General features: G+C 66.3%; 36 protein-coding genes, 8 tRNA genes and 1 pseudogene. 33 read left to right on the top strand and 12 right to left on the bottom strand.

Annotation, left to right across the window (positions count from 1 at the left end):
• The 9 genes from tilS to cyoD form a co-directional block, all read left to right on the top strand.
• The coding region (tilS, locus tag G3N98_RS19725; RefSeq protein WP_206148962.1) for a tRNA lysidine(34) synthetase TilS at window positions 1–263 on the top strand (263 nt) is incomplete at its 5' end.
• A gap of 343 nt (window positions 264–606) precedes the next feature.
• Window positions 607–1,860 (top strand): aspartate kinase, encoded by a 1,254-nt coding sequence (locus tag G3N98_RS19720; RefSeq protein WP_039364692.1) that lies wholly within the window; start codon window positions 607–609, stop codon window positions 1,858–1,860.
• A 110-nt stretch (window positions 1,861–1,970) separates the two neighbouring features.
• Window positions 1,971–2,064 (top strand) — tRNA-Ser (locus G3N98_RS19715).
• 164 nt (window positions 2,065–2,228) lie between these two features.
• Entirely contained in the window at window positions 2,229–3,617 is a 1,389-nt protein-coding gene (locus G3N98_RS19710) for a hypothetical protein (protein WP_206148961.1), read from the top strand.
• Between the two features lie 457 nt (window positions 3,618–4,074).
• A complete protein-coding gene (locus G3N98_RS19705) occupies window positions 4,075–5,604 on the top strand; it encodes an NADH-quinone oxidoreductase subunit M (RefSeq protein WP_206148960.1) in 1,530 nt (509 codons plus the stop codon).
• A 276-nt stretch (window positions 5,605–5,880) separates the two neighbouring features.
• Window positions 5,881–6,768, top strand: a complete 888-nt coding sequence (gene cyoA, locus G3N98_RS19700; protein WP_206148959.1) for a ubiquinol oxidase subunit II — start codon at window positions 5,881–5,883, stop codon at window positions 6,766–6,768.
• 3 nt (window positions 6,769–6,771) lie between these two features.
• Window positions 6,772–8,778, top strand: coding sequence for a cytochrome o ubiquinol oxidase subunit I (gene cyoB, locus G3N98_RS19695; RefSeq protein WP_069248320.1), 2,007 nt, complete (start codon window positions 6,772–6,774; stop codon window positions 8,776–8,778).
• Window positions 8,778–9,386 carry a cytochrome o ubiquinol oxidase subunit III gene (gene cyoC / locus G3N98_RS19690; protein ID WP_089425723.1) on the top strand — a complete coding sequence of 203 codons (609 nt, stop codon included), beginning with the start codon at window positions 8,778–8,780 and terminating at the stop codon, window positions 9,384–9,386. Before cyoB ends, cyoC begins: the two co-directional genes overlap by 1 nt.
• A complete protein-coding gene (gene cyoD / locus G3N98_RS19685) occupies window positions 9,387–9,719 on the top strand; it encodes a cytochrome o ubiquinol oxidase subunit IV (RefSeq protein WP_009692722.1) in 333 nt (110 codons plus the stop codon).
• A gap of 107 nt (window positions 9,720–9,826) precedes the next feature.
• Here the strand turns inward: cyoD and G3N98_RS19680 are convergent, their stop codons facing one another.
• Window positions 9,827–10,126: a DUF4148 domain-containing protein gene (locus G3N98_RS19680; protein ID WP_206148958.1), complete on the bottom strand. Its 300-nt coding sequence runs from the start codon at window positions 10,124–10,126 to the stop codon at window positions 9,827–9,829.
• Between the two features lie 216 nt (window positions 10,127–10,342).
• On the opposite strand from G3N98_RS19680, the gene G3N98_RS19675 reads away from it, so the two are divergent.
• Genes G3N98_RS19675 through G3N98_RS19665 form a run of 3 tightly spaced genes read left to right on the top strand, consistent with a single transcriptional unit; the run spans window position 10,343 to window position 13,104 of the window.
• The gene (locus tag G3N98_RS19675) at window positions 10,343–11,017 is read left to right on the top strand and encodes a response regulator transcription factor (RefSeq protein WP_069248317.1); all 675 of its coding nucleotides are present in this window, start codon (window positions 10,343–10,345) and stop codon (window positions 11,015–11,017) included.
• Between the two features lie 11 nt (window positions 11,018–11,028).
• Complete coding sequence (locus tag G3N98_RS19670; RefSeq protein ID WP_206148957.1) at window positions 11,029–12,420, top strand: HAMP domain-containing sensor histidine kinase; 1,392 nt, start codon at window positions 11,029–11,031, stop codon at window positions 12,418–12,420.
• A gap of 18 nt (window positions 12,421–12,438) precedes the next feature.
• Window positions 12,439–13,104 carry a response regulator transcription factor gene (locus G3N98_RS19665; RefSeq protein WP_206148956.1) on the top strand — a complete coding sequence of 222 codons (666 nt, stop codon included), beginning with the start codon at window positions 12,439–12,441 and terminating at the stop codon, window positions 13,102–13,104.
• A gap of 73 nt (window positions 13,105–13,177) precedes the next feature.
• On the opposite strand, the gene G3N98_RS19660 is transcribed toward G3N98_RS19665, so the two are convergent.
• The 4 genes from G3N98_RS19660 to G3N98_RS19645 form a co-directional block, all read right to left on the bottom strand.
• Entirely contained in the window at window positions 13,178–13,435 is a 258-nt protein-coding gene (locus G3N98_RS19660; protein ID WP_089425721.1) for a DUF4148 domain-containing protein, read from the bottom strand.
• Window positions 13,436–13,545: 110 nt separating this feature from the next.
• Window positions 13,546–14,961: an efflux transporter outer membrane subunit gene (locus G3N98_RS19655; protein WP_206148955.1), complete on the bottom strand. Its 1,416-nt coding sequence runs from the start codon at window positions 14,959–14,961 to the stop codon at window positions 13,546–13,548.
• Window positions 14,954–16,129, bottom strand: coding sequence for an efflux RND transporter periplasmic adaptor subunit (locus G3N98_RS19650; RefSeq protein ID WP_206148954.1), 1,176 nt, complete (start codon window positions 16,127–16,129; stop codon window positions 14,954–14,956). The genes G3N98_RS19655 and G3N98_RS19650 overlap by 8 nt, the downstream gene beginning before the upstream one ends.
• The gene (locus G3N98_RS19645; RefSeq protein ID WP_206148953.1) at window positions 16,119–19,337 is read right to left on the bottom strand and encodes an efflux RND transporter permease subunit; all 3,219 of its coding nucleotides are present in this window, start codon (window positions 19,335–19,337) and stop codon (window positions 16,119–16,121) included. Before G3N98_RS19645 ends, G3N98_RS19650 begins: the two co-directional genes overlap by 11 nt.
• A gap of 299 nt (window positions 19,338–19,636) precedes the next feature.
• On the opposite strand from G3N98_RS19645, the gene G3N98_RS19640 reads away from it, so the two are divergent.
• The 6 genes from G3N98_RS19640 to G3N98_RS19615 all read left to right on the top strand — a co-directional run bounded on the left by G3N98_RS19640 (window position 19,637) and on the right by G3N98_RS19615 (window position 26,677).
• The gene (locus G3N98_RS19640; protein ID WP_089440468.1) at window positions 19,637–20,002 is read left to right on the top strand and encodes a hypothetical protein; all 366 of its coding nucleotides are present in this window, start codon (window positions 19,637–19,639) and stop codon (window positions 20,000–20,002) included.
• A gap of 139 nt (window positions 20,003–20,141) precedes the next feature.
• Window positions 20,142–22,013, top strand: coding sequence for an extracellular solute-binding protein (locus tag G3N98_RS19635; RefSeq protein WP_206148952.1), 1,872 nt, complete (start codon window positions 20,142–20,144; stop codon window positions 22,011–22,013).
• A gap of 52 nt (window positions 22,014–22,065) precedes the next feature.
• The gene (locus tag G3N98_RS19630; protein ID WP_089440466.1) at window positions 22,066–23,109 is read left to right on the top strand and encodes an ABC transporter permease subunit; all 1,044 of its coding nucleotides are present in this window, start codon (window positions 22,066–22,068) and stop codon (window positions 23,107–23,109) included.
• A gap of 48 nt (window positions 23,110–23,157) precedes the next feature.
• Window positions 23,158–24,255 (top strand): ABC transporter permease, encoded by a 1,098-nt coding sequence (locus G3N98_RS19625; protein ID WP_089495126.1) that lies wholly within the window; start codon window positions 23,158–23,160, stop codon window positions 24,253–24,255.
• Window positions 24,252–25,874: a dipeptide ABC transporter ATP-binding protein gene (locus G3N98_RS19620; RefSeq protein WP_089495125.1), complete on the top strand. Its 1,623-nt coding sequence runs from the start codon at window positions 24,252–24,254 to the stop codon at window positions 25,872–25,874. Before G3N98_RS19625 ends, G3N98_RS19620 begins: the two co-directional genes overlap by 4 nt.
• A gap of 128 nt (window positions 25,875–26,002) precedes the next feature.
• The gene (locus tag G3N98_RS19615; protein ID WP_069248306.1) at window positions 26,003–26,677 is read left to right on the top strand and encodes a C40 family peptidase; all 675 of its coding nucleotides are present in this window, start codon (window positions 26,003–26,005) and stop codon (window positions 26,675–26,677) included.
• Window positions 26,678–26,824: 147 nt separating this feature from the next.
• Here the strand turns inward: G3N98_RS19615 and G3N98_RS19610 are convergent, their stop codons facing one another.
• Window positions 26,825–27,739 carry a patatin-like phospholipase family protein gene (locus G3N98_RS19610; protein WP_089425949.1) on the bottom strand — a complete coding sequence of 305 codons (915 nt, stop codon included), beginning with the start codon at window positions 27,737–27,739 and terminating at the stop codon, window positions 26,825–26,827.
• 279 nt (window positions 27,740–28,018) lie between these two features.
• Here G3N98_RS19610 and gltX point away from each other — a divergent pair, with 279 nt between their 5' ends.
• The 9 genes from gltX to G3N98_RS19565 all read left to right on the top strand — a co-directional run bounded on the left by gltX (window position 28,019) and on the right by G3N98_RS19565 (window position 31,408).
• Complete coding sequence (gene gltX / locus G3N98_RS19605; protein ID WP_089456440.1) at window positions 28,019–29,428, top strand: glutamate--tRNA ligase; 1,410 nt, start codon at window positions 28,019–28,021, stop codon at window positions 29,426–29,428.
• A gap of 128 nt (window positions 29,429–29,556) precedes the next feature.
• Window positions 29,557–29,632 (top strand) — tRNA-Ala (locus tag G3N98_RS19600).
• 138 nt (window positions 29,633–29,770) lie between these two features.
• Window positions 29,771–29,846, top strand: a tRNA-Glu gene (locus tag G3N98_RS19595).
• 79 nt (window positions 29,847–29,925) lie between these two features.
• A tRNA-Asp gene (locus G3N98_RS19590) sits at window positions 29,926–30,002 on the top strand.
• A gap of 63 nt (window positions 30,003–30,065) precedes the next feature.
• Window positions 30,066–30,141 (top strand) — tRNA-Glu (locus tag G3N98_RS19585).
• A 78-nt stretch (window positions 30,142–30,219) separates the two neighbouring features.
• Window positions 30,220–30,296 (top strand) — tRNA-Asp (locus G3N98_RS19580).
• A 66-nt stretch (window positions 30,297–30,362) separates the two neighbouring features.
• Window positions 30,363–30,438, top strand: a tRNA-Glu gene (locus G3N98_RS19575).
• Between the two features lie 73 nt (window positions 30,439–30,511).
• Window positions 30,512–30,588 (top strand) — tRNA-Asp (locus G3N98_RS19570).
• 355 nt (window positions 30,589–30,943) lie between these two features.
• Window positions 30,944–31,408, top strand: a complete 465-nt coding sequence (locus tag G3N98_RS19565) for a GNAT family N-acetyltransferase (RefSeq protein ID WP_027787064.1) — start codon at window positions 30,944–30,946, stop codon at window positions 31,406–31,408.
• Window positions 31,409–31,434: 26 nt separating this feature from the next.
• Here G3N98_RS19565 and G3N98_RS19560 read toward each other — a convergent pair whose 3' ends face one another.
• On the bottom strand, window positions 31,435–32,310 hold the full coding sequence (locus G3N98_RS19560) for a helix-turn-helix transcriptional regulator (protein WP_089425948.1): 876 nt from the start codon (window positions 32,308–32,310) through the stop codon (window positions 31,435–31,437).
• Window positions 32,311–32,568: 258 nt separating this feature from the next.
• On the opposite strand from G3N98_RS19560, the gene G3N98_RS19555 reads away from it, so the two are divergent.
• Complete coding sequence (locus G3N98_RS19555; protein ID WP_206148951.1) at window positions 32,569–32,982, top strand: gamma-glutamylcyclotransferase family protein; 414 nt, start codon at window positions 32,569–32,571, stop codon at window positions 32,980–32,982.
• A gap of 134 nt (window positions 32,983–33,116) precedes the next feature.
• Here G3N98_RS19555 and aceB read toward each other — a convergent pair whose 3' ends face one another.
• Together aceB and G3N98_RS19545 are read right to left on the bottom strand one after the other, a co-directional pair.
• Entirely contained in the window at window positions 33,117–34,709 is a 1,593-nt protein-coding gene (aceB, locus tag G3N98_RS19550) for a malate synthase A (protein ID WP_089440461.1), read from the bottom strand.
• 67 nt (window positions 34,710–34,776) lie between these two features.
• Window positions 34,777–35,538, bottom strand: coding sequence for a haloacid dehalogenase type II (locus G3N98_RS19545; RefSeq protein WP_089473119.1), 762 nt, complete (start codon window positions 35,536–35,538; stop codon window positions 34,777–34,779).
• 154 nt (window positions 35,539–35,692) lie between these two features.
• Here G3N98_RS19545 and G3N98_RS19540 point away from each other — a divergent pair, with 154 nt between their 5' ends.
• Both G3N98_RS19540 and G3N98_RS19535 read left to right on the top strand, forming a co-directional pair.
• Window positions 35,693–36,598: a LysR family transcriptional regulator gene (locus tag G3N98_RS19540; protein ID WP_089473118.1), complete on the top strand. Its 906-nt coding sequence runs from the start codon at window positions 35,693–35,695 to the stop codon at window positions 36,596–36,598.
• 159 nt (window positions 36,599–36,757) lie between these two features.
• Window positions 36,758–37,192: a universal stress protein gene (locus G3N98_RS19535; RefSeq protein ID WP_175237106.1), complete on the top strand. Its 435-nt coding sequence runs from the start codon at window positions 36,758–36,760 to the stop codon at window positions 37,190–37,192.
• A gap of 199 nt (window positions 37,193–37,391) precedes the next feature.
• Here G3N98_RS19535 and aceA read toward each other — a convergent pair whose 3' ends face one another.
• The 3 genes from aceA to G3N98_RS19520 form a co-directional block, all read right to left on the bottom strand.
• Window positions 37,392–38,699 (bottom strand): isocitrate lyase, encoded by a 1,308-nt coding sequence (gene aceA / locus G3N98_RS19530; RefSeq protein ID WP_089473116.1) that lies wholly within the window; start codon window positions 38,697–38,699, stop codon window positions 37,392–37,394.
• A 411-nt stretch (window positions 38,700–39,110) separates the two neighbouring features.
• Window positions 39,111–40,661, bottom strand: coding sequence for a DEAD/DEAH box helicase (locus tag G3N98_RS19525; RefSeq protein ID WP_089473115.1), 1,551 nt, complete (start codon window positions 40,659–40,661; stop codon window positions 39,111–39,113).
• 358 nt (window positions 40,662–41,019) lie between these two features.
• Window positions 41,020–41,289, bottom strand: a complete 270-nt coding sequence (locus G3N98_RS19520) for an acyl-CoA-binding protein (protein WP_011352486.1) — start codon at window positions 41,287–41,289, stop codon at window positions 41,020–41,022.
• Between the two features lie 148 nt (window positions 41,290–41,437).
• Here G3N98_RS19520 and tsaB point away from each other — a divergent pair, with 148 nt between their 5' ends.
• The 3 genes and pseudogenes from tsaB to G3N98_RS19505 all read left to right on the top strand — a co-directional run.
• Window positions 41,438–42,205, top strand: a complete 768-nt coding sequence (gene tsaB, locus G3N98_RS19515) for a tRNA (adenosine(37)-N6)-threonylcarbamoyltransferase complex dimerization subunit type 1 TsaB (RefSeq protein WP_089425706.1) — start codon at window positions 41,438–41,440, stop codon at window positions 42,203–42,205.
• Entirely contained in the window at window positions 42,202–42,702 is a 501-nt protein-coding gene (gene rimI / locus G3N98_RS19510) for a ribosomal protein S18-alanine N-acetyltransferase (protein ID WP_206148950.1), read from the top strand. Before tsaB ends, rimI begins: the two co-directional genes overlap by 4 nt.
• Window positions 42,689–42,885, top strand: a pseudogene (locus G3N98_RS19505) (uracil-DNA glycosylase); the annotation flags it as partial. The gene rimI and the pseudogene G3N98_RS19505, both read left to right, overlap by 14 nt.

The raw sequence follows: 42,885 nt of genomic DNA, 5'->3' as shown, positions 1-42,885 counted from the left end.
CGCGGCTGGCGGCGCGTGCCCGCGCGGGCGGTGAGCGGATGCGCACGTCGCCGGGCGGCCCGGGCCGTACGCTGAAGAACCTGTTCCAGGAGCGCGGCGTGCCCGCCTGGCAGCGCGACGTGCCGCTGCTGTTCGCTGGCGACTTGCTGATCTACGTGCCGCGCCTCGGCGTGAATCGCGATGCCGGCTTGTCCGGCGACGGGGCGCCCGGTGACGGCGCGTGGCGCCGGATCGAGTGGCGCGCCGACTTGCTGATCGCATAGCGGCGGCGGGCCGCCTGGCGGCGCGATGGCACGCGCATTTTCACCATTTGGTAAACAGCGCCGGAACGGCCTCGGACGCCGCGAGCGGCTTGTCAAGCGGGCCTCTATCGGGTACGCTCGGTCGTTTGCTCGGCTCGATTTTTGAGCGATTTGTGCAGGTTTTCCGCGTGACGTACCCGGTTTGCGCGGCCTGATCGGCCTTCCGGGCAAAATCCGTCACGCTTGCGTGTTGCGTCCCAGCCGTCCCCCTCGTCGTCCGTCCACAGCCACAAGCCGCGTGACCGAACGGCTACGCGGCCTGCCCAGCGCGCCCGTGCGGTTTCTCCTCCAGTTCAGAACGACAATGGCACTCATCGTACACAAATACGGCGGCACTTCGATGGGCTCGGTCGAGCGCATCAAGAACGTCGCGAAACGCGTCGCAAAATGGCATCAGGCCGGGCACCAGATGGTGGTCGTGCCTTCGGCGATGTCCGGCGAAACCAACCGTCTGCTCGGTCTTGCGAAAGAGATTTCGAGCCAGCCTAGCCCGCGCGAGCTCGACATGATCGCGTCGACCGGCGAGCAGGTCAGCGTCGGCCTGCTATCGATCGCGCTGCAGGAAATCGGCGTCGAGGCCGTGAGCTACGCCGGCTGGCAAGTGCCGATCAAGACCGACAGCGCGTTCACGAAGGCGCGCATTCACTCGATCGACGACGAACGCGTGAAGGCCGATCTGAATGCCGGCAAGGTCGTGATCATCACGGGCTTCCAGGGCGTCGATCCGGACGGCCACATCACGACGCTGGGCCGTGGCGGCTCGGATACGTCGGCGGTGGCGGTTGCAGCTGCGCTGGGTGCCGAAGAGTGCCTGATTTATACGGACGTCGACGGCGTCTACACGACCGATCCGCGCGTTGTCGAAGAGGCGCGCCGCCTCGATCGCGTGACGTTCGAGGAAATGCTGGAAATGGCCAGCCTCGGCTCGAAGGTCCTGCAGATCCGCTCGGTCGAATTCGCCGGCAAATACCAGGTGAAGACGCGTGTGCTGTCGAGCCTGACCGATCCGCTGATTGCGCTCGACGAAGAAATGCGCTCGGGCACCCTGATTACTTTTGAAGAAGACGAGACCATGGAAAAGGCAGTCATTTCCGGCATCGCGTTCCAGCGCGACGAAGCACGCATTGCTGTGATGGGCGTGCCCGACAAGCCGGGTATCGCGTATCAGATCCTCGGCCCGGTCGCGGATGCGAATGTCGACGTCGACATGATCATCCAGAACCAGAGCGTCCAGGGCAAGACCGACTTCACGTTCACGGTCGGCCGCGGCGACTACCAGAAGGCGATGGACATCCTCACCAACCAGGTGAAGGGCCACGTGAGCGCCGAGCACGTGCAGGGCGACCCGAAGGTGTCGAAGGTGTCGGTCGTCGGCGTCGGCATGCGTTCGCACGTGGGCGTCGCGAGCAAGATGTTCCGCACGCTGTCGGAAGAGGGCATCAACATCCAGATGATCTCGACGTCCGAAATCAAGATTTCGGTGCTGATCGACGAGAAATACATGGAGCTGGCCGTCCGCGCGCTGCACAAGGCATTCGAACTCGACCAGGCATCGTGAATTTTTCGTGATGCATTGAAGAAAATGCATCACGGAAATTGACGCGCGGTTCGAAACCCTATATTATTTCGTTCTCGTCGCACTGCCTCCCTGGTGCGAGCGAAAGTTTGGGAGACGTGGCCGAGAGGTCGAAGGCACTCCCCTGCTAAGGGAGCATCTGGGCCAAAACCTGGATCGAGGGTTCGAATCCCTCCGTCTCCGCCAAAAGCGGTGACAAAGCCCCGCAAGTTCTCGGACTTGCGGGGCTTTTTCTTTTTCGGGCACCGCCGAGCGCCGGGCGCACGATGCGGCCGGTCATGCCATGAGTACTCGACTTGAGCGGTGATAGTGGGTTACATATCGCCTATCGTTTGATGCGACTTGGGGTGATGCGCTTGGCCAGCCCGCATTCTGTTCTGACTATCCTTTCTCATCGGCCTGTCGACGGACTTGTCGACAACCACGCGCGCTATGCGCAGTTGCACGGCTACCGGCATGTGACGGTCGACGGCATGCACGTGTATGGCGAGCGCCAGCCGATCCTGCACAAGTACCACGTGATCGTCGCGCAGCTCGTCGCGATGGAGCCGGACGCGTTGCTGCTCGTGCTCGACCCGTTTTCCGTCGTGTTCGATCCGCACGCGCTGCAGGATGTCGCGCAGGGTTACGATGCAATCGTCACGACGCAGACGCCGAAGTCGGCGCTGCCCGCTGCGAGCGGCATGATCTTCCGCAACGTGCCCGGCGTGCGTGAGCAGTTGCGCAAGCTGGTGGTCGAGCTGGGCAAATGGGCGATGTACCTTCCGGAGCGGCGGCACGCGTGCGAGGCGACTCTGCTGGCAGAGCAATTTGCGCCGCTGCCGTTCGATATGCCGCTCGCGAACGGTCATTTCGCATCGGTCCAGACGATCTGGAGTGACGGGCTCGCGATCGATTCGATCGCAGGCGCCCGGCCGCTCGTGGCGCACCAGGCGCCCGAGTGGCGGCAAGTGGAGGACGTCTGGGCGCCGGCTGCCGACTACGATTTCCGCTATGTGGCGGCGCTCGTCGACGATGCCGAGCGATACCAGCACGGCGATCGCCCGCACGCAATGGACGACTGGCGTGCCGCGCAGCAGAGTGAGCGCGGTGCGGAGCGGCACGTGAATCCGCAGGCCCAGATTGCGTTCGTGAGCCTGCATACGTCGCATATCGCGGGATATGGCGATCTGCACGAGGAGAATTTTGCTCGCTACTGCACGCGGCATGGTTACGCGTATCACACGTATCGCGAACCTCCCGCATTTCTGCCGGACGGCATCGGTGCGAACTGGGCGAAGCTGCATCTGATTCGCGAACATCTGCCGCATCACGCGTTCGTCTTCTGGGTCGACGCGGACATTCTGGCGATCGACCAGAGTCAGGCCATCGACAGTACGATCGACGGCCGCGATTTCGTGATCGGTACCGATCACACGGCATGGGCGATCAATTCGTGCATGATCGGCGTGCGCAACGTGGCGCCGATGCGCGACTTGGTCGAGCGCATCTGTGCCCGTATCGAGAGTTTCGGCGATCGTTCGTCGGTCTATGCGAGCGGCGGCGACCAGCAGGCGATCTATGTGGAGTTGCTGCAGTCCGGCATGATCGACGCGCGCCATATCGTCGATGCGATGACACTCGCGGCGTCGCCGGTCTATGCCACACGCGATAGCCGCTTCGTCCATTTTCCCGCGCAGCACAATCACTATCGCGCGGTGACGATGCGCATCTGGGATCGCCTGAGCCGTCAGCGGTAGGGGCGAGCCGGTCTGCCCGTCGTACGGCCTGCGCAACGCAAGGCCGTTTGTATTGAAAATGAAAGATTGTGTGTAAGGATAAAGGGCCACTCGTTCGCAGCCATGCCAGGCTTCAATTAGCGCCCTCCGACCCTCCGAAATAACAAGCCGACGTCAAAAATGCGGCACTGCGTCGATTTTTACGATCGGCCTCGTCGGGCAATACAAAAAATTACGCATAAAAATCATTGGCATAGGATCGTGCTGAAAAACGACGCTCTGCTGCGCTGCAGAAAATAATCAATCGTCTTATGCTGGTTAACCCGATCGCATTTGAGCGGCGTCAAGTTTTCCGGTGATGCCGCTTTACATTTTGCCAACACTGGCGATTCACGAAATCTACCTGTCGATTTGATTTCGTTCCTTTCGTCTCGCCTGTCCCCGATGCAGTGCGCGACTTCATCAAGGCCTCGTTGACATGCATGATTTTCCCTTCCTGAGCCTGGCCATCTGGGCTCCGATCCTGTTCGGCGCGTGCCTGCTGCGCGCCGGTTCCGACCATCATCCACGCCGTACACGGCTGATCGCGCTCGTCGGCGCGCTGGTGGGGCTTGCGGCGGTCGTGCCGCTGGTTACCGGTTTCGATGCGCATTCGGCCGCGATGCAGTTCGTCGAAAGCCGCAACTGGCTGGCGGCATTCAATTCCGGATGGCGGGTCGGCATCGACGGCGCGTCGCTGTGGCTCGTCGTGCTGACCGCGTTCACGACCCTCGTGGTGGTGGTGGCGTCGTGGGAGTCGGTCACGGTACGCGTCGCGCAATACTACGCGTCGTTCCTGATCCTCTCGGGGCTGATGGTCGGCGTGTTCGTCGCACAGGACGGGCTGCTGTTCTTCATCTTCTTCGAGGCGACGCTGATCCCGCTGTACCTGCTGATCGGCACGTGGGGGCGCGAGCGTCGCGTGTACGCGGCCGTGAAGTTCTTCTTCATCTCGTTCGCCGGCTCGCTGCTGCTGCTGATGGCGATGCTGTACCTGTACGCGCAGTCGCATACGTTCGACATGGCCGTATGGCGCACGCTGCAGCTCGGCTTCGCGCCGCAGTTGCTGGTGTTCCTCGGCTTCTTCGCCGCCTTCGCGGTCAAGGTGCCGATGTGGCCGGTCCACACGTGGCTGAGCGACGTCTACACCGACGGCCCGACCGGCGCCGCGCTGATGCTCGCGATGCTCAAGCTCGGCGGCTACGGGTTCCTGCGCTTCGCGCTGCCGGTCACGCCCGATGCGAGCCACTTCTTCGCGCCGGCCGTGATCGCGCTGTCGCTGTTCGCGATCGTCTACGCGAGCCTGATCGCGCTCGCGCAGACCGATCTCGGCAAGCTGCTCGCGTATTCGACGGTCGCGCACATGGGGATCGTCACGCTCGGGCTGTTCCTGTTCAACCGGATCGGCGTCGAAGGCGCGATCGTCCAGCTCGTGTCGTACGGCTTCGTCGCGGGCGCGATGCTGTTGTGCGTGAACGTGCTCGTCGATCGCACGAAGCAGCGCGAGATTGCCGCTTACGGCGGCGTCGCGGGCGTGATGCCGCGTTTCGCGACCTTCACGGTGCTGTTCGCGATGGCCAACGTCGGCCTGCCGGGCACGTCGGGGTTCGTCGGCGAGTTCATGGTCATCATGGGCGCGATCCGCTTCAACTTCTGGATCGGCGCCATCGCGGCGCTGACGCTGATCCTCAGCGCGTCGTACACGCTGTGGATGCTCAAGCGCGTCGTGTTCGGCAAGGTCGCGAGCCAGCGGATCGCGAAGCTCGCCGACCTGAACCGTCGCGAGATCGTGATGTTCGCGTCGCTCGCACTCGTGGTGCTGGCGGTCGGCATCGATCCGAAGCCGTTCACCGACGCGATCGATCCGACCGTGGGACGGCTGATCGAAGACGCGAGCCATTCGAAGCTGCCGACAGGGGACGGCCCTGCGCAGCCGCAGCCGTCGTACATGGCATCGACGCGCGGCTGATCGCGGCACGTCGCGCGCAGTGGGGCGCACCGCACGGCGGTGCGGTCGTTGCACGCGCATCGATTCCTTCGCGGTCCGGCGCAGGCAGCGCCGGGCCGGCTTCCGGCTGCGTGAAATTGCCCCGCGACAATCTGTCTCACGGCAGATTCTGCAATGATGATTTTCCGCATTAGCTGGTTTTTCATCGCACTCGCGCGACGTATGATTCGGCCACTTTCGTGGATCGAATGCGCATCGGGCATACGCAAACGGATTCAATGACCCTCGGGCTGTGTGATGAAAAGAAAAGCTTCAAAAGGCGGAGTGGCGCTGATGTCGATCGGCGCGGCTTTGAGCCTGTCAGGCTGTAATTTAGATGTACTAAATCCGAAAGGAAGCGTGGGCGCTGCCGAAAAGGCGCTGATCGCGACGTCCACCTGGGCGATGCTGATCGTCGTCGTGCCGGTGATCCTGCTCACGTTGTGGTTCGCGTGGCGTTACCGCGCGTCGAACCGCAACGCCACCTACGCGCCGAACTGGTCGCACTCGACCGCGATCGAGGTCGTGATCTGGACGGTGCCGACCCTGATCATCCTGTTCCTCGGCGTGCTCACGTGGAAGACCACGCACGAGCTCGACCCGTACAAGCCGCTCGAGTCGTCGGTGAAGCCGATCGACGTCGAGGTCGTCGCGCTCGACTGGAAGTGGCTGTTCATCTATCCGGAACTCGGCATCGCATCGGTGAACCAGCTCGCGATTCCGGTCGGCACGCCGGTGAACTTCCGCATCACGTCGGATTCGGTGATGAACTCGTTCTTCATCCCGCAGCTCGGTGGCCAGGTTTACGCGATGGCCGGCATGCAGACGCGCCTGCACCTGATCGCCGACGAGCCCGGCAACTATGCGGGCACGTCCGCCAACTTCAGCGGCCGCGGCTTCTCCGACATGAAGTTTCGCACGCTCGCCGAGCCGCGCGAACAGTTCGATGCATGGGTGCAGAAGGTGAAGGCGTCGCCGGAGCGGCTCGACGCGACCGTGTACGGCACCGTCGCGCAGCCGAGCGAGAAGGCGCCCGTGCGCTACTTCTCGTCGGTCGATCCGCGGCTCTTCCACAACATCATCGCGAAATACAACGATGGCCACGTCCTCGACCTGAAGGACGTCGCCTGCGGCACGAAGGGGTAACGCATGTTCGGCAAACTCACACTCTCGGCGATCCCGTTCGATCAGCCCATCATCATGGGGGCCGGCGCCTTCATGGGGCTGGTCGTGCTGGGCATCCTCGCCGCGCTGACGATCACCGGCCGGTGGAAATGGCTGTGGACGCAATGGCTGACCACGGTCGACCACAAGAAACTCGGCGTGATGTACATCATCGTCGCGCTGATCATGCTGCTGCGCGGCTTCGCGGACGCGATCATGATGCGCATGCAGCTCGCGCTCTCGTACAACGGGCCCGGCTACCTGCCGCCGCACCACTATGACCAGGTCTTCACGGCACACGGCGTGATCATGATCTTCTTCATGGCGATGGTGTTCATGGTCGGCCTGATGAACCTGATCGTGCCGCTGCAGATCGGCGCGCGCGACGTCGCGTTCCCGTTCATCAACTCGCTGTCGTTCTGGATGACGGCCGTCAGCGCGATCCTGATCAACATCTCGCTCGTGATCGGCGAATTCGCCCAGACGGGCTGGCTCGCGTATCCGCCGCTGTCGGAGCTGCAGTTCAGTCCGGGGGTAGGGGTCGACTACTACCTGTGGGCGCTGCAGATCTCGGGCGTCGGCACGCTGCTGACCGGCGTGAACTTCTTCGTGACGATCATCAAGATGCGCGCGCCGGGCATGACGCTGATGAAGATGCCGGTGTTCACGTGGACCGCGCTCTGCACGAACGTGCTGATCATGGCGTCGTTCCCGATCCTGACCGCGACGCTCGCGCTGCTCGGCCTCGACCGTTACCTCGGCATGCACTTCTTCACGAACGAAGCCGGCGGCAACGCGATGCTGTACCTGAACCTGATCTGGGCATGGGGTCACCCCGAGGTGTACATCCTGATCCTGCCGGCGTTCGGCATTTTCTCGGAAGTCATCTCGACGTTCGCGAAGAAGCCGCTGTTCGGCTACAAGACGATGGTGTACGCGACCTGCGCGATCATGGTGCTGTCGTTCCTCGTGTGGCTGCACCACTTCTTCACGATGGGCTCGGGTGCGAACGTGAACGCGTTCTTCGGCATCATGACGATGATCATCGCGATCCCGACCGGCGTGAAGGTGTTCAACTGGCTGTTCACGATGTACCGCGGCCGGATCGAATTCACGACGCCCGTGCTGTGGACGATCGGCTTCATGGTCACGTTCACGCTCGGCGGCATGACCGGCGTGATGATGGCGATTCCCGGCGCGGACTTCGTGCTGCACAACAGCCTGTTCCTGATCGCGCACTTCCACAACGTGATCATCGGCGGCGTGCTGTTCGGCTATCTCGCGGGCTTCAACTACTGGTTCCCGAAGGCGTTCGGCTTCAAGCTGAACGAGAAGCTCGGCAAGGCGGCGTTCTGGTTCTGGCAGATCGGTTTCTACGTGGCGTTCGTGCCGCTCTACGTGCTCGGCTTCATGGGCATGACGCGCCGGATCAACCATTACGACAACCCGGCCTGGCATCCGTGGCTGCTGGTCGCCGCATTTGGCGCCGTGCTGATCGCGATCGGCATTGCATGCCAGCTGCTGCAACTGGTGGTCAGCATCCGCAACCGCAACCTGCCCGAGTACCGCGACACGACGGGCGATCCGTGGGGCGGCCGCACGCTGGAATGGGCGACCTCGTCGCCGCCGGCCGACTACAACTTCGCGGTGATCCCGCACGTGCGCACGCTCGACGCGTATGCGGACATGAAGGCACACGGCGAAGGCCGGCCGAACCCGGCGGCGATTCGCGACATCCACATGCCGTCGAATACCTGCGCGGGCCTCGTGGTCGCGATCTTCAGCCTGGTGCTCGGCTTCGCGCTGGTGTGGCACATCTGGTGGATGGCGATCGGCGGGCTGGTCGGGATCGTCGCGACGCTCGTGATCTACAGCTCGCGTGACAACGACGGCTATTACATCCCCGCGTCGACGGTGCGGAAGATCGAAGACAAGCAGCCGACGAAGCGCGTGGCTGCGCGCGTCGACGACGTGGAACTGGAGGCCAACTGATGTTGCAGAAAACCTTGAGCGCAACCCTGCTCGAGCACGACGACCATCCGCCGTCGCATTCGGTGTTCGGGTTCTGGCTGTACCTGATGACCGACTGCGTGATCTTCGCGGCGCTGTTCGCGACGTTCGCGGTGCTCGGCCAGCAGTATGCGGGCGGCCCGACCGCGAAAGACCTGTTCGACATTCCGGGCGTCGCGGTGGAAACCGCCGCGCTGCTGCTGTCGAGCATCACGTACGGCTTCGCGATGCTCGCCGCGTACAAGCAGCGGCGCGGCGCGCTGCTCGCGTGGCTCGCGGTGACGTTCGTGCTCGGCGCGGCGTTTCTCGTGATGGAACTGCGCGAGTTCTCGCACCTGATCGCGGAGGGCGCAGGCCCGCAGCGCAGCGCGTTCCTGTCGGCGTTCTTCACGCTGGTCGGCACGCACGGGCTGCACGTGACGGCCGGCCTGCTGTGGATGATCGTGCTCGCCGGGCAGATCGTGTTGCGCGGCGGCGACCTGACCGATCGCGACCTGCGACGCCTGACGTGCCTGAGCCTCTTCTGGCACTTCCTCGACATCGTGTGGATCTGCGTGTTTTCCTTTGTCTATCTCGCGAGCGTGATCTAAATGGCCCATTCGCATTCGTCTCAACTCGAAGAAGGGCACGGCAGTGTCGGCGGCTACGTCGCCGGTTTCATCCTGTCGGTGCTGCTCACGGCCGCGTCGTTCGGCCTCGTGATGGGCGGCGTGCTGTCGCCGCACGCGTCGCTGGTCGCGCTGGCCGTACTCGCGTTCGTACAGATCGTCGTGCACCTCGTGTACTTCCTGCACATGAACGGCTCGTCGGGCCAGCGCTGGAACGTGATGGCGTTCAGCTACACGGTGCTGACCGCGGCGATCCTGATCGTCGGCACGCTGTGGGTGATGCACAACGTCAGCATGAACATGATGTCGCGCTGAGCGGCAGCCCAGCGCAGCGGTCGAGATCCATGCGCGTTCATGAACAAAAGGCGGCACGCGAGTGCCGCCTTTTGTTTTTCCCGGCCGTGTTGCGCCGGGCAGCGGAATCAGTGCCGTGCGCCCGCATCCGCCGTCAGCGCGTGCGTGCAGTCGGCGCGGTACTCGGCGGCAAGCCGATCTTTCGCACCATCGAGATCGTCGGGGTAATACGGGCTCGCATGCGCCGGCTCGTAGCCGACCTGTTCGAGTTCGGTCAGCTCGCGCACGAGGTCGGCATGCGTGACGTCGTGGCCGGTGTGGACGAACGGATACGCGTTGCATTCCTGCGGCGTCAGGTGCGGTGCCGCGAGCGCGGCGGTGCTGGCGCATGCGAGCAGCATGCAGGCGACGGTAGTCGACAGTTTCATCCGGTAGCTCCTGGTTGCGCGGCCCGATGCCGCATGACGTCAGCGTAGGCCGCGTGCACGACGGGGCGGGCGACGCACGGATGAAACATGTTTCACCCGTGCGCCACGGCGCCGGATGAAGCATTTTTCATGTAACGCCGCACGGCGATCGGGGCGTCTACGATAGTCGCGGGCGCCTCGCGTGCGCCCGTCATGAGGTTCATTGCGAGGGCAACCATGCGAGTACTGACGGTCGAGGATGATGCGGTGACCGCGAACGAAATCGTCGGCGAGCTGACCGCGCGCGGGTTCGAGGTCGACTGGATCGACAACGGCCGCGAAGGCATGCTGCGCGCGATGAGCGCGTCGTACGACGCGATCACGCTCGACCGGATGCTGCCGGGCGCGGACGGCCTCGCGATCCTGACCGCGATGCGCACGGTCGGCATCGATACGCCGGTGCTGATGCTGAGCGCGCTCGGTGATGTCGACGAACGCATCCGCGGGCTGCGCGCGGGCGGCGACGATTACCTGACGAAGCCGTTCGATTCCGGCGAGCTGAGCGCCCGCATCGAGGTGCTGCTGCGTCGCCGGCAGGCGTCGGGCGTGCCGCAGCAGACGCTGTTGAAGGTCGGCGCGCTCGAGCTCGATCTCATTTCGCGCTGCGCGCGTCGCGGCGCCGACGAGATTCCGCTGCTGCCGACCGAGTTCCGCGTGCTCGAATTCATGATGCGCAATGCGGGCCAGACGATCACGCGCACGATGCTGTTCGAGACCGTGTGGGGCTATCACTTCGATCCCGGCACCAACCTGATCGACGTCCACATGGGCCGGTTGCGCAAGAAGATCGATCCGCCCGGCGCGACCCCGATGATCCAGACGGTGCGCGGCTCGGGCTACATGCTCGCATGACGGAGGCCCGGATGGATGCGGCTCGCGCGGCGAACTTCACGCGCCGCTGGCACACGACGACGTTTCGGTGGCTGTGCGCGTATGCGGCGATCTTCTCGGTTTCGCTGCTCGTGCTCGCGGGCGTGATCAGCGTGGCCGCGACGCACACGATGGCGCGCGACACCGACGAGGTGCTCGCGTGGCAACTGATCTATTTCGATTCGATTCCCGATGCCGAGCTGCCGCTCGCGATCCACCGGCGGCTCGAGCACGAGCACATGCATACCAGTTTCTACGGGCTGTTCGACGCGAACGGGCGCCGCGTGGCCGGGGACATCGCGACGCCGCCCGCGCTGCGCACGGATCGCCACGGACGCACGCTGAACCGCACGCTCGCGCCGCTCGACGGCCAGCCCGCGCCGATCACGCGCGCGATGGCGGTGCGCCGCGACAACGGGATGACGCTGCTCGTCGCACGCGACCTGTCGCATTTCATCCAGATCCGCGATGTCGCGATCCGCGGGCTCGTGATCGGCGGCGTGATGATCCTGATCGCCGGCATCGCGGGCGGCAGCATGCTCGGCATGCGGCAGATGCGCCGCGTCGCCGCGATCCGGCGCGTCACGCGGCAGATCGCCGAGGGCGATCTCGGCAAGCGGCTGCCGGTCGGACGCTACGACGAACTGGACCTGCTCGCGCATCTCGTGAACCACATGCTCGACGAAGTCGAGCGGCTGATGGGCGAGGTCCGTCACACCTGCGACGGCATCGCGCACGATCTGCGCACGCCGCTCGCACGCGTGCACACGATGCTGGCCCGGCTCGCGGAGCAGCCGTTTTGCGCGGACGACCCTGCGTCGTCGGCATTGCTCGCGTCGGCGCGCGACGAGACCGACCGCTTGCTCGAGCGCTTTCGCGCGATGCTGCGCATCTCCGAGATCGGCACGCTGAGCCGGCGTGGCGGCTTTGCCGCGGTCGACGTCACGGCCTTGTTGCGCGACGTTTGCGAGCTCTATGAGCCGTTGGCCGAAGCCGTCGACGTGTCGTTCGAACTCGCCGCGACATCGGTCGACCGCATTCACGGCGATCGCGCGTTGCTGTTCGAGGCATTCAGCAATCTCGCGGACAACGCGATCAAGTTCACACCGCCGGGCGGCCGCGTGCGCGTCGCGCTCCATTCAACGCCGAGAGGGCCGCTCGTGCGGATCGAGGACACCGGGCCCGGCATCCCGCCCGGCGAACGCGACGCGGTGCTCGAGCGTTTCTATCGCGGCGAGCGCACGCGCCATGTGAGCGGCTCGGGGCTCGGGCTGAGCATCGTCTCGGCGGTGATGCGCGTGCACGGCTTTGCGCTGCGGATCGGCGATGCGCCGCGGGCCGGTGCGGCGATCACGGTCGAATGCTGGCCGCGCTCGCTCGCATGACGGCGTCGGGGACGAGCGATGCGCATCCTGCTGATTTCCCCGCCGAACCCGGAGGCGGCGCGGCTCGACAAGGCCTTTCGCGAGAGCACGCATGGTGTCGAGCGCGTCGACGGATGGCGCGACGGCTGCTTCGTGGCGACCGAGGACCGGTTCGATGCCATCGTGATCATTGCGCCCGACACGGTTGCCGACCCGGCGATGCTCGAGGCATTGCCGCGACTTGCCGCATCGGCCGGCGGCGCGACGATTGCCGCGATCGTGGCCGGCACGACACCTGCGCAGCGCGCGCGGATGTTGCAGGCCGGCTGCGATGTGTGTCTTGCCCATCCCTGTTCGTTCGTGGAACTGCACGAGCGGTTGCGCGCGCTGTGGCGCCGCAACGGTGTCATCGCGATGCGCGAGTCGGTCCGGCTCGACGTGGCCGCGCGCGCACTCGAGGAGCGGGGCCGGAGGCTGGCGCTCAGCATGCGGGAATTTCGTCTCGTCGAATGCCTGCTGCGCGAAGCGGGGCGACCGGTCGGGCGCGATGCCGTGCTGCGTTATGCGTGGGGTGATGCCGACGTCGAACCCGAAACGGTCAATGCGCTGGTCGTGCGGTTGCGGCGCAAGCTGGCCGCACACGCGTTTTCCGCGCGCATCGAAACGGTCGCCCGATTCGGATTCAGGTTCGACGCGGGCGGGTGACGATGCGGGATCGCGCCGTGCCGGTGGAGGGTGCGCATGCCGCGCGTCGCGCGGCATGTCCGATTGCGTGCGTTCAGTGCGAATAGAGTTCGCGGTTGAGCTGCGCGAGCTGGCCGTCGCGTTCGGCGCGGACGAGTTGGCGATACACCTGCGCGCGTGTCAGCGGCGTGGCCGGTCGCGCGTTCCATGCCGGTTGCGACGACAACGATGCGGAAGCGGTCGCGGCGTACGTTTGCGGCGCAGTCGCGGTGTCGGGCTGCGTCGCGCTGGCCCGGCCGGGCAGCGCGACACACAGCGCGGAGAGCAGGGTGGCGAACATCAATGTCTTCATGGCGTGATCCTTTTCAAGTGACAGTGGCCGGTGCTGCGATGGCGATGCCGGCAGGATCGACGTTATCGGATGCGCCCGTGCGGGCACCGGGCGCGCCGATGAAGAAACGTTCACGAACGCGCGTCGTGCCAGCCGCCGCCGAGCGCGCGCACGAGCCCGACGGATGCCTGCAGGCGGCGGGCGTCGACGTCGAGCGCCGCGATCTGCGTATCGAGTTCGGTCGTCTGCGCGGTGACCACGTCGAGATAGCTGACCGCGCCGTCGCGATAGCGCGACATCGCCAGCGCAAGCGAATGCCGCGCCGCGACGAGCGCCGCGTCGTCCTGGTCCGATTCGTCACCGAGGCGGTGCAACTGCGCGAGATCGTCCTCGACGTCGCGGAATGCCTGGAGCACGACCGCGCGGTAGCGCGCGCCCTGTTCGTCGAACTGCGCGCGCGCATGGCGTACGCCGGCGGCACGCCGGCCCCCGTCGAACAGCGTCATCGCGAGACGCGGCCCGATCGACCAGATCTCGTTGGGCGCGGCGAGCCACGGCGAAAACGTATCGCTCTGGAACCCGGCGTCGAGGCCGAGCGACAGGTCGGGAAAGTACGCGGCACGTGCGACGCCGATCCGCGCGTTCGCGGCCGCGACGCGGCGTTCGGCGGCGGCGACGTCAGGCCTGCGTTCGAGCAGCGTCGACGCGAGTCCCGTCGGAATCGACGGCACGCCCGGCAGCGCCCCAACGGGCGGCAGCGAGAACGTCGACGCGGATTCCCCGACGAGTGCCGCGATCGCATGCTCGTCGAGCGCGCGGCGCGCGGCGATGTCGGACGCACGCGCCTGGGCGAGCGCGAGTTGCGTTTGCGCACGCGAAACGTCGAGCCCCGATGCGAGGCCGCCGCGATGGCGACTGACCGTCAGTTGCCATGCACGGCGGTACGTGTCGATCGTTTGCGCGAGCGTGTCCGCTTCACGGTCGAGCCCCGCCAGGTCGAAGTAGGTGCTGGCGACGGTGGCCTGCAAGCTGAGCCGGACCGACGCGAGGTCATCGTCGGCCGCCTGCGCGTCGTCGCGGCCGGCCGCGACCGCGTTGCGGACCTTGCCCCACAGATCGACGTCGTAGCCGAATCCCGCTTCGAGCGTGTTCGACTCATAGGTATCCGGCTGACCGCTGCCGCGCAGCGGCCGGCGCGCGGACTGACGGTCGCGGTCGGTCTCGGCATCGATGCCCACGGTCGGCAGCAACGCCGCATGGGCCTCGTCGAACAGTGCGGCGGCTTCGTCGTGCCGCGCGACGGCGGCGGCGAGGTCGGGGTTCGCGCGTGCGACGAGCGGTTCGAGCCGGTCGAGTGTCGCGTCGCCGTACACGCGCCACCAGCCGTCACGCGGCAGGCGATCGGCTGGTACGGCATCGACCCACGCGCCCGTTTCGCGAAACGCGGTCGGCACCGGAACGGCCGGCGCGCGATAGGCCGGCGCCAACGAGCAGCCGGCGAGCAGCGCGACGCTGCCCAGCCATACAGCGAGCAGACGGTCAGCCATGCGCACGCTCCGTCGCCGTAGTGCCGGCGATACGCACGGGGTCGCCGTCCGCGAGTGAATCGGGCGGATTGTCGATCACGCGGTCGGTGGCCGCGAGCCCCGATGCGATCTCGACACGCGTGCCGAGATCGGTCGCGATCGATACGTTGCGCAGGTGCGCGTGCCCGGTTGCATCGAGCACGGCGACTTGCAACCCGTCGTGGCGGAAGATCAGCGTGCTTGCCGGAATCGACAGCGCATGCGCGGCGCCGGGCATCGCGATCCGCACTTGCGCATACTCGCCCGGGAACAGCGTGCCTGCCGGGTTGGCGATCGAAAACTGCGCGAGCAGCGTGCCGGAAGCCGGATCGATCGATTGGGCGGAATCCGCGAGCGTGGCGTCGAACGTCATGCCGGGACGCTCGGGCACGGTCAGCGCGACACGCATGCCTGCGCGGATCGCGGCCGCGTCGTCTTGCGGAACGTGGACGTACAGCCGCAGCCGCCGCGCGTCCGAGACGGTGAAGAGTTCGGCGCCGTTGCCGCTGCCCGCGTCGATCAGCGCGCCGACATCGGTCTTGCGTGCCGTCACGATGCCGTCGAACGGCGCGGTGAGCCGCTTGAACGATTCGAGCGCTTCGAGCCGTCGCACGTTGGCGGTGCTCGCCGCGACGGCCGCGCGTTTCGCGTCGAGGCCGCTGCGTTTCTCGTCGGCCTCCTGCTGCGAGACGGAATCCTGCGCGAGCATCTCGGCCCAGCGAGCGGCCGTGACGGCGGCAAGCCGTTCGTTCGCGCACGCACTTTGAAGGTCGGCGCGCGCCTGCTGCAACTGCTGGTCGAGATCGGGCGTATCGATCGACGCGAGCAACTGCCCGGCTTTCACATGCGCGCCGATGTCGGCGTACCACGCGTGGAGGTAGCCGGGCACGCGCGCGTAGATCGGCGCGTCGACGTACGCGTCGAGCCGGCCGGGCAGCACCAGCGCGTCGGCCGCGGCCGGCTGCGGCGCAACCGTCGCGACGGTCGGGATCGCCTGTTGCACGGTCCAGGCGGCGACCGCGTGCGCATCGTGCATGCGGGCGACAAGACCGGCCGCCGCGACGGCGAGCGCGGCGATGGCGCCCGCGATCGCGAGCGGTTTCAGGTAGCGCGGCGTGCCAGGAGGGCGGACTTCGAATTCAGTGGACATGCTGTTCTCCCGGAGTGAGGGGCAGGGATTCGGAACGAGGCGCGCGGTCGCGCCGGTGGACGAGGCTGAACACGACGGGCACGAACACGAGCGTCGCGACGGTCGCGCACAGCAGGCCGCCGATGACCGCGCGGCCGAGCGGCGCGTTCTGCTCGCCGCCGTCGCCGAGACCGAGGGCCATCGGCGCCATGCCGATGATCATCGCGAGTGCGGTCATCATCACGGGCCGAAAGCGCGTGAAGCCGGCTTCGAGCGCGGCGACGGCCGCATCGGCGGTGTGCGCGAGCCGTTCGCGCGCGAACGTCACCACGAGGATGCTGTTCGCGGTCGCGACGCCCATGCACAGGATCGCGCCGGTCAAGGCCGGCACCGACAGCGGCGTGCGCGTGACGAACAGCATCCAGACGATGCCGGCCAGCGCCGCGGGCAGGCCGCTCACGATCACGAATGCGTCGCGCCACGAATGGAAGTTGACGACGATCAGCAGGTAGATCAGCAGGATCGCGCCGGCGAGGCCCGCGAGCAGCCCGCCGAATGCGCCGTTCATCGTCTGTACCTGGCCGCGCACGGTCACGCGCGATCCCTTGGGCAAGCCGGCCGCGCTCGTGTGCAGTACGCGTTCGATGTCGGCGCTGACCGCACCGAGATCGCGGTCCTGCGTCGTCGCGAAGATGTCGTACAGCGGGGCGATGTCGTAGTGCGACACGACCGCGTCGGTCTGTCCGCGCACGATCGTCGCGAGCCCGCCGAGCAGTTGCGGCGCGCCCGAGCGGCCCGTTACCGGCAGCGCGCGCAGGTCCGCCAGCGATGTCATCCGGTACTGGGGCGTCTGCGCGACGATCGGATACGACACGCCGTTGTGCGGATCGAGCCAGTAGGTGGGCGACACCTGGCTCGTGCCGGACAGGCTCGCGACCACGGCATTGGTGACATCCTGCTCGGTGATGCCGAGTTGCGCGGCCCGCGTGCGGTCGACCGATACGGTGAACTGCGGATAGGTCGACGCCTGCTGCACGCGCGCGTCGGCCACTCCCGGCACGCTGCGGATGCGTCGCAACAGCTCGGTCGCATAGGTGTGGTTGGCGGCGCGATCGGGGCCCGTCACCTGCACGTCGATCGGTGCGGGCGCACCGAAGTTGAGGATCTGGCTCACGATGTCGGCGGGCAGGAACGAGAACGTCACGCCGGGAAACGCGCGCGGCAGCCGCGTACGCAACTGCTTGACGTAGTCGGCGGTCGGCGCGTGGTCGCCCGTGAGCGATACGAGGATGTCGCCGTCCTGCGGGCCGATCGTGCCGCTGTTGCTGTACGTGAGGTTGATCCCGCTGTTCGGCAGCCCCATGTTGTCGACGATGCTCGCGATCGCGTGCGGCGGCACGACGCCGCGCACCGTCTGCTCGACGTGGTCGAACAGCGCGGCCGTTTCCTCGATGCGTGTGCCGATCGGTGCGCGCACGTGAATCGCGATTTCGCCTGCGTCGACCGACGGGAAGAAATTGCGGCCGAGCCACGGCACCAGCACGAACGACACCGCGACCGCCGCGAGGAACAGCGCGACGAAACGCGCACGGTGGACGAGTGCGAGACCAAGCACGACGCGGTAGCCGGCGCGCAGTGCCGCGAAGCGGCGCTCGAACCCCTGCTGGAACGCGACGAGCGGATTGCGTGCGCGTGGCGGCGGGAACGGCGCACCATGCGGCGCGAGCGCGGCCGCCGGATGCGCGGCATGCGGTTTCAACAGGTAGCGGGCCATCATCGGCACGAACGTGCGCGACAGCACGAACGACGCGATCATCGCGAAGATCACGGCTTCGGCCATCGGCACGAACAGGAAGCGGGCCACGCCGTCGAGCAGCAGCATCGGCACGAACACGATGCAGATGCACAGTAGCGACACGAAGGCCGGTGCGACGATCTGCGACGCACCGTCGAGGATCGCATCGCGCACCGCCTTGCCCTGTTCGAGGTGCCAGTTCACGTTCTCGATCGTGACGGTGGCATCGTCGACGAGAATGCCGACCGCGAGCGCGAGTCCGCCGAGCGTCATCACGTTGAGCGTCTCGCCCGCGGCCGCGAGCGCCGCGATCGCGGCCAGCACGGCGAGCGGAATGGACGCGGCGATGATCAGCGTCGAGCGCCAGCTGCCGAGGAACAGCAGGATCATCGCGGACGTGAGCGCGGCGGCGATCAGGCCTTCGCGGGCCACGCCGCTGACGGCGCCCTTGACGAACACGGACTGGTCGCCCATCACGACGAGCCTGAGCGACGGCGGCAGGGTCGCCTCGATGCGCGGCAACTGCGCCTTGACGCCCGAGATGATGTCGAGCGTCGACGCCGAACCGCTTTTCAGCACGCTCATCAGCACCGCGCGCCGGCCGTCGACGCGCACGATGTTGCCCTGCGGCGGATAACCGTCGCGCACGTGCGCGACGTCACGCATGAAGATCACCGCGCCGTTCACGCTCCGGATCGGCAGTGCATTGAGCTGGTCGATGGTCAGCGGGCTGTCGTTGAGCCTGATGTTGTACTCGAAGCCGCCGATCTTCTGCGTGCCGGCCGGGATGATCTGGTTCTGCTGCGCCAGCGCGGTCGCGATGTCCTGTGCGGACAGCCCCTTGGCCTGCAGCGCCTGCGGATCGAGATCGATCTGCACCTGGCGCACCTTGCCGCCGTACGGCGACGGAATCGCGACCCCCGCGACGGACAGCAACTGCGGCCGGATCACGTTGGTCGCGTAGTCGCCGAGCTGCTGTTCGTTCAGCGTGTCGCTCGTCAGCGCCAGCTGCAGCACGGGCACGGTCGATGCGTTGTAGTTGAGGATCTGCGGCGGCGTGGTGCCCGGCGGCATCTGCTTGAGTACCGTCTGCGAAATCGACGTGACCTGCGCGGTCGCGGTGCGGATGTCGACGCTCGGCTGGAAGAAGATCTTGACGATCCCGAAGCTGCGGAACGACTGCGACTCGATGTGCGCAACGTCGTTGACCGTCGTGCCGAGCGTGCGCTCGTAGTAGGTGACGATGCGTCCGGCCATGTCGGCCGGCTGCAGGCCCGCGTAGTTCCACACCACGCTGATGACCGGAATCCGGATGTCGGGGAAGATGTCGGTCGGCGTGCGCAGCGCCGCGAGCGGCCCCGCGATCAGGATCAGCAGCGCGAGGACGATGAACGTGTAGGGGCGCGCAAGCGCGAGTCGGACGAGTTTCAGCATCGGCAAGGTCTCCGCCGGCGCGGGGCGCCGGCCTGTCAGCGAAGTGCCGAAGCGCGGCGGGCGCCCGGTTCGGCTCGCGCAGTGTGCGTGGCGCCGCTTAACGCGGGGCGCGGGGCAGGATGAAAGATGTTTTAGGAATGGGGGGCGTGAGGGGGCGGGGCGGGCGTCGATTGTTACAAGACGTTAGCGCGGGCTTGCTGTTGCGATGCGGCGCATCAGTTCTTACAAAGTGGAAATATGCGGAGACGGCGCTTGCCGTTATAGTCGAATCACACATGAAACAACCAGAAGAGGAATCCATGAAGACCTTGCGTGTTGCCTCGCTCTTGACCGGTATGACGGCCTTGCTCGTGTCGGGCGCAGCAATGGCGGGAGTCAATGTCGGGATCAATCTCGGCGTTCCGGCGCCGGTCTACGTCGCGCCCGCACCCGTGTATGCGCCGCCGCCTCCGCCGCCGGTCGTCTATCAGCCTGCGCCGGTCTACGCGCCGGCCCCTGTGTATGCACCGGGACCGGCCATCGTGATCGGCTGGCACGGCGACCGCTACTGGGACGGCCGCCGCTACTGGGGCCGTGACGAGTGGTATCGCCATCACGGCCGTGGCTGGGGCGATCGTGGCGATCGTGGCCACTGGGACAACGGCCGCCACAACGGCTGGCGCTGATCGGCAGGGCGCGCCCCTGATGCGCGCCTCCGATCCGCTCGTGAAGAAACCGCCCGCGTGGCGGTTTTCTTTTGGCTCGCCGGCTTGAATGGGTAGAATCGTCCCTCGTTACTCCCCTCATTCGACCGACAGGGCCTCTATGACGAAGGGTTCGCCCCGGGCCGCCGCCGCGCGCGTCCGCCGTGCGGCACGAACTGCCGGCCGCGCGGCCGCGGTGTTCGTGCTGCAAACGGTGCTGGCCGCGACCGCTGCGCACGCGGCCTACGCCATTGCGCAGTACGGCGAGCCGAAGTATCCGCCGGGCTTCAAGCATTTCGACTACGTCAACCCCGACGCGCCGAAGGGCGGCACGCTCGTGCTGGCGAACCCGAACCGGCTGACGTCGTTCGACAAGTTCAACCCGTTCACGATGCGCGGCAACCCCGCGCCGGGCATCGACATGCTGTTCGAGAGCCTCGCGACCGGCAGCTCGGACGAGCCGGCCTCCGCGTACGGGCTGCTCGCCGACGACATCGACATCGCGCCGGACCGCCGGTCGGTCACGTTTCACCTGAATCCGCGCGCGCGCTTCTCGAACGGCGAGCGCGTCACCGCCGACGACGTCAAGTTCTCGTTCGACACGCTGAAGAGCAAGCAGGCCGCGCCGCAGTTCGGAGCCTATTTCGCGGAGATCGCGAAGGCCGTGGTCGTCGATCCGGCCACCGTGCGCTTCGAGTTCCGCAGCGCGAACCGCGAATTGCCGCTGATCGCAGGCGGCGTGCCGGTGTTTTCCCGCAAGTGGGGATTGCGCGCGGACGGCTCGCGCATCCCGTTCGACCAGCTCGCGTTCGAGCAGCCGATCGGCAGCGGCCCGTACGTGATCGACCATTACGACAACGGCCGGACGATCACTTACCGGCGCAACCCGGCGTACTGGGGCGCCGACCTGCCGGTGCGGGTGGGCACCAACAACTTCGAGCGGATCGTCTACAAGCTGTACGGCGACGGCGTCGCGCGGCTCGAGGCGTTCAAGGCCGGCGAATACGACGTGCTCGTCGAGTACATCGCGCGCAACTGGACGCGCCGCGACGTCGGCAAGCGCTTCGACAACGGCGAGCTGGTCAAGCGTGAATTCCGCCAGCATAACGGCGCGGGCATGCAGGGCTTTTTCATGAACCTGCGCCGGCCGCTGTTTCGCGACGTGCGCGTGCGCCAGGCGCTCGACCTCGCGTTCGACTTCGAATGGCTGAACCGCCAGCTGTTCTACAGCGCCTACACGCGGATGAACAGCTACTTCGCCGACACCGACCTGCAGGCGACCGGCACGCCGGGCCCCGGCGAGCTGAAGCTGCTGGAGCCGCTGCGCGAGCAGCTCGACCCGGCCGTGTTCGGTCCGGTGGTCACGCAGCCGAACACGAATCCGCCGGGCTCGCTGCGCGCGAACCTGCTGAAGGCGCGCGCACTGCTCGCGCAGGCCGGCTGGACCTATCGGGACGGCGCGTTGCGCAACGCGAAGGGCGAGCCGTTCACGTTCGAGATCCTCGACGATTCCGGCGCGGCAATGGAAGGGATCGTGGCGGCGTATCAGCGCAATCTGGCGAAGCTCGGCATCGACGCACGTTTTCGCACGGCCGATTTCGCGCTGCTGCAAAAGCGTCTCGACGCGTTCGACTACGACATGACGACGATCCGCCTGCCGGGCGTGCAGGTGCCGGGTGCCGAGCAATACTCGCGTTACGCGAGCAAGTTCGCCGACGAGCCGGGCTCCGACAACTTCATCGGGTTGAAGTCGCCGGCCGTCGACGCGCTGCTGCACGCGCTCGGTACCGCGCAGACGCGCGAAGACCTGCTCGACGCGACGCACGCGCTCGACCGTGTGCTGATGCACGGCTACTACGCGGTCCCGCAGTGGTACAGCACGACGCACCGGGTCGCGTACAAGCGCACGCTTGCCTATCCGCAGACGCTGCCGCTGTACTATTCGGCCGAGGGCTGGGTCGTGTCGACGTGGTGGGCGAAGCCCGATCACTGAACCGCGCCGCCCCAACGTCCCATCCCGCCTACCGATCGCGAGTCGACGCCCTATGTGGAGCTACATCCTCAAACGCCTGCTGCTGATGATCCCGACGCTCATCGGCGTGCTGACCCTCACGTTCGCGGTGATCCAGTTCGTGCCGGGCGGCCCCGTCGAACAGGCCGTGCAGGAATTGCGCAAGGGCGCGACGGAGCAGGGCGCGGTGCCGTTCGGGATGCGTGCGCACACCGGCGTCGACGCGCAGCAGCTCGCGCAGCTCAAGGCGCTCTACGGCTTCGACAAACCGCCGCTGGAGCGCTACTGGCTGATGCTCAAGCGCTTCGCGCGCTTCGATCTCGGCGAAAGCTACTTCCGCCACCAGAGCGTGTGGTCGCTGGTCGTGCAGAAGCTGCCCGTGTCGATCAGCATCGGGCTGTGGACGTTCTTCCTCACGTACCTGATATCGGTGCCGCTCGGCATCGCGAAGGCCGTGCGCAACGGCTCGCCGTTCGATGTCGCGACGAGCCTCGTCGTGCTCGTCGGCTATGCGATTCCGGGCTTCGTGCTCGGCGTGCTGCTGCTCGTGCTGTTCGGCGGCGGCTCGTTCTGGCAGCTGTTCCCGCTGCGCGGGCTCACGTCGGACAACTTCGCGCAGCTGTCGCTCGTCGGCAAGGTGCTCGACTATCTGTGGCACATCGCGCTGCCGATCACGGCGTCGGTCGTCGGCAGCTTCGCGGTCGTCACGATGCTGACGAAGAATGCGTTCCTCGACCAGATCCGCCGGCAATACGTGCTGACCGCGCGTGCGAAGGGGCTTTCCGAGCGCAACGTGCTGTGGAAGCACGTGTTTCGCAATGCGATGCTGCCGCTGATCGTCGGCTTTCCGGCCGCGTTCATCGGCGCGTTCTTCACCGGCAGCCTGCTGATCGAGACGCTGTTCTCGCTCGACGGCCTCGGGCTGCTGTCGTACGAGTCGGTCGTGCGGCGCGACTATCCGGTCGTGCTCGGCACGCTCTATCTGTTCACGCTGATCGGGCTCGCGACCAAGCTGATCTCCGATCTCTGCTATGTGTGGGTCGATCCGCGCATTCAATTCGACACCCTGGAGCGCTGACATGAAACCGTCCGTCTGCATGCCCGGCGTCACCGGGCGAGGTGCGCGATGAACCGGGCCGTCGTGTCCTCCCGCATCGACGCGGCGCGCGCCCGCGTGTCGCCGTCGCCCGCGCGCCGCGTATGGCAGCGCTTCAGGCAGCAACGCCTCGGCTACTGGAGCTTCGTGATCTTTTTCGTGGCGTTCGCCGTGAGCGTGGCGGCGCCGCTGTGGTCGAACGACAAGCCGCTCGTCGTGCGTTACGACGGCCAGACCTATTTCCCGCTGTTCCACGCGTATCCGGAGACGACCTTCGGCGGCGACTTCCCGACGCCGGCCGACTATCTCGATCCATACGTGCGCAAGCGGCTCGAGGCGCCCGGCAACTTCGTCGTCTACCCGCCGAACCGCTACTACTACGACACGCTGAACTATTTCTCGAACGTGCCGAACCCCGCGCCGCCGTCGCGTGCGAACTGGCTCGGCACCGACGCGCAGGGGCGCGACCTGCTCGCGCGGCTCGTGTACGGGTTCCGCGTGTCGGTCGAGTTCGGGCTGATCCTGACCGTGATCGGCACGCTGCTCGGGATCGCCGCGGGCGCCGTGCAGGGCTTCTTCGGCGGGCGCATCGACATCGTCGGGCAGCGGCTGATCGAGATCTGGAGTTCGCTGCCCGAGCTGTACCTGCTGATCATCTTCGCGTCGATCTTCGAGCCGAGCTTCCTGCTGCTGATCGTGCTGCTGTCGCTGTTCGGCTGGATCGGGCTCGCCGACTACGTGCGCGCGGAATTCCTGCGCAACCGCACGCAGGACTACGTGCGCGCGGCGCGCGCGATGGGCCTCACGAACTGGCAGATCATCTGGCGCCACGTGCTGCCGAACAGTCTCACGCCGGTGATCACGTTCCTGCCGTTCCGGATGAGCGGCTCGATCCTCGCGCTCACGAGCCTCGATTTCCTCGGGCTCGGCGTGCCGCCGCCGACCCCGAGCCTCGGCGAGCTGCTCGCGCAGGGCAAGGGCAACCTCGACGCGTGGTGGATCTCGCTGTCGACCTTCGGCGTGCTGGTCGCGACGCTGCTGCTGCTGACCTTCATGGGCGATGCGCTGCGCAACGCACTCGACACGCGGATTGCCGATTCGGTGCGCGCGGCGGGAGGCCAGCGATGAGCGAACCGGTCGTATCGACGCAGCGCGAGCCGCTGCTGGCGCTCGAGCATCTGCACGTGCGCTTCGGCGACACGGTCGCGGTGGACGACGTGACGCTCGCGATCGGCCGCGGCGAGCGCGTCGCGCTGGTCGGCGAGTCGGGGTCGGGCAAGAGCGTGACCGCGCTGTCGATCCTGCGGCTGTTGCGCGACGCGGACGTGAGCGGCACGATCCGCTTTGCCGGGCAGGACCTGACGGCCAAGAGCGAGCGCGAGATGCGCGGGTTGCGCGGCTCGGACATCGCGATGATCTTCCAGGAGCCGATGACCGCGCTCAACCCGCTGTATACGATCGGCGTGCAGATCGGCGAGACGATCGTGCTGCACGACGGCGTCTCGGCGGTCGAGGCGCGCAAGCGCGCGATCGCGTTGCTCGCGCGCACGGGCATCGCGGAGCCGGAGAAGCGCGTCGACAGCTATCCGCACCAGTTGTCGGGCGGCCAGCGCCAGCGCGCGATGATCGCGATGGCGCTCGCCTGCCGGCCGCGGCTGCTGCTGGCCGACGAGCCGACCACCGCGCTCGACGTGACGATCCGCGCGCAGATCGTCGACCTGCTGCTGGAATTGCAGCGCGAGGAGGCGGAAAAGCGCGGCATGGCGATCCTGCTGATCACGCACGACCTGAATCTCGTGCGGCACTTCGCGGATCGTGTCGCGGTGATGGAGCACGGCCGGCTCGTCGAGAGCGGGCCCGTCGAACGGATCTTCGCGGAACCCGAGCATCCGTACACGCAGCGGCTCTTGAACAGCCGGCCGCAACGCGCGGTCACGCCGGTGATGCCGATCGCGCCCGTCGTGCTCGACGCGCAGCACGTGAGCGTGCAGTTCGCACGCAAGCGGCCGGGCATCGCGGGCTGGTTCGGCTCGGTGCCGGTGACGGCCGTAGCCGACGTGTCGGTGTCGGTGCGGCAGGGCGAGACGCTCGGCATCGTCGGCGAATCGGGGTCGGGAAAGTCGACGCTCGCGATGGCGCTGCTCGGCCTGCAGAAGACGGCCGGCGGCACGATCGAATTCCAGGGGCGCGCGCTGTCGACCTATCGCGGCCGCGAACAGACCGCGCTGCGCTCGAACATGCAGGTCGTCTTTCAGGATCCGTTCAGTTCGCTTTCGCCGCGTCACACGATCGAGCGGATCGTCGGCGAGGGGCTCGAGCTGCATCGCCCGGACATGACGCCCGACGCGCGGCGTGAGAAGTCGCTCGCGGTGCTGCGCGAAGTCGGCCTCGACCGCACGGTGCTGCACCGTTATCCGCACGAATTCTCGGGCGGGCAGCGCCAGCGGATCGCGATCGCGCGAGCGCTGGTGCTGGAGCCGCGCATCCTGATCCTCGACGAGCCGACGTCCGCGCTCGACGTGTCGATCCAGCAGCAGGTGCTGAAACTGCTCGCGAATTTGCAACAGAAATACAACCTCGGCTATGTCTTCATCAGCCATGACCTCGAGGTGATCGGGGCGATGGCGCACCGCGTCGCGGTGATGCAGGACGGGGCCGTCGTCGAGTCGGGGGAGGTGGCCGACATCTTCGCCAGGCCGTCACATCCTTACACACAAAAGCTGTTGAAAGCGGTCTGGAAAGCGTGATAGGCGGCCAATGGTCTGACTATCTCGATTGTATTTATTAATTTGTTTTGACAAACGATTACGCGCTGGCTAGTATCGACCGAAATTTTCCGCCAATCAGCTGATTTTTAAGCACATTCCATCGACCAATGCAGCATCGATCCCTGACCCAGGCATGCGCGCGCACCATCGCCGGGCTGTTCATCGGCGCCCTGTTTGCAGCAGCTCCCGGCGCGTTCGCCGACGAAGTCAGCAGTTTTAACCAGAATGTCACGAATTCGACGCAGAACGCGTCGAGTTCCTCCCTCCAGCAGACCAGCGCGCAGCCGTCGAGCGGCGGCGCGAAGTCGTTCCTCGCGGGCATGGCCGGCAAGGCTGGCGACGTGGTCGTCGGCGCGCTGAACATGATCGGCGTGCGCTATCGCTGGGGCGGCAACTCGCCGGATTCGGGCCTCGACTGCAGCGGCTTCGTGCGCTACGTGTTCCAGGACACCCTCGGCATGTCGCTGCCGCGTCGTGCGGAAGAGATGAGCCGCGTCGGCGAGAAGGTGAGCATGAGCAACCTCAAGCCGGGCGATCTCGTGTTCTTCAACACGATGCGCCGTACGTTCTCGCACGTCGGCATCTACATCGGCGACAACAAGTTCGTGCATTCGCCGTCGACGGGCAGCACCATCCGCGTCGACGATCTCGACAGCGGCTACTGGGAAAAGCGTTTCACCGGCGCGCGCCGGCTCGAATCGGAGTTCCCGATGAAGCCGGAAGACCTGCGTCAGCGCGTGCGTGCGACGATCGGCGACGATTCGGCGAACGGCAACAACTGACGTTCGACGGCCGGTCCGGCCGGGTCGAAAAAACCCTGTCACCGAAAGGCGGCAGGGTTTTTTGTTTTGGGGCGATGCAAACGGTGAGCTGAAAACCGTTTCGCCGTTGGCAGGCCGGCGGCGCGCGCCGGCCCGCGCATCGCGTGATTACGCGGCAGCCACGCCCCGCGCTGCCGCGAGCTTGCGCTGCAGTTCCGGCATGATCCGCGCGACGGCTTCCTCGCCCGCGAGAATCGCCGCGTTGCGCTGGTTGAAGTCGCTGCCGCCCATCGCGTTGAGATTCGGGCGGATCACGACGTCCGCATACTTGTCGAGCTCGTAGGTCTTGATCGTCTGGCCCATGATCGTGAAGGTCTGCAGCAGCATCTCGATCGGGTTGTTGGTTGCCGCGCCGTCCGGCCGGGACGAGATGTCGACCGCGATCACGAAGCTCGCGCCCATCTTGCGCGCATACGACGCGGGCACCGGGCTCACGAGGCCGCCATCCACATACTCGCGGTTGCCGATCTTCACCGGCTCGAACACCGACGGCACGCTGCACGATGCGCGCACCGCGAGCCCCGTATTGCCTTGCTGGAACAGGATCGGCTGGCCGTTCTGCAGATCGGTCGCGACGATGCCGAGCGGTTTCGCCATCTTCTCGATCGGCCGGTTGTTGAGGGTCTTGTTCAGGAAGTTCTGCAGCGCCACGCCCTGCAGCAGCCCGCGCGAGCGGAACGGCAGCGCCCAGTCGCTGATCGCCGCCTGGTCCATGTCGAGCGCGATCTTGTTGATCTGAAGAGCGCTCATGCCCGATGCATAGAGTGCGCCGACCACCGAGCCCGCGCTCGTGCCCGCGACGATCTCGATCGGGATGCCACGCGCCTCGAGCGCCTTCAGCACGCCGATGTGCGAGAAGCCGCGCGCGGCGCCGCCGCCGAGGGCGATGCCGATCTTCACCGGCTTTTCCTGCGGCAGTGCGGCGCCGGGGCGGGATTTGTCGCCGAACGACGTGCAGGCGGCGAGGCTGGCGGACGCGGCGGCGATCGTGAAGTGGCGGCGCGACAGGCGAGGGGACGACATCGAATGGTTCTCCGGCGGCTTGGCGGCGGGTGTCACGGCCCGCGGCGGCGATAGGTTCCGAGCGGCCGCGCAGGGGGTCCGTGCGGCCGGCGCCGCGCCGGCTGGCGGCCGCGGCGCGCACATCATAAAGCAAGCGGCGCGCTTGGCGCGATGTCCGGCGCGAGTATAATTCCGGCTTCTTTCCCGTTCCGGGCGTCGCCGGCCCCGTTGCTGTCCGGGCTGCCGCCGTCGATCCCGCGTCGAATCATTCATGCGCCCCAGGCGTTCGAGTTACCGTTTATGACCCGTCCTGTCCGTACCCGCTTCGCGCCGAGTCCCACCGGCTTCATCCACCTCGGCAACATCCGCTCCGCGCTCTATCCGTGGGCGTTCGCCCGCAAGATGAAGGGCACGTTCGTGCTGCGCATCGAGGATACCGACGTCGAGCGTTCGTCGCAGGAAGCGGTCGACGCGATCCTCGAAGGGATGCAATGGCTCGGCCTGGATTTCGACGAAGGCCCGATCTACCAGATGCAGCGGATGGACCGCTATCGCGAGGTGCTCGCGCAGATGCTCGAGAAGGGCCTCGCGTACCCGTGCTACATGTCGGCCGAGGAACTCGACGCGCTGCGCGAACGCCAGCGCGAGGCCGGCCTGAAGCCGCGCTACGACGGCACGTGGCGGCCGGAGCCCGGCAAGGTGCTGCCGGAGCCGCCGGCCGGCGTGAAGCCGGTGCTGCGCTTCCGCAATCCGTTGACCGGCACGGTCGTGTGGGACGACGCCGTGAAAGGGCGTGTCGAGATCTCGAACGAGGAACTCGACGACCTCGTGATCGCGCGCCCGGACGGCACGCCGATCTACAACTTCTGCGTGGTGGTGGACGACATGGACATGGGCATCACGCACGTGATCCGTGGCGACGACCACGTGAACAACACGCCGCGCCAGATCAACATCCTGAATGCGCTCGGCGGCGAGCCGCCCGTCTATGCGCACCTGCCGACCGTGCTGAACGAGCAGGGCGAGAAGATGAGCAAGCGGCATGGCGCGATGAGCGTGATGGCGTATCGCGACGCGGGCTTCCTGCCTGAAGCCGTCGTCAACTATCTCGCGCGCCTCGGCTGGTCGCACGGCGACGCGGAGATCTTCTCGCGCGAGCAGTTCGTCGAATGGTTCGATCTCGAGCATCTCGGCAAGTCGCCCGCGCAGTACGACCACAGCAAGCTGAGCTGGCTGAACGCGCATTACATCAAGGAAGCCGACAACGCACGCCTCGCCGAACTGGCGAAGCCGTTCCTCTCCGCCCTCGGCATCGACGATGCGGCGATCGCGACCGGCCCTGCGCTCGAAGCGGTGGTCGGGCTGATGAAGGATCGTGCGACGACGGTCAAGGAGATCGCGGAAGGCGCCGCGATGTTCTATCGTGTGCCGGCACCGGAAGCCGATGCGCTCGCGCAGCACGTGACCGATGCGGTGCGTCCGGCGCTGGCCGATCTCGTCGCCGCGCTGAAGGCGGCCGACTGGACGAAGGAGGCCGTGTCCGCCGCGCTGAAGTCGACGCTCGGCACGCACAAGCTGAAGATGCCGCAACTGGCGATGCCGGTGCGTCTGCTGGTGGCGGGTACGACGCATACGCCGTCGATCGATGCAGTGCTCGTGCTGTTCGGCCGCGATGTCGTGGTGTCGCGCATCGAGGCGGCACTGGCCTGAGGTTCGAGGGCGAGCGAAGCTGCCCGTGCGTGTCATCGCGGCAGCTTCGCAAAAAATTTCGCTCGAATCGCAAAAAGGGTATTTACAAGTTCAAAGTAGCTCCATATAATCTCATTTCTGTTCTGCAAGGGGGTATAGCTCAGCTGGGAGAGCGCTTGCATGGCATGCAAGAGGTCAGCGGTTCGATCCCGCTTACCTCCACCATCAGAACAAGCTGAGTTGATTTGCGAAGCACGGGTAGTAATAAATGCTTCACAAAATGATTCAAAGCAGTTAGAATTTCGGCCTTCGCTGTTGATTGAAAAGTGAATAGCGAAAGTCAGACAGATCTGAAAAGATTTTGTCCCCTTCGTCTAGAGGCCTAGGACATCACCCTTTCACGGTGAGTACAGGGGTTCGAATCCCCTAGGGGACGCCAGATTCAGCGGCGTTTCGTAGAAATGTCGCAACGCTTGCAGGAACGTAACCGACGTCCTGCGGGTGAGGGTAAGAAAGCTGGAGCGGTAGTTCAGTCGGTTAGAATACCGGCCTGTCACGCCGGGGGTCGCGGGTTCGAGTCCCGTCCGCTCCGCCAGAACGAAGCCCGTTCAAGACGTTTTTGAGCGGGCTTTTGTATTAAGGATGTAAGCAGTACGTTGTCCCCTTCGTCTAGAGGCCTAGGACATCACCCTTTCACGGTGAGTACAGGGGTTCGAATCCCCTAGGGGACGCCAGATTCAGCGGCGTTTCATCGAAGTGTCGCAACACCTGCAGGAACGTGACGATGTCCTGCAGGTGAGGGTAAGAAAGCTGGAGCGGTAGTTCAGTTGGTTAGAATACCGGCCTGTCACGCCGGGGGTCGCGGGTTCGAGCCCCGTCCGCTCCGCCAGAACGAAGCCCGTTCAAAGAACGATTTTTGAACGGGCTTTTGCATTAAAGATGTAAGCAGTACGTTGTCCCCTTCGTCTAGAGGCCTAGGACATCACCCTTTCACGGTGAGTACAGGGGTTCGAATCCCCTAGGGGACGCCAGATTTCGGCGTCGTTCGAACAAACGATGCGCCGGCAGGAAGTAACCGACGCCTGCCAGGCAAGTAGCAAGACTGGAGCGGTAGTTCAGTCGGTTAGAATACCGGCCTGTCACGCCGGGGGTCGCGGGTTCGAGTCCCGTCCGCTCCGCCAAAAAAATGAAGAAGCCCGCCTTGTGCGGGCTTTTTCATTTGCATCGTCCGTTGCGCCCGCTTGCGGGCGCGTGAATGCGGAGTGGAGGAAGCTGCCTGCGCAGCTTCCGGCGGGACTCGAAGGGCTGCGCTTGCAAGCGCAGCCGCGGCCTGCGGGATGTAGGCGAGTCCCGTCCGCTCCGCCAGAAAATGAAGAAGCCCGCCTTGCGCGGGCTTTTTCATTTGCGTCTTCGGTTGCGCTCGCTTGCGGGCGCGTAACCTCCGGTCATCCGGCGTCGAGCCGCTACGAGAAATCCGCGATTGCATCCGCACGCGACTGCGCTATCGTGGCGGGATGCGTTCTTGACCCCTGCGCGATGCTCGATCCGACCGACCTGCGACTCCTGTATCAGCTCCGGCCCGCGGAGGCTGGCGATTTTCCGTTTGCCGAAGCGCTGACGCACGGCAACATGGGCGGCTACTACAAGCGCCATGGGCTCGTGTGGCGCAGCGACCTGTTCTACGCGAGCTGGCGCGAATCCGAGAACTTCATCCTCGAGGCCGATGGCGAGCGCATCGGCGTGCTGCGCGTGACCGAGGAAGGCGACTCGCTGCACATCCGCGACGTGCAGATCGCGGCCGGTCATCGCGGGCAGGGCGCCGGCACCTACATGCTCGACATGTCGCACCGCTGGGCGCGTGCGCGCGGGCTGCACGAACTGCAACTGCGCGTGTTCGTCGACAATCCGGCCGCGCGTCTCTACCTGCGCATGGGCTATCAGGTCGCCGGGTCGCGGCTCGCGCAACTGGGCTCGATCCGCCACATGGTGCGACCGGTCTGAAGTCCTGACGACCTGAAGCGACGCGTTCAGCGGGCAGCGTCGATCGCGTCGTCGTCCGGCATTTCGTCGTCTGCGCGGCTGCCTTCCGGGCCGCGGTGCTCGTAGCCGCGCAGCATGAATGCGCGCGGGCTTTCGCCGAATGCACGCCTGAACATCGCCGAAAACGCGCTCTGGCTCTGGTAGCCGAGTTCGCGCGCGATATGCGACAGCGGGCGTCCCTGGTTCAGCAGCGGAATGGCCCGCGCCAGCAGCGCCTGCTGGCGCCACTGCGAAAAGCTCACTCCCAGTTCCTGCTTGAAGAGCCGCGAAATCGTGCGCGTGCTGGCGCCGACCTCGCTGGCCCAATGCTCGAGGGACTCCGCGTGGGCCGGGTGCGCGAGGACCGATTCGCACAGCATGCGCAGCCTTTTTTCGTCGGGCATCGGCACCGCGAGCGGCAGCGGCTCGGCGTGACTCAGCTCATCGAGCACGAGCCCGCACAGCAGGCGCTCGCGCGTGGTGCTCAGGTCGCGCGCGTCGAGTGCGACGATCAGTTCGCGCAGGAGTCCCGTCACCTCGACGACGCGGCACGCGTCGAGCCCGTCCGGCACGATCGACTCGTCGATATACAGCGTGCGCAAATACGCCTCTTCGACGATCACGACCTCGTGCGTCACGCGCGGCGGCACCCAGATCGCGCGGGACGGCGGCACCATCCAGGTCGTGCCGGTCGTCGCGACGCGCAGCACGCCGCGCGACGCGTACGCGAGCTGCGCCCACGCATGCGTATGCAGCGGGATGCGGTGGCCGGTATTGACCTGCCGTGCGCGCACGCGCATCGGATGGACGGCGGTCGGCGCGAATTCGGGCGGAATGTCGATGACGTACGGGTTCGGTACGTCGGCTTGGAACGGCGGGTTCATGGACGATTCGGGCAGCGCGGCGGCGATGCCGTTATTGTAGAAGGCGCCGCGAACGTGCATGCGGCGGTTTGTCGGGCGATCATGCCGCGTTCAAATGAACTTTGTGTGGGGCTCCGGCGATTTCCGGACTGCCCCGGGGCCGGGCGCGCTGGCGGGTTCGAACCATCCGGCCGGTATCGTGGTCTATCGAGGCGCGGGCGATTTCGCCACGAATCGCGTGCGGACACGGCACCATACGAAACAAAGAGGAGAACCACGATGCGCTACGTATTCGTCTACGGCACCCTGAGAAACGGGGAGGTCAACGACATCGGCCACGCGGCCGCCAGGCACGGGATTGCCGCACCGACGCTGCTCGGCGCCGTCGCGCTGCCGGGCGAACTGTACGATTTCGGTACCTATCCGGGAATGATTGCCGGGTCGGCCGACAAGTCGCTGGTGTGGGGCGACGTCTACGAGGTCGACGACCAACTCGTTCCCGTGCTCGACGAGATCGAGCGCGTGTATCCGGGCGTCGACTCGCTGTTCAAGCCGGAAGACGTGATCGTCGAGCTCGGCGGCCGGCAGTACGCCTGCCTTTACTATCCGGTCGCCGCGCACGCGATTGCGGGGCGTCCGCGCATTGCGTCGGGCGACTGGGTTCAGCATCGGCGCGAGCGGGAAGCCGTGTGACCGGTTGCACGGCAGCCGCGGTAGCGGATCCTGTCGCAAAAGAAAAAACGCCCCGCGGGGCGTTTTTTTGATGCAGCCATCGCACGCGACCGGCGCCGACGCAGGGCCGGCCCCGGTCGAGGCGGGCAGCGATGTCAGATTTCCTCGTACAGCGGCAGCGTCAGGAATTCGGTGAAGCCTTCCGACGTCGACATCTGCTCGAAGATCGCCGCGGCGCGTTCGTACGGCTGCGTGTTGCCGCCGACCGAGCGCTTCACGTTGTCGAGTTCGGCCTTCGAGAGTTCACGCACCAGTTCGGCGGTGACCTTACGGCCGTCGTCGAGCACGCCCTTCGGCGAGCGGATCCATTGCCACACCTGCGAACGGGAGATTTCGGCCGTGGCCGCGTCTTCCATCAGGTTGTGGATCGGCACGCAGCCGTTGCCGTCGAGCCAGGCGCCGAGGTAGTGGATGCCGACGTTGATGTTGTTGCGCAGGCCGGCTTCCGTGATCGGCGCTTCCGGCTGGAAGTCGAGCAGGTTCTTGCCTTCGACCTGCACGTCGTCGCGCTGCTTCGCGATTTGGTTCGGCTTGTCGCCGAGTACCTTGACGAACTCTTCCATCGCGATCGGCACGAGGCCCGGGTGGGCCACCCAGCCGCCGTCGTAGCCGTCGGTCGCGTCGCGCTGCTTGTCCGAGCGCACGCCGCCCATCGCCTTGTCGTTCGCTTCCGGATCGTTCTTGATCGGGATCAGCGCGCTCATCCCGCCGATCGCCGGCGCGTTGCGCTTGTGGCAGGTCTTCAGCAGCAGCAGCGCGTACGCGCGCATGAACGGCACCGTCATCGTGATCTTCGAACGCTCGGCGAGGCAGAAGTCGCGGTCGTTCTTGAACTTCTTGATGGCCGAGAAAATGTAGTCCCAGCGGCCGGCGTTCAGGCCCGAGCTGTGTTCACGCAGTTCGTACAGGATTTCGTCCATCTCGAACGCGGCGAGGATCGTCTCGATCAGCACCGTCGCGCGGATCGTGCCGCGCGGCACGCCGACGCCTTCCTGCGCGGCGACGAAGATGTCGTTCCACAGGCGCGCCTCGAGATGGCTTTCCATCTTCGGCAGGTAGAAGTACGGGCCCGAGCCGCGCGCGAGCAGTTCCTTCGCGTTGTGGAACAGGAACAGCGCGAAATCGAAGATGCCGCCGGACACGCGCTGGCCGTCGACCGTCACGTGCTTCTCGTCGAGGTGCCAGCCGCGCGGACGCACGATCAGCGTCGCGACCTTGTCGTTCAGCCGGTACGACTTGCCGTTCTGCTCGAGCGAGATCGTGCGGCGCACCGCGTCCTTCAGGTTGATCTGGCCGTCGATCTGGTTCGTCCAGCTCGGCGCGTTCGAATCCTCGAAGTCCGTCATGTACGAATCGGCGCCCGAGTTCAGCGCGTTGATGATCATCTTGCGCTCGACGGGGCCCGTGATCTCGACACGGCGGCATTGCAGGTCGGCCGGCAGCGGCGCGACTTTCCAGTCGCCTTCGCGGATCGCCTTCGTCTCGGCCAGGAAGTCGGGGCGCTCGCCCGCGTCGAGGCGTTTCGTGCGCTCGACGCGCGCCTGCAGCAGCGCCTGGCGGCGCGGTTCGAACGTGCGGTGCAGCGCTGCGACAAGTGCGAGCGCTTCGGGCGTCAGGATTGCTTCGTAACCCGGCTTGATTTCGCCGGTGATCGCCATGCCTTGCGGCAGCGTGATCGGGGTGCTCATGAGTCTCATCTCCTTGGTCGGTCAGTTGCGGTTTCGGTGAAGGGGGAAGGCGGCAGCGCTGCGAACGTCATGCACCCGGGCTGGGGCGCGTGCGGTTTGCGGGTCTGCCGGACGGAGCCGGGGTGGCGAGGAATGCGAGCAGGTCGGCCATGTCGGTGCCGGTGCCGTCGGGCGGCGCGCCGAGTTCCTCGGCGGGCGCGCCCGTGCGGTTGAGCCAGAACGTCGTGTAGCCGAACCAGACGGCGCCGGCGACGTCCCACGCGTTCGACGACACGAACACGATGCCGCGCCGGTTCGGACCGAACGCGTCGGTGCCGAGCGCGTACGCGGCCGGGCTCGGCTTGTACGCACGCACGGTGTCGGCCGACAGCACGCGATCGAACAGCCCGGACATGCCGGCGCTCTTGATCGCGATGTCGAGCATCTGCGGCGTGCCGTTCGACAGGATCCCGAGCGGCGGGCGCGGGTCGAGCGCGCGCAGCTTGCGCAGCGCGGGCACCGTATCGGGATAGGTGGACAGGCACGCGTATTCGTCCATCAGCCGCTTCTCGGCCGCGCTGTTCAGCGCGAGCCCGAGCCGGCGCGCGGCGAACCGCAGCGCGTCGAGCGTGATGTCCCGGAACGGGCGATAGCGGGCGCCGGCCGGATCGGCGAGCGTGCGCAGTTGCGAGTATTCGATTTGCTTGCGTCGCCACAACTGCGACAACCGTTCCCCGTGACCGGGAAACATCTGCTCCGCCGCGGCCAGGACCGCACGCACGTCGAACAACGTGCCGAATGCGTCGAAGAGGATTGCGTCGGGAGAGGAGAGTGTCGTTGTGGCCGACATAGCCTTGCGCTCCAGTTTCAGAGGTCAGGTGAATTCTATTCGTGATCGTATGTGCTAAAAAAGACGCTAAACATCACTTGATCTTTTACTTTCATCTACCTAATCTTGAGCGGTTTAAGCTATTTGAAGGGCGGCGGCGCCGTCCCTGCGAGTCATGGACCGGTTCAAGCAGATCGAAACGTTCGCCGCGGTCGCGGCAAAGGGCAGCCTGTCGGCGGCCGCGCACGCGGAAGGAGTCGCGCCCGCGATCATCGGCCGCCGGCTCGACGCGCTGGAGGAGCGGCTTGGCGTGAAGCTGCTGGTGCGCACGACGCGCAAGCTCACGCTGACGTTCGAGGGCTCGGCGTTCCTCGAGGATTGCCAGCGCGTCATCAACGACATGCAGAACGCGGAGGCGAGCGTGTCCGCCGGCGGCGTCAAGGCGAGCGGCCACCTGCGCATCTCTGCGCCGGCCGGCTTCGGCCGGCGGCACGTCGCGCCGCTCGTGCCCGAATTCAGCGTCGGGCATCCGGATGTCTCGGTCACGCTCGACCTGTCCGACCGGATGGTCGACCTCGTCAACGAGGGGTTCGATTGCGCGGTGCGGCTCGGCGAGCTGCCCGACTCGTCGCTCGTGTCGCTGAAGCTCGGCGAGAACCGTCGCGTGTGCGTCGCTTCGCCCGAGTATTTGGCTCGACGCGGCACGCCGGTCACGCTTGCCGAGCTGGCGCGGCACAACTGCCTCGCGCTCGCGGCAAACGCGAACCAGCAACGCGGCTGGACGTTCCAGGAGGACGGCAAGGTCGTGTCGATCCGCGTGAACGGCACGATGGAGTGCTCGGACGGTGCGGTGCTGCACGAGTGGTGCCTCGAAGGTCACGGCCTGGCGTGGCGCTCGTGGTGGGAGGTCGGCGAGGACATCGCGGCCGGCCGGCTCGTCAGCGTGCTCGACGCATTCGCCGCCCCGCCGATCGGTATCCACGCGGTGTTTCCGCAACGTCGGCATCTGCCGCTGCGCGTGCGGCTGTTTCTCGATTACCTGAAGCACACGTACGAGCGGCCCGGTTATTGGGGCGAGTAGGCGGCGGCCAGCCGCGCGTTTCCGATATGAGGGCGAACCCGCTGCGCGGCCCGGCCGCGTGCTTTCACGTCCTACAATCGAAACAGGCATGCCCCACGCGACGCAGCCGGACCGCCCGGACGCGCGGCGCGCGGAGTGCGATTGACGAAGGAGGGCGCGATGTTCCGGCACATCCTCGTTCCAACCGACGGTTCCGAACTGTCGCAGAAGGCGATCGACGGCGCGATCGACCTGGCGCGCGCGGTCGGTGCGCGGGTCACGGCCTACGCGTGCCTGCCGCAGTATCCGTACTCGCCGTTTTCCGAAGTGATCATCGAGCCGCCCGCCGATTTCCGGGCGCGCAGCGAGCGCGAGGCGCGTGCGCACCTCGACGACGTCGAATCGGCTGCGAAGGCGGCCGGCGTCGAGTGCGACACCTGGACGAGCGTGCATCCGTCGCCGTATCTCGGCATCATCGAGGCGGCCGAACGCGGCGGCTGCGACGTGATCTTCATGGCGTCCCACGGACGCCGCGGGCTCGGCAGCTTGCTGATCGGCAGCGAGACGCAGCGCGTGCTGACCCATACGAAAATTCCGGTGATCGTGTATCGGTAGGGCGGCGCCCTGGAAAAAGGGCGCGCCGGACGAAGCCGGCGCGCGTCGTTGCTGGCGGCCCGCAGGCCGCGCGGCCGGTCGCGCGATCGGGATCGTGCGCCTGCCGTCTCCTCCCTGATTGTTGTCCGGTGGCCGATGCCGCGCCGCCGCGAGACGCGGCGGGCATCGGCACGACGCGTGGCGCGTCGTGCTTTTCGGCTTACGCGACCTTCTTGCCGTCGAAGAACTGCTCGTCTTCGGTCGAGCCGTGCAGCGCAGTGGTCGATGCTTCGCGCTCGACCGTCTGCGTCACGGCGTCGAAGTAGCCGGTGCCGACTTCGCGCTGGTGCTTGACGGCCGTGAAGCCCTTGTCCGCGGCTGCGAACTCGGCCTGCTGCAGTTCGACGAACGCGCTCATCTGCGTGCGGGCATAGCCGTGTGCGAGGTTGAACATCGAGTAGTTCAGCGCATGGAAGCCGGCCAGCGTGATGAACTGGAACTTGTAGCCCATCGCGCCGAGTTCCTTCTGGAACTTCGCGATCGTCGCGTCGTCGAGGTTCTTCTTCCAGTTGAACGACGGCGAGCAGTTGTACGACAGCAGCTTGCCCGGGAACTGCTTGTGGATCGCTTCCGCGAACTTCTTCGCGTATTCGAGATCCGGCTTGCCCGTTTCGCACCAGACCAGGTCGGCGTACGGCGCGTACGCGAGACCGCGCGAGATCGCCTGCTCGATGCCCGGCTTCGTGCGGAAGAAGCCTTCCACCGTGCGCTCGCCCGTCAGGAACGGCTTGTCGTTGTCGTCGACGTCGGACGTGATCAGGTCGGCTGCTTCCGCGTCGGTGCGGGCGACCAGCAAGGTCGACGTGCCCATTACGTCAGCCGCGAGACGCGCAGCCGACAGCTTCGCGACAGCCTCTCGCGTCGGCACGAGCACCTTGCCGCCCATGTGGCCGCACTTCTTCACCGAAGCGAGCTGGTCCTCGAAGTGGACGCCCGACGCGCCGGCTTCGATCATCGCCTTCATCAGTTCGAACGCGTTCAGCACGCCGCCGAAACCGGCTTCCGCGTCGGCGACGATCGGTGCGAAGAAGTCGACATAGCCTTCGTCGCCCGGGTTCTTGCCTTCCGACCACTGGATCTGGTCGGCGCGCGTCAGCGTGTTGTTGATGCGCTTCACGACGAGCGGCACCGAGTTTGCCGGGTACAGCGACTGGTCCGGGTACATTTCGCCCGCGACGTTCGCGTCGCCGGCCACTTGCCAGCCGGACAGGTAGATCGCCTTCAGGCCGGCCTTCACCTGCTGCATCGCCTGGTTGCCGGTCAGTGCGCCGAGTGCGTTGACGAACGGCTCGTTGTTGACGAGGCTCCACAGTTTTTCCGCGCCGCGCTTGGCGAGCGTGTGCTCGATCGGAATCGAACCACGCAGGCGGACCACGTCTTCAGCCGAGTAGCTGCGCTTGATGCCCTTCCAGCGCGGATCGGTTTCCCATTGCTTTTGCAGTTCCTGTGCCTGTTGCTGTCGCGACATGATGAGCTCCTTGATGCGGTGCGATGCCTGATGGGTTGACTCTGACGGTGTTGAGGCTGTTCTCGAAGCCGGGCGCGGTGCGTTCCGGTTCGTGAGGTCTTGTATAAGAGTCTAGGCAAATCGACTGGAGCAGGACAGGGGGCCGGCCGAGAGGTGGGGTAAATTTTTAGTTGTTTTAAATCAATATCTTGAAATCATTATTTCAGGATAAGAAATGCTTTTTTCCATCCCGCAATCGCCCGGGTTGTGCCGCGCAGCATGATTTTTTACGACGCAAAAAAATTTTTCGCATCGTGAAATGTGGGGCGGGGCGAAAAAAAACCGGCGCGGATGCGCCGGTTGGCTGGATGGGCAGGGCGATTATCCGCGGGTCTGCCCTCCGTAGGGCGGCCGGTGGCCGCCCGTGCGTGCTTACGACGCGGAGTTGCTGCGACGCGGGCCGCCGCTGCGCTGGCCGTCGCGACGCGGGCCGCCGTCACGGCTGCCGCCCGGCTTGCCGCTCCAGCCGCCGCCATTGCCGCCGCCGTAGCTGCGGCCGTTGCCGTTACCGCTGCCGCCATAACCGCCGCCGGGCTTGCCGCCGAAACGACGACCGCCGTTACCGCCGCCCGGACGGCCACGGCCGCCGTTGCCGCCGTTACGCGGGGGCGCCTTGCGCGGCTCGAAGCCTTCGATCACGTTGACCGGCAGCGGCGCGCGCACGAAACGCTCGATGCGCTTGAGCGCGCCTTGCTCGGCGTGGTGCACGAGGCTCACTGCCGTGCCCGAACGGCCTGCACGGCCCGTACGGCCGATACGGTGCACGTAGTCTTCCGCGAACTTCGGCAGGTCGTAGTTGAACACGTGCGTGATGCCCGGGATGTCGATGCCGCGTGCCGCGACGTCGGTGGCCACCAGCACGCGCACACGGCGCTCGCGCAGCGCACGGATCGTGCGGTTACGCGCGCCCTGCGGCAGGTCGCCGTGCAGCGCGGCCGATTCGAAGCCTGCGTCGGCGAGACGGCCGGCGAGCTGGTCGGCGTCGATCTTGGTCGCCGTGAAGATGATCGCCTGGTCGAGCGCGTCGTCGCGCAGCAGGTGATCGAGCAGGCGATCCTTGTGGTCGCGGTCGTCGACGTAGTGCACGGTCTGCGCGATGTTCGCGCGCGACTCGAGGCGCTGCTGGATCTCGATGCGTTCCGGATCCTTCAGCAGGCGGCTCGTCAGCGAACCGATCTTGCCGTCGAGCGTGGCCGAGAACAGCATCGTCTGGCGCGATTCGGGGGTGGCGGCGACGATCGTTTCGATGTCGTCGATGAAGCCCATGTCGAGCATGCGGTCGGCTTCGTCCAGCACGAGCATCTTCAGCTCGGACAGGTCGATGCGGCCACGCTCGAGGTGGTCGAGCAGACGGCCCGGCGTGGCGACCAGGATTTCCGGGTTCTTCGCGAGCAGCATCAGCTGCTGGCCGTAGGCGACGCCGCCGAGGATGCTGACCGTGCGCAGGCGCTTCAGGTGCTTGCCGTAGGTCGTTGCGGCCGTGGTCACCTGCATCGCGAGTTCACGGGTCGGCGTCAGCACGAGCAGGCCCGGGCGCGCGACGGGTTGCGGGCGGCGCGCGCGGCGGTCGCCCTGGTTCGGTTCGCGCGGCGCGCGCGGTTGCTGCGCCTGCGCCTTCTGGAGCTGCGCGAAACGTTCGATCGCGGGCAGCATGAATGCGGCGGTCTTGCCCGAACCGGTCGGGCTCGAGACCAGCAGGTCACGGCCGGCGATGCCGGCCGGAATCGCGCGCTGCTGGACCGGCGTCGGCTTCACATAGCCGGCGGCCTGCAGCGCGGAGACGATCTCCGGCGACAACCCGAGCGACGCGAAGTTCGGCTCGTCCGACGCCGGTTCGACCGCGGCCGGTGCGGCGGCGTCGTCGAGACCGAGCGCCTGGTCGGCGATCGCGTTGAGCGGGCTGGAGTTGATGCTCGAAGTCATAACAATCCTTGAAACACAGTGGGTGAAACGTCGGCGCCAATCGCGCATACCCAAGTCGTCGGATTCAGCGAGCAAATCGGGAAACGGGTGCAATCCGCCGAACCGTCGGCGGATGAGGCATTAGAAGCTGTTTTGGGTGCGGCGCGCTTCAGGAGCGGGGCCGCCAGCCTAGTTGACGACCGCAAGGGTCGAAGCAGGAGGGGACAGGTTCTAAACCGGATTGGAGCTTAACGCTACGAGGCGTCAGGCCGGAACGGCTTGCGAGCCGAGCGCGGAAGATGACGCAGGCAGCATTATAAAGAGATTTGCTGCGCTGCGCCACTGATTTGATTGCCTATTGCGGCAGGGGGCGATTCGGTCAGGAAGCCGTGCCGTTCTTCAGCGATTCGACCAGTTCGATGTACTGCTGCTTCGCCGCATCCTGCGACGTGCCCTTCAGCGCATCCCAGGCGTCGTACTTGTATTTGCCGACGATGTCGGTGAAGCCCGGCTTGTCGCCATGGGCGTCGCCGTCGGTCGCCTGCTTGAAGAGGGCGTAAAGGCGCAGCAGGGTCAGGTTGCCCGGACGTTCCGTCAGTTGCTTGACGTCGATCTGGGCCTGGTCGAATTGGGCGGTGAGTTCGCTCATCGGGTGTCTCCGTAAGGGTTTCAGGTCGGGCGATCTTAACAAGCGGACCGCCGCGCGGGGTCGAGCGATCCTTCCAAACCGCCGCCCGGTGCGGCGCACACGCACGGATCGGGCCCGATCGCCCGTGGGAGCGGGGCGCCGCATTACAATGTCGCCCATGACGCAAACAGTGCTCCTCGCCATCGATACGTCGACCGAATACTGCTCGGTCGCGCTGCTGCGCTCGGCCCATGCCGATGACGCCGTTTCCACCCCGCAAACCTGGGTCCGCCACGAGCTGACGGGCGCCGTGTCGAGCACACGCGTGCTGCCGGCCATCCAGGACCTTTTCGCCGAATCGGGGCTGACGCTCGCCGATTGCGACGCGATCGCGTTCGGCGCAGGCCCCGGCTCGTTCACGGGCCTGCGTACCGCGACGGGCATCACCCAGGGGCTCGCGTTCGGACGCGGGCTGCCGGTCGTGCCGATCGGCACGCTGCTCGCGTGCGCCGAGCACGCGCGGCTGCGCGCGCCCGGCACGACCCGCGTGCTGGCCGCGCTGGATGCGCGGATGGATGAAGCCTACTGGGCGGATTTCGCGTGGGACGACAGCACCGGCGACTGGCGCACGCTGCATCCGGCCTCGCTCGATGCGCCGGGCGCCGTCGGCGTGCCCGATGTGCCGTTCACGCTCGCGGGCAATGCGGCCGCCGCGTTCGGCGCGCAGTTGCCGGCTGCGGCGCGTGCGGCCGTGATCGACGGCGACGCGATGCCGCACGCGCTGGCGGTCGCCCATGCCGCCCTGCGTGCGTTCCGCGCCGGCCGCGCGGTGCCGGCCGATCAGGCGGCGCCGGAGTACGTGCGCGACAAGGTCGCGCAGACCACTGCCGAGCGCGTCGCGGCACGGGCCGCGCAGACGGGCGGAGCGAAGGGATGACGGGCGTACTGCTGAGCGACCGCTATCTGGCGCCGATGACGGATGCCGATCTCGACGAGGTCGTCGCGATCGAGCACGTCGCGTACGAATTCCCGTGGAGCCGCGGCAATTTCGAGGATTCGTTGCGCAACGGCTATCTGGGCGTGTGCCTGCGGCACGTGACGGGTTCGTTGATCGGCTATTGCGTGCTGATGCCCGTGGTCGACGAGATGCACCTGCTGAACCTGTGCGTCGCGCCGGCCGCGCAGTGCGCGGGCGCGGGCCTGGCGCTGCTGCGCGAGGCCGTGCGCATTTCGCGCGCGGAAGGGCTCGACGGCGTGCTGCTCGAGGTGCGGCCGTCCAATCCGCGCGCGATCCATCTGTACGAGCGTTTCGGCTTCTTGACGATCGGCCGGCGCAAGAATTATTACCCGGCGAAGCATCGCAGCCGGGAGGACGCGATCGTGATGCGTCTGACGCTGAACAGGGACGAAGGGGACGCGCATGGCATGGGCTGAAGCGGCGCTCGAGGAAATGGGCCTCGCGCAGATCTGGGTGCGGCGCGGGCAAGGCGCGGATGAAGGCACGGACGAGGGCGCGGCAGCCGAAGCGCACGCCGCCGCACAAACCGGTGCGGTGGACGCCGCACCGGCCGTCGCGACCGGGCGGCCTGCGCGGACCGCGCGTACGCCGGTGCGGGA

The sequence above is a fragment of the Burkholderia sp. Tr-20390 genome, from assembly GCF_017104595.1.
In the GTDB taxonomy this organism is placed as follows: Bacteria; Pseudomonadota; Gammaproteobacteria; order Burkholderiales; family Burkholderiaceae; genus Burkholderia.
The sequence above is the reverse complement of the archived record's forward strand: the minus strand, read 5'-3'. Positions and strand labels throughout refer to the sequence as shown.

Coding starts and splice junctions, on each gene's coding strand:
- G3N98_RS19720 (WP_039364692.1), top strand. CDS start 607: ATGGCACTCATCGTACACAAATACGGCGGCACTTCGATGGGCTCGGTC.
- G3N98_RS19710 (WP_206148961.1), top strand. CDS start 2,229: ATGCGCTTGGCCAGCCCGCATTCTGTTCTGACTATCCTTTCTCATCGG.
- G3N98_RS19705 (WP_206148960.1), top strand. CDS start 4,075: ATGCATGATTTTCCCTTCCTGAGCCTGGCCATCTGGGCTCCGATCCTG.
- cyoA (WP_206148959.1), top strand. CDS start 5,881: ATGAAAAGAAAAGCTTCAAAAGGCGGAGTGGCGCTGATGTCGATCGGC.
- cyoB (WP_069248320.1), top strand. CDS start 6,772: ATGTTCGGCAAACTCACACTCTCGGCGATCCCGTTCGATCAGCCCATC.
- cyoC (WP_089425723.1), top strand. CDS start 8,778: ATGTTGCAGAAAACCTTGAGCGCAACCCTGCTCGAGCACGACGACCAT.
- cyoD (WP_009692722.1), top strand. CDS start 9,387: ATGGCCCATTCGCATTCGTCTCAACTCGAAGAAGGGCACGGCAGTGTC.
- G3N98_RS19680 (WP_206148958.1), bottom strand. CDS start 10,126: ATGAAACTGTCGACTACCGTCGCCTGCATGCTGCTCGCATGCGCCAGC.
- G3N98_RS19675 (WP_069248317.1), top strand. CDS start 10,343: ATGCGAGTACTGACGGTCGAGGATGATGCGGTGACCGCGAACGAAATC.
- G3N98_RS19670 (WP_206148957.1), top strand. CDS start 11,029: ATGGATGCGGCTCGCGCGGCGAACTTCACGCGCCGCTGGCACACGACG.
- G3N98_RS19665 (WP_206148956.1), top strand. CDS start 12,439: ATGCGCATCCTGCTGATTTCCCCGCCGAACCCGGAGGCGGCGCGGCTC.
- G3N98_RS19660 (WP_089425721.1), bottom strand. CDS start 13,435: ATGAAGACATTGATGTTCGCCACCCTGCTCTCCGCGCTGTGTGTCGCG.
- G3N98_RS19655 (WP_206148955.1), bottom strand. CDS start 14,961: ATGGCTGACCGTCTGCTCGCTGTATGGCTGGGCAGCGTCGCGCTGCTC.
- G3N98_RS19650 (WP_206148954.1), bottom strand. CDS start 16,129: ATGTCCACTGAATTCGAAGTCCGCCCTCCTGGCACGCCGCGCTACCTG.
- G3N98_RS19645 (WP_206148953.1), bottom strand. CDS start 19,337: ATGCTGAAACTCGTCCGACTCGCGCTTGCGCGCCCCTACACGTTCATC.
- G3N98_RS19640 (WP_089440468.1), top strand. CDS start 19,637: ATGAAGACCTTGCGTGTTGCCTCGCTCTTGACCGGTATGACGGCCTTG.
- G3N98_RS19635 (WP_206148952.1), top strand. CDS start 20,142: ATGACGAAGGGTTCGCCCCGGGCCGCCGCCGCGCGCGTCCGCCGTGCG.
- G3N98_RS19630 (WP_089440466.1), top strand. CDS start 22,066: ATGTGGAGCTACATCCTCAAACGCCTGCTGCTGATGATCCCGACGCTC.
- G3N98_RS19625 (WP_089495126.1), top strand. CDS start 23,158: ATGAACCGGGCCGTCGTGTCCTCCCGCATCGACGCGGCGCGCGCCCGC.
- G3N98_RS19620 (WP_089495125.1), top strand. CDS start 24,252: ATGAGCGAACCGGTCGTATCGACGCAGCGCGAGCCGCTGCTGGCGCTC.
- G3N98_RS19615 (WP_069248306.1), top strand. CDS start 26,003: ATGCAGCATCGATCCCTGACCCAGGCATGCGCGCGCACCATCGCCGGG.
- G3N98_RS19610 (WP_089425949.1), bottom strand. CDS start 27,739: ATGTCGTCCCCTCGCCTGTCGCGCCGCCACTTCACGATCGCCGCCGCG.
- gltX (WP_089456440.1), top strand. CDS start 28,019: ATGACCCGTCCTGTCCGTACCCGCTTCGCGCCGAGTCCCACCGGCTTC.
- G3N98_RS19565 (WP_027787064.1), top strand. CDS start 30,944: ATGCTCGATCCGACCGACCTGCGACTCCTGTATCAGCTCCGGCCCGCG.
- G3N98_RS19560 (WP_089425948.1), bottom strand. CDS start 32,310: ATGAACCCGCCGTTCCAAGCCGACGTACCGAACCCGTACGTCATCGAC.
- G3N98_RS19555 (WP_206148951.1), top strand. CDS start 32,569: ATGCGCTACGTATTCGTCTACGGCACCCTGAGAAACGGGGAGGTCAAC.
- aceB (WP_089440461.1), bottom strand. CDS start 34,709: ATGAGCACCCCGATCACGCTGCCGCAAGGCATGGCGATCACCGGCGAA.
- G3N98_RS19545 (WP_089473119.1), bottom strand. CDS start 35,538: ATGTCGGCCACAACGACACTCTCCTCTCCCGACGCAATCCTCTTCGAC.
- G3N98_RS19540 (WP_089473118.1), top strand. CDS start 35,693: ATGGACCGGTTCAAGCAGATCGAAACGTTCGCCGCGGTCGCGGCAAAG.
- G3N98_RS19535 (WP_175237106.1), top strand. CDS start 36,758: ATGTTCCGGCACATCCTCGTTCCAACCGACGGTTCCGAACTGTCGCAG.
- aceA (WP_089473116.1), bottom strand. CDS start 38,699: ATGTCGCGACAGCAACAGGCACAGGAACTGCAAAAGCAATGGGAAACC.
- G3N98_RS19525 (WP_089473115.1), bottom strand. CDS start 40,661: ATGACTTCGAGCATCAACTCCAGCCCGCTCAACGCGATCGCCGACCAG.
- G3N98_RS19520 (WP_011352486.1), bottom strand. CDS start 41,289: ATGAGCGAACTCACCGCCCAATTCGACCAGGCCCAGATCGACGTCAAG.
- tsaB (WP_089425706.1), top strand. CDS start 41,438: ATGTCGCCCATGACGCAAACAGTGCTCCTCGCCATCGATACGTCGACC.
- rimI (WP_206148950.1), top strand. CDS start 42,202: ATGACGGGCGTACTGCTGAGCGACCGCTATCTGGCGCCGATGACGGAT.